At 73.3% G+C, this 54768-nt stretch carries 57 protein-coding genes, 3 tRNA genes and 1 pseudogene (1 of these 61 cut by a window edge); 32 read left to right on the top strand and 29 right to left on the bottom strand.

Annotation, left to right across the window (positions count from 1 at the left end):
• Both Q6350_RS11700 and Q6350_RS11705 read right to left on the bottom strand, forming a co-directional pair.
• Positions 1-641, bottom strand: the 5' portion of a protein-coding gene (locus tag Q6350_RS11700; RefSeq protein WP_305066240.1) for a D-alanine--D-alanine ligase family protein. It extends 496 nt beyond the left edge of the window; 641 of the gene's 1137 nt are visible here — the first part of the coding sequence; the start codon lies at positions 639-641; its stop codon lies off the left edge, out of view.
• 48 nt (positions 642-689) lie between these two features.
• A complete protein-coding gene (locus Q6350_RS11705; RefSeq protein ID WP_304606925.1) occupies positions 690-2270 on the bottom strand; it encodes an AMP-binding protein in 1581 nt (526 codons plus the stop codon).
• 98 nt (positions 2271-2368) lie between these two features.
• On the opposite strand from Q6350_RS11705, the gene Q6350_RS11710 reads away from it, so the two are divergent.
• Positions 2369-3523 (top strand): acyl-CoA dehydrogenase family protein, encoded by a 1155-nt coding sequence (locus tag Q6350_RS11710; protein WP_304604386.1) that lies wholly within the window; start codon positions 2369-2371, stop codon positions 3521-3523.
• A gap of 27 nt (positions 3524-3550) precedes the next feature.
• On the opposite strand, the gene Q6350_RS11715 is transcribed toward Q6350_RS11710, so the two are convergent.
• Positions 3551-4225 (bottom strand): TetR/AcrR family transcriptional regulator, encoded by a 675-nt coding sequence (locus Q6350_RS11715; RefSeq protein ID WP_171247222.1) that lies wholly within the window; start codon positions 4223-4225, stop codon positions 3551-3553.
• Between the two features lie 92 nt (positions 4226-4317).
• Between Q6350_RS11715 and Q6350_RS11720 the strand changes: the two genes are divergently transcribed.
• The 3 genes from Q6350_RS11720 to Q6350_RS11730 all read left to right on the top strand — a co-directional run bounded on the left by Q6350_RS11720 (position 4318) and on the right by Q6350_RS11730 (position 6969).
• Positions 4318-5010, top strand: a complete 693-nt coding sequence (locus Q6350_RS11720) for a DUF4386 domain-containing protein (protein WP_304604387.1) — start codon at positions 4318-4320, stop codon at positions 5008-5010.
• 23 nt (positions 5011-5033) lie between these two features.
• Positions 5034-6188 (top strand): PLP-dependent aspartate aminotransferase family protein, encoded by a 1155-nt coding sequence (locus tag Q6350_RS11725; RefSeq protein ID WP_304604388.1) that lies wholly within the window; start codon positions 5034-5036, stop codon positions 6186-6188.
• A gap of 88 nt (positions 6189-6276) precedes the next feature.
• Positions 6277-6969 carry a hypothetical protein gene (locus tag Q6350_RS11730; protein WP_304604389.1) on the top strand — a complete coding sequence of 231 codons (693 nt, stop codon included), beginning with the start codon at positions 6277-6279 and terminating at the stop codon, positions 6967-6969.
• Positions 6970-6989: 20 nt separating this feature from the next.
• Here Q6350_RS11730 and Q6350_RS11735 read toward each other — a convergent pair whose 3' ends face one another.
• From Q6350_RS11735 to murA, 3 genes are read right to left on the bottom strand one after another with little or no spacing between them, the layout of a single operon-like run.
• Positions 6990-8000, bottom strand: a complete 1011-nt coding sequence (locus tag Q6350_RS11735; protein WP_304604390.1) for an NAD(P)H-dependent glycerol-3-phosphate dehydrogenase — start codon at positions 7998-8000, stop codon at positions 6990-6992.
• Positions 7997-8752, bottom strand: coding sequence for a 1-acyl-sn-glycerol-3-phosphate acyltransferase (locus Q6350_RS11740; RefSeq protein WP_305066241.1), 756 nt, complete (start codon positions 8750-8752; stop codon positions 7997-7999). Before Q6350_RS11740 ends, Q6350_RS11735 begins: the two co-directional genes overlap by 4 nt.
• Before the next feature lie 30 nt (positions 8753-8782).
• The gene (murA, locus tag Q6350_RS11745) at positions 8783-10099 is read right to left on the bottom strand and encodes a UDP-N-acetylglucosamine 1-carboxyvinyltransferase (protein WP_171247226.1); all 1317 of its coding nucleotides are present in this window, start codon (positions 10097-10099) and stop codon (positions 8783-8785) included.
• A gap of 358 nt (positions 10100-10457) precedes the next feature.
• Here murA and Q6350_RS11750 point away from each other — a divergent pair, with 358 nt between their 5' ends.
• The 5 genes from Q6350_RS11750 (at position 10458) to Q6350_RS11770 (ending at position 15161) form a co-directional block, all read left to right on the top strand.
• The gene (locus Q6350_RS11750) at positions 10458-11654 is read left to right on the top strand and encodes an NAD(P)/FAD-dependent oxidoreductase (protein WP_304604392.1); all 1197 of its coding nucleotides are present in this window, start codon (positions 10458-10460) and stop codon (positions 11652-11654) included.
• 130 nt (positions 11655-11784) lie between these two features.
• The gene (locus Q6350_RS11755) at positions 11785-12237 is read left to right on the top strand and encodes a hypothetical protein (RefSeq protein ID WP_305066243.1); all 453 of its coding nucleotides are present in this window, start codon (positions 11785-11787) and stop codon (positions 12235-12237) included.
• Positions 12234-12977 carry a DUF4389 domain-containing protein gene (locus Q6350_RS11760; RefSeq protein WP_304604394.1) on the top strand — a complete coding sequence of 248 codons (744 nt, stop codon included), beginning with the start codon at positions 12234-12236 and terminating at the stop codon, positions 12975-12977. The genes Q6350_RS11755 and Q6350_RS11760 overlap by 4 nt, the downstream gene beginning before the upstream one ends.
• 43 nt (positions 12978-13020) lie before the next feature.
• Entirely contained in the window at positions 13021-13575 is a 555-nt protein-coding gene (locus Q6350_RS11765; RefSeq protein WP_304606915.1) for a hypothetical protein, read from the top strand.
• A complete protein-coding gene (locus Q6350_RS11770) occupies positions 13572-15161 on the top strand; it encodes an FAD-dependent monooxygenase (RefSeq protein ID WP_305066244.1) in 1590 nt (529 codons plus the stop codon). The genes Q6350_RS11765 and Q6350_RS11770 overlap by 4 nt, the downstream gene beginning before the upstream one ends.
• Here the strand turns inward: Q6350_RS11770 and Q6350_RS11775 are convergent.
• From Q6350_RS11775 to rnhA, 6 genes are all read right to left on the bottom strand, one after another.
• Positions 15136-16308 carry a MarP family serine protease gene (locus tag Q6350_RS11775; protein ID WP_305066245.1) on the bottom strand — a complete coding sequence of 391 codons (1173 nt, stop codon included), beginning with the start codon at positions 16306-16308 and terminating at the stop codon, positions 15136-15138. The two genes, Q6350_RS11770 and Q6350_RS11775, sit on opposite strands and share 26 nt — an antisense overlap.
• A gap of 160 nt (positions 16309-16468) precedes the next feature.
• Positions 16469-16723, bottom strand: a complete 255-nt coding sequence (locus Q6350_RS11780; protein ID WP_305066246.1) for a hypothetical protein — start codon at positions 16721-16723, stop codon at positions 16469-16471.
• Positions 16647-17417, bottom strand: coding sequence for a nucleotidyl transferase AbiEii/AbiGii toxin family protein (locus Q6350_RS11785; protein WP_304604399.1), 771 nt, complete (start codon positions 17415-17417; stop codon positions 16647-16649). Before Q6350_RS11785 ends, Q6350_RS11780 begins: the two co-directional genes overlap by 77 nt.
• Entirely contained in the window at positions 17414-17986 is a 573-nt protein-coding gene (locus Q6350_RS11790) for a type IV toxin-antitoxin system AbiEi family antitoxin domain-containing protein (protein WP_304604400.1), read from the bottom strand. The genes Q6350_RS11785 and Q6350_RS11790 overlap by 4 nt, the downstream gene beginning before the upstream one ends.
• A 242-nt stretch (positions 17987-18228) precedes the next feature.
• The gene (lpdA, locus tag Q6350_RS11795) at positions 18229-19632 is read right to left on the bottom strand and encodes a dihydrolipoyl dehydrogenase (RefSeq protein WP_171247241.1); all 1404 of its coding nucleotides are present in this window, start codon (positions 19630-19632) and stop codon (positions 18229-18231) included.
• 57 nt (positions 19633-19689) lie between these two features.
• The gene (gene rnhA, locus Q6350_RS11800; protein ID WP_304606911.1) at positions 19690-20133 is read right to left on the bottom strand and encodes a ribonuclease HI; all 444 of its coding nucleotides are present in this window, start codon (positions 20131-20133) and stop codon (positions 19690-19692) included.
• A 142-nt stretch (positions 20134-20275) separates the two neighbouring features.
• Between rnhA and Q6350_RS11805 the strand changes: the two genes are divergently transcribed.
• The 3 genes from Q6350_RS11805 to Q6350_RS11815 are packed head-to-tail and all read left to right on the top strand — an operon-like array spanning position 20276 to position 22550.
• Positions 20276-21139, top strand: coding sequence for an LLM class flavin-dependent oxidoreductase (locus Q6350_RS11805; protein ID WP_305066248.1), 864 nt, complete (start codon positions 20276-20278; stop codon positions 21137-21139).
• 56 nt (positions 21140-21195) lie between these two features.
• Positions 21196-22146 (top strand): hypothetical protein, encoded by a 951-nt coding sequence (locus Q6350_RS11810; RefSeq protein WP_305066249.1) that lies wholly within the window; start codon positions 21196-21198, stop codon positions 22144-22146.
• Complete coding sequence (locus Q6350_RS11815) at positions 22143-22550, top strand: GntR family transcriptional regulator (RefSeq protein WP_304604404.1); 408 nt, start codon at positions 22143-22145, stop codon at positions 22548-22550. The genes Q6350_RS11810 and Q6350_RS11815 overlap by 4 nt, the downstream gene beginning before the upstream one ends.
• Here Q6350_RS11815 and leuD read toward each other — a convergent pair.
• Together leuD and leuC are read right to left on the bottom strand one after the other, a co-directional pair.
• The gene (leuD, locus tag Q6350_RS11820) at positions 22543-23181 is read right to left on the bottom strand and encodes a 3-isopropylmalate dehydratase small subunit (protein WP_171247246.1); all 639 of its coding nucleotides are present in this window, start codon (positions 23179-23181) and stop codon (positions 22543-22545) included. The two genes, Q6350_RS11815 and leuD, sit on opposite strands and share 8 nt — an antisense overlap.
• 35 nt (positions 23182-23216) lie before the next feature.
• Positions 23217-24692 carry a 3-isopropylmalate dehydratase large subunit gene (gene leuC / locus Q6350_RS11825; RefSeq protein WP_171247247.1) on the bottom strand — a complete coding sequence of 492 codons (1476 nt, stop codon included), beginning with the start codon at positions 24690-24692 and terminating at the stop codon, positions 23217-23219.
• Positions 24693-24822: 130 nt separating this feature from the next.
• Here leuC and Q6350_RS11830 point away from each other — a divergent pair, with 130 nt between their 5' ends.
• The 3 genes from Q6350_RS11830 (at position 24823) to Q6350_RS11840 (ending at position 26601) form a co-directional block, all read left to right on the top strand.
• Positions 24823-25542: an IclR family transcriptional regulator gene (locus Q6350_RS11830; RefSeq protein WP_171247248.1), complete on the top strand. Its 720-nt coding sequence runs from the start codon at positions 24823-24825 to the stop codon at positions 25540-25542.
• A 100-nt stretch (positions 25543-25642) separates the two neighbouring features.
• The gene (locus Q6350_RS11835; protein ID WP_171247249.1) at positions 25643-25810 is read left to right on the top strand and encodes a hypothetical protein; all 168 of its coding nucleotides are present in this window, start codon (positions 25643-25645) and stop codon (positions 25808-25810) included.
• Entirely contained in the window at positions 25807-26601 is a 795-nt protein-coding gene (locus Q6350_RS11840; RefSeq protein ID WP_304604405.1) for a PH domain-containing protein, read from the top strand. Before Q6350_RS11835 ends, Q6350_RS11840 begins: the two co-directional genes overlap by 4 nt.
• Positions 26602-26681: 80 nt before the next feature.
• On the opposite strand, the gene Q6350_RS11845 is transcribed toward Q6350_RS11840, so the two are convergent.
• The 7 genes from Q6350_RS11845 to Q6350_RS11875 form a co-directional block, all read right to left on the bottom strand.
• Positions 26682-26754, bottom strand: a tRNA-Glu gene (locus tag Q6350_RS11845).
• 55 nt (positions 26755-26809) lie between these two features.
• Positions 26810-26882, bottom strand: a tRNA-Glu gene (locus Q6350_RS11850).
• Between the two features lie 98 nt (positions 26883-26980).
• Positions 26981-27052, bottom strand: a tRNA-Gln gene (locus Q6350_RS11855).
• A gap of 184 nt (positions 27053-27236) precedes the next feature.
• Entirely contained in the window at positions 27237-27992 is a 756-nt protein-coding gene (locus Q6350_RS11860; protein WP_305066251.1) for an HAD family hydrolase, read from the bottom strand.
• Positions 27989-29440 carry a glutamate--tRNA ligase gene (gltX, locus tag Q6350_RS11865; protein WP_304604407.1) on the bottom strand — a complete coding sequence of 484 codons (1452 nt, stop codon included), beginning with the start codon at positions 29438-29440 and terminating at the stop codon, positions 27989-27991. Before gltX ends, Q6350_RS11860 begins: the two co-directional genes overlap by 4 nt.
• A 46-nt stretch (positions 29441-29486) precedes the next feature.
• Positions 29487-30128, bottom strand: a complete 642-nt coding sequence (locus Q6350_RS11870) for a bifunctional 2-polyprenyl-6-hydroxyphenol methylase/3-demethylubiquinol 3-O-methyltransferase UbiG (protein ID WP_304604408.1) — start codon at positions 30126-30128, stop codon at positions 29487-29489.
• A gap of 18 nt (positions 30129-30146) precedes the next feature.
• Entirely contained in the window at positions 30147-30932 is a 786-nt protein-coding gene (locus Q6350_RS11875; protein ID WP_304604409.1) for a fumarylacetoacetate hydrolase family protein, read from the bottom strand.
• A 98-nt stretch (positions 30933-31030) separates the two neighbouring features.
• On the opposite strand from Q6350_RS11875, the gene Q6350_RS11880 reads away from it, so the two are divergent.
• Positions 31031-31573: a DUF4190 domain-containing protein gene (locus tag Q6350_RS11880; RefSeq protein WP_304606906.1), complete on the top strand. Its 543-nt coding sequence runs from the start codon at positions 31031-31033 to the stop codon at positions 31571-31573.
• Positions 31574-31665: 92 nt separating this feature from the next.
• Here the strand turns inward: Q6350_RS11880 and Q6350_RS11885 are convergent, their stop codons facing one another.
• Positions 31666-32484: a class I SAM-dependent methyltransferase gene (locus Q6350_RS11885; protein WP_304604475.1), complete on the bottom strand. Its 819-nt coding sequence runs from the start codon at positions 32482-32484 to the stop codon at positions 31666-31668.
• Between the two features lie 226 nt (positions 32485-32710).
• On the opposite strand from Q6350_RS11885, the gene Q6350_RS11890 reads away from it, so the two are divergent.
• Both Q6350_RS11890 and Q6350_RS11895 read left to right on the top strand, forming a co-directional pair.
• The gene (locus Q6350_RS11890) at positions 32711-33853 is read left to right on the top strand and encodes a heparan-alpha-glucosaminide N-acetyltransferase domain-containing protein (RefSeq protein WP_304604411.1); all 1143 of its coding nucleotides are present in this window, start codon (positions 32711-32713) and stop codon (positions 33851-33853) included.
• Positions 33854-33942: 89 nt separating this feature from the next.
• Entirely contained in the window at positions 33943-34206 is a 264-nt protein-coding gene (locus tag Q6350_RS11895; protein WP_305066274.1) for a 2TM domain-containing protein, read from the top strand.
• A 6-nt stretch (positions 34207-34212) separates the two neighbouring features.
• Here Q6350_RS11895 and Q6350_RS11900 read toward each other — a convergent pair whose 3' ends face one another.
• Positions 34213-35049, bottom strand: a complete 837-nt coding sequence (locus tag Q6350_RS11900) for a PhzF family phenazine biosynthesis protein (protein ID WP_304604412.1) — start codon at positions 35047-35049, stop codon at positions 34213-34215.
• 41 nt (positions 35050-35090) lie between these two features.
• Positions 35091-35255 carry a hypothetical protein gene (locus Q6350_RS11905; RefSeq protein ID WP_171247259.1) on the bottom strand — a complete coding sequence of 55 codons (165 nt, stop codon included), beginning with the start codon at positions 35253-35255 and terminating at the stop codon, positions 35091-35093.
• A 117-nt stretch (positions 35256-35372) separates the two neighbouring features.
• Here Q6350_RS11905 and Q6350_RS11910 point away from each other — a divergent pair, with 117 nt between their 5' ends.
• From Q6350_RS11910 to Q6350_RS11925, 4 genes are all read left to right on the top strand, one after another.
• On the top strand, positions 35373-36242 hold the full coding sequence (locus Q6350_RS11910; RefSeq protein ID WP_305066276.1) for a 3-methyladenine DNA glycosylase: 870 nt from the start codon (positions 35373-35375) through the stop codon (positions 36240-36242).
• Between the two features lie 116 nt (positions 36243-36358).
• Entirely contained in the window at positions 36359-37234 is an 876-nt protein-coding gene (locus Q6350_RS11915) for a M12 family metallo-peptidase (RefSeq protein WP_305066254.1), read from the top strand.
• 89 nt (positions 37235-37323) lie between these two features.
• Complete coding sequence (locus Q6350_RS11920; protein ID WP_305066256.1) at positions 37324-38067, top strand: aminoglycoside 3'-phosphotransferase; 744 nt, start codon at positions 37324-37326, stop codon at positions 38065-38067.
• A 159-nt stretch (positions 38068-38226) separates the two neighbouring features.
• Positions 38227-40947 (top strand): RNA helicase, encoded by a 2721-nt coding sequence (locus tag Q6350_RS11925; RefSeq protein WP_304604415.1) that lies wholly within the window; start codon positions 38227-38229, stop codon positions 40945-40947.
• Position 40948: 1 nt separating this feature from the next.
• On the opposite strand, the gene Q6350_RS11930 is transcribed toward Q6350_RS11925, so the two are convergent.
• Positions 40949-41704: a sulfite exporter TauE/SafE family protein gene (locus Q6350_RS11930; RefSeq protein WP_304606905.1), complete on the bottom strand. Its 756-nt coding sequence runs from the start codon at positions 41702-41704 to the stop codon at positions 40949-40951.
• A gap of 90 nt (positions 41705-41794) precedes the next feature.
• Between Q6350_RS11930 and ybaK the strand changes: the two genes are divergently transcribed.
• Positions 41795-42286 carry a Cys-tRNA(Pro) deacylase gene (gene ybaK, locus Q6350_RS11935; RefSeq protein ID WP_171247264.1) on the top strand — a complete coding sequence of 164 codons (492 nt, stop codon included), beginning with the start codon at positions 41795-41797 and terminating at the stop codon, positions 42284-42286.
• A gap of 34 nt (positions 42287-42320) precedes the next feature.
• Here the strand turns inward: ybaK and Q6350_RS11940 are convergent, their stop codons facing one another.
• Entirely contained in the window at positions 42321-42722 is a 402-nt protein-coding gene (locus Q6350_RS11940) for a YccF domain-containing protein (protein WP_171247265.1), read from the bottom strand.
• A gap of 82 nt (positions 42723-42804) precedes the next feature.
• Here Q6350_RS11940 and Q6350_RS11945 point away from each other — a divergent pair, with 82 nt between their 5' ends.
• Positions 42805-43554 carry a YggS family pyridoxal phosphate-dependent enzyme gene (locus Q6350_RS11945; RefSeq protein ID WP_305066257.1) on the top strand — a complete coding sequence of 250 codons (750 nt, stop codon included), beginning with the start codon at positions 42805-42807 and terminating at the stop codon, positions 43552-43554.
• A 5-nt stretch (positions 43555-43559) separates the two neighbouring features.
• Here Q6350_RS11945 and Q6350_RS11950 read toward each other — a convergent pair whose 3' ends face one another.
• Positions 43560-44648 carry a biotin/lipoate A/B protein ligase family protein gene (locus tag Q6350_RS11950; protein ID WP_305066258.1) on the bottom strand — a complete coding sequence of 363 codons (1089 nt, stop codon included), beginning with the start codon at positions 44646-44648 and terminating at the stop codon, positions 43560-43562.
• 101 nt (positions 44649-44749) lie between these two features.
• Positions 44750-46402: a citramalate synthase gene (cimA, locus tag Q6350_RS11955; protein WP_304604419.1), complete on the bottom strand. Its 1653-nt coding sequence runs from the start codon at positions 46400-46402 to the stop codon at positions 44750-44752.
• Between the two features lie 334 nt (positions 46403-46736).
• On the opposite strand from cimA, the gene Q6350_RS11960 reads away from it, so the two are divergent.
• The 8 genes from Q6350_RS11960 to Q6350_RS11995 all read left to right on the top strand — a co-directional run bounded on the left by Q6350_RS11960 (position 46737) and on the right by Q6350_RS11995 (position 54537).
• A complete protein-coding gene (locus Q6350_RS11960; RefSeq protein ID WP_304604420.1) occupies positions 46737-47948 on the top strand; it encodes an inositol-3-phosphate synthase in 1212 nt (403 codons plus the stop codon).
• On the top strand, positions 47945-48844 hold the full coding sequence (locus tag Q6350_RS11965; RefSeq protein WP_305066259.1) for an SCO3242 family prenyltransferase: 900 nt from the start codon (positions 47945-47947) through the stop codon (positions 48842-48844). Before Q6350_RS11960 ends, Q6350_RS11965 begins: the two co-directional genes overlap by 4 nt.
• The gene (locus Q6350_RS11970; RefSeq protein WP_305066261.1) at positions 48841-49743 is read left to right on the top strand and encodes a sugar phosphate isomerase/epimerase; all 903 of its coding nucleotides are present in this window, start codon (positions 48841-48843) and stop codon (positions 49741-49743) included. Before Q6350_RS11965 ends, Q6350_RS11970 begins: the two co-directional genes overlap by 4 nt.
• Positions 49743-50393: an EboA domain-containing protein gene (locus Q6350_RS11975; protein WP_305066262.1), complete on the top strand. Its 651-nt coding sequence runs from the start codon at positions 49743-49745 to the stop codon at positions 50391-50393. Before Q6350_RS11970 ends, Q6350_RS11975 begins: the two co-directional genes overlap by 1 nt.
• Before the next feature lie 2 nt (positions 50394-50395).
• Complete coding sequence (locus Q6350_RS11980) at positions 50396-51271, top strand: TatD family hydrolase (protein WP_304604478.1); 876 nt, start codon at positions 50396-50398, stop codon at positions 51269-51271.
• 8 nt (positions 51272-51279) lie between these two features.
• Positions 51280-52467, top strand: coding sequence for a metabolite traffic protein EboE (gene eboE, locus Q6350_RS11985; protein WP_304604424.1), 1188 nt, complete (start codon positions 51280-51282; stop codon positions 52465-52467).
• A complete protein-coding gene (locus Q6350_RS11990) occupies positions 52464-53885 on the top strand; it encodes an alkaline phosphatase family protein (protein WP_305066263.1) in 1422 nt (473 codons plus the stop codon). Before eboE ends, Q6350_RS11990 begins: the two co-directional genes overlap by 4 nt.
• Before the next feature lie 82 nt (positions 53886-53967).
• A complete protein-coding gene (locus tag Q6350_RS11995) occupies positions 53968-54537 on the top strand; it encodes a hypothetical protein (RefSeq protein WP_171247274.1) in 570 nt (189 codons plus the stop codon).
• A gap of 93 nt (positions 54538-54630) precedes the next feature.
• On the opposite strand, the pseudogene Q6350_RS12000 reads toward Q6350_RS11995, so the two are convergent.
• Positions 54631-54768: pseudogene (locus tag Q6350_RS12000) on the bottom strand (histidine phosphatase family protein); the annotation flags it as partial.

Here is a 54768-nt window from a genome sequence, read left to right on the forward strand (position 1 = left end):
TCCACCCGGGTGATGCCGAGCGACGACCCCGCCCGGGCGGGCTTGACGAAGACGGGCAGCCCGAGCCGCTCGACGCGGGCGACGCAGGCCTCGGGGTCGGCGTCCCAGTCGTGGGGCTTGATGACCTCGTAGGGCCCGACGGGGATGCCGTGCCCGGCCAGGACGAGCTTCATGAAGTGCTTGTCCATCCCGACCGCGGACGCCAGCACCCCGGCGCCGACGTACCGCACGTCGGCCAGCTCCAGCAGCCCCTGGACCGTGCCGTCCTCGCCGAACGGCCCGTGCAGCAGCGGGAAGACGACGTCGACCTGACCGAGCACGTCGGGGACCTGCCCGGGCTCCAGCGTGCGCAGGGTGCGCTCGCCCGCCGTCAGGGACAGGACCACCTCGGCACCCTCGTCGGAGGTCACCTCGGGCAGCCGGCCCGCCGTGATCCTCCAGCGCTCGGCGTCGTCCTCGGCGACCACCCAGCGCCCGGCGCGGGTGATCCCGATCGGGACGACGTCGTAGGCGTCACGGTCGATCGCGCCGAGCACGCCGGCGGCGGTGGCGGCGGAGATCGCGTGCTCGCCGGAACGGCCTCCGAACAGGAGGGCGACGCGCGGCTTGCGCGGGGGCGCGGAGGGCTGGGTCTCGGGCATCGGCCCGACCCTACCGGACCGCTCACCCGCTCCGGCACGCGGTCGCCGTCACGCCGCGCGCAGCTCCTTGCGCAGGATCTTGCCCGACGCCGACTTGGGGACGGCGTGGGTGAACTGCACGGCACGGACCTTCTTGTAGGGCGCGACCCGGGCGGCCACGTACTCCATCACGTCCTCCGCGCTGAGCTCCGCGCCCTCGGCCCGCACGACGAACGCCTTGGGGATCTCCTCGCCGTCGTCGTCGACCACCCCGATGACGGCGGCGTCGGCGATCTGCGGGTGGGACAGCAGCAACGCCTCGAGCTCGGCGGGCGGCACCTGGTATCCCTTGTACTTGATCAGCTCCTTGAGCCGGTCGACGACGTGGAACACGCCCTCGGCGTCGACGGTGACCACGTCCCCGGTGTGCAGGAACCCGTCGGCGTCGATGGTGTCGCGCGTCTCGGCCTCGTTGCCCAGGTAGCCGACCATGACGTTCGGGCCGGCGCAGAGCAGCTCGCCGGGAGCGCTCGTGCCCTCGGCCGGCTGCTCGATCTCCTCACCGGTGGCGGGGTCCACGACCTTGGCCAGCATGTTGGGCACCAGCAGCCCGATCGAGCCGGGATCGATGTCGTCCCGGTCGAACGGCACGACGTGGGAGACGGGTGACATCTCGCTCATGCCGTAGCCCTGCATGACACGGGCCCGGGGCAGCCGTTCGCCGACGGCGGCCGCGAGCTGGGCGTCGAACGGTGCGGCGCCGGACATCATGATCCGCACGCTGGACAGGTCGGCCTCGAGCGCGAGCGGGTGCTTGGCGAGCGCCAGCGCGATGGGCGGGGCGACGAACAGCACGGTCGCCCGGTGCTCGGTGATGACGCGCAGGTACTCCGGCAGGTCGAACCGGGGCATCGTCACCACGGTGGACCGCTGGTGCAGGGCGCAGTTCATGAGCACGGTCATGCCGTAGATGTGGAAGAACGGCAGGACCGCCGGGACCACGTCGTCGCGCACCAGCGGGATGTAGGGCTCGGACTGCAGGACGTTGGCCACGAGGTTGCGGTGCGTCAGCATCACACCCTTGGGCAGGCCGGTCGTGCCCGAGGAGTACGGCAGCACCGCCAGGTGGGTGGCGGGGTCGAAGGACACCTCCGGGGCGGGGGCGCCGGCCGCGAGGAGGTCGCGCAGGTTCGAGTACCCCTCGGCGCCGTCCATGACGACGACGTCGTCGCGCGAGAGCCCGGCGGCCTCGGCGCCCTCCGTGGCCTGCGCCAGCAGGGGCGACACGGTGATCAGCGCCTTCGACCCGGAGGCGGTGAGCTGCTTGCCCACCTCGGGCCCGGAGGCGAGCGCGTTGAGCGTGGTGACGGTGACACCGGCCCGCAGCAGTCCGTGGAAGACGCTGATGAAGGCCGGGACGTTCGGGCTGTGCAGGGCGACCACGTCACCGACGCCGAGGCCGCGGGCCGCGACGGCACCGGCGACGGCGTCCACCTGGGCGCGCAGGGCACCGAAGGTCGTGGCCTCGCCGGTCGGGCCGTCGACGACGGCGGTCCTGCCGAGGTCCTCCTCGGTCAGGGAACCGAACAGGAAGTCGTACAGGCTGAGGTCGGGGATCTCGACATCCGGGTGCGGGCTTCGGACGACCAACGGTGGCTCCTCTCTCCGACGCGGTCCTCGGCGACCGCTGCTGGCGCCACCCTAGCCCGGCGTCGGTCGGCAGCCCGCACCGATGTTTGAATCGGGGCATGACGACGCTGCTCTCCGACGACCTGCTGGCCACCATCCGTGGCCGGGCCGCGATCCACGACCGGGAGAACTCGTTCTTCGCCGACGACCTGGACGACCTGCGGACCGCCGGCTATCTCGGGGCGCTCGTGCCGACCTCGACGGGCGGGCGGGGACTCTCCCTGCGCGAGCTGTGCCACGAGCAGTCCCGGCTGGCCGGGGCGGCACCGGCCACCGCGCTGGCCGTCAACATGCACCACGTGTGGACGGGCGTCGCCCGCTACCTGCACGAGCGGGGCGACGACACGCTCGACTGGCTCCTCGCCGAGGCGGCGGCCGGGGAGGTCTTCGGGTTCGGGTACTCCGAGGCCGGCAACGACCTCGTGCTGCTGGGGTCGCGCACCGAGGCCCGGCCCGACGGCGAGGGTGGCTACACCTTCCACGGCCGCAAGATCTTCACGTCGAACTCCCCGGGGTGGACCCGGCTGGGCGTCATGGGGCTGGACAGCACGACCGACCCGGACGACCCGCGCATCGTGCACGCCTTCATCACGCGCGACGGCGGCGGGTTCGAGATCCTCGACGACTGGGACACGATCGGCATGCGGGCGTCGCAGTCGTGCACCACGGTGCTCGACGGTGCGCACGCCCCCGCCGAACGGGTGATGCGTCGGATCGCGCCGGGTCCGAGCCTGGACCCCTACGTGCTGGGGATCTTCACCAGCTTCGAGATCCTGCTCGCCGCCGTGTACGCGGGCATCGCCGACCGCGCGCTCGAGCTGGCGGTGTCCACGGTGGAGCGGCGCACCTCGATGAAGACCGGCAAGGCGTACTCCCAGGACCCGGACATCCGCCGGCGCATCGCCGCCGCGGCGCTGGCCCAGGACGGGATCTGGCCCCAGATCGACCAGATCGCCGGCGGGATCGACGCCCTCGAGGACCGGGGCGCCGGGTGGTTCCGCGCGACGTCGGGCCTGAAGATCCGCGCGACCGAGACCGCCCGCGACGTGGTCGACGAGGCGATCCGCTGCTCGGGCGGCTCGACGTACTTCCACCGCTCGGAGCTGGGGCGCCTCTACCGGGACGTGCTGGCCGGCATCTTCCAGCCCAGCGACGACGAGTCGGCGCACGCCCAGGTGGCCCAGTCCCTGCTCGGTCCGCTCCGGCAGGACTGAGTCCGGGCCGGCGGCCCGCCGCGACGGTCAGACGCCGTCGCGGCGGGCCCGCTCGATCCCGTCGAGGAGCAGGCCGAGCGTGAACTCGAACTCGGTCTGGCTGTCGCACCAGCCGAGGGTCGGGTCGGCCGGGTCGTGCAGCTCGGCGGCGACCATCGCGGTGAGATGGGGCAGGGACTCGGCCATGGCCGCCAGCTCCTCCTCGGCGACGTCGTCGTCGCCGGCCTGGGGGTCGAACACCTCGGGGGTGAACCCGAGCACCATGCCGCCCAGGGCGTGCATCGCGCGGTGCGCCAGCCGGTAGGAGCACCCGCCGCGCACCATCGCGCCGAGCGCCTCGTCGTAGAGCTGGTAGACCCCTGGCCGGAGGTTCGGTCGTGACCCGAGCAGCCGGGGCAGCCACGGGTGGCGCACCACGACGTCGCGCGCGACGAGGCAGCGCGACCTCACGTCCGCCACCCAGTCGTCCCCGGGATCCTCCCGCTCGGCCAGCCCGGCATGGATCTGGGCGGCCACGACGTCGACGAGGCCGTCGAGCAGCTCGTCCTTCTTGCCGGGCAGGTAGTGGTACAGGGACATCGCCTCGACGCCGAGCCGCGTCGCCACGCCCCGCATGGTCACCGCGGCGAGACCGTCCGCGTCCGCGAGCGCGACCCCGGCACCGAGCACGCGGTCGCGGCTCAACGGTCCGTCGGAACCCATCTGCGTCCCCCTCTTCCCTCACTCGACCTTACGCCGTATGGTTGCCTTACGCCGTAAGGACGCGGCCCTCCGCCTCTCGGAAGGAACCCATCATGGACCAGCGCATCTCCCGGCCGGTCGCCCGCACCACCGGACTGCTCTACCTCGCCCTCGGGATCACCGGCATGGCGGGCTTCCTGCTCGTGCGCCCGCTGGTCTTCGACCCGACCGACGCCGCGACCACCGCGACCCTGCTCGTCGAGCACGAGCTCCTGGCGCGCGTCGGGATCGCTCTCGAGCTCGCCCTGGTGGTCAGCCAGGCGCTCGCCGCCCTCTGGTTCGTCCGACTCTTCCGCCCGGTCGAACCCTTCGCCGCGGCCGCGGTCGGCGTGCTGGGCATGATGAACGCCGTCGCGATCCTCGGCAGCACGGCCGCTCTCGGCACGGCCCTGGGCACCGCGCTCGCCGGGGACCCCGCCGGACCGCAGCAGATGTTCCTGCTCTCGGAGAACCTGTGGCTCGCCGGTGCGGCGTTCTTCGGACTCTGGCTGATCCCGATGGGTCGTCTCGTGCTGCTGTCCGGCCTGCCCCGCGCGCTCGGCTGGTTCCTGCTCGTCGGGGGTGTCGGCTACCTGCTGCAGTCCTTCCTGCTCGTCCTCGCCCCCGACGCGGGTCCGGTCGCCGACGTCCTCGTGCTGCCCGCCACCGTCGGCGAGCTGTGGATGATCGGCCTGCTGCTCTGGATCGGGTTCCGACGCGACCGCTCGCGGACCGACGTCGCCGAGGAACCGGCCCTGCGTCCCTGACGAGGACCGTAGGCTGGGCTGCCATGACGCCCGACCCGCCCGCCCACGCCGTCCCGAGCCTCGCACCCGCCACCGTCGCCGTGACGGCCGGCCGCCCGTCCCGCGTGCAGGGCGGCCCGGTCAACCCACCGGTCGTGCTGTCCTCGACCTACGTCTCGCGCGGCATCCCGGGCGACGAACCGCTCTACGCCCGCGGTGGCACCGAGACCTGGGAGTCGTTCGAGCAGGCCCTCGCCGCCCTCGAGGGCGGCGAGCACGGCATCGTCCTGGGATCGGGCATGGCCGCCATCGCCGCCGCGATCGGGGACCTGCCCCCGGGCAGCACCGTCGTGGTGCCACGGCACGCCTACCAGGTCACGCTGGGCTACCTCGACGACCGTGCCGCCCGGTACGACGTCGAGGTCCGCCGCGTCGACGTCGCGGACACCGAGGCCGTGGTGGCGGCCCTCGACGGCGCGGACCTCCTCGTGGTCGAGTCGCCCACGAACCCGATGCTGGAGATCGCCGACCTGCCCGCCCTCCTGGCCGCCGCCCGCGACCGGGGCGTGCGGTCCGTGGTCGACAACACCTTCGCCACCCCGCTGGGACAGCAGCCGCTCGCCCTCGGGGCCGACGTCGTCGTGCACTCGGTGACGAAGTACCTGTCCGGGCACACCGACGTCGTCCTGGGCGCGGTGGTGACGAACGACGACCGGATCGCCGCCGACGTGCGCTCCTACCGGACCCTGCACGGGGCGATCGCCGGGCCGATGGAGGTCTTCCTGGCCCTGCGCGGGCTGCGCACCCTGCACCTGCGCGTCGAACGGGCCGCGGCCAACGCCGTCGAGCTCGCCCGCCGCCTGCACGACCACCCGGCCGTGGCCGAGGTGCGTCACCCCTCGCTGCCCGACGACCCGGGGCACGGACGGGCCGCGGCACAGATGGCGCACTTCGGCGCCGTGGTCGGGGTGCGCCCGGTCGGCGGCCGGAACGCCGCGGACGCGCTGGTCGACGCCGTGCGGCTGTGGGTTCCCGCCACCTCGCTGGGCGGCGTGGAGTCGCTGCTGGAACGGCGTCGGCGCCTGGCGACGGAGTCGCCCACGGTGCCGGAGGACCTCGTGCGGCTCTCCGTCGGCGTCGAGGACGTCGAAGACCTGTGGGCGGACCTCGCGCAGGCCCTGGAGCGGGCGACCGCCTGAGCTGCCGACGCGCCACGTCCCTGCGCGGTGCCGGGAACCGCCGGCGGGCCTAGGCTCGTCGGAGGGACCCGTCCACCAGGGAGGCACCGTGCACCCTTCATCGCACCGCCGCCGGGCTGCGGGGACCTGTGCCCTCCTGGCCCTCGGTGCCCTGCTGGCCGCCTGCGGCGACGGCGAGGGGACGTCGGGCTACGGCGGCGGCGTGTCGACGGCGGACGCCTCGCCGACGACCACCGCCGCGACGCCCACGGCGTCGGCCACCGACGACGCCGGCACCGCGGAGCCCACGGACACCCCCGACGAACCGTCACCCGACGCGGCGAGCGCGACGGAACCCGTCACGCCGTTCGCGGGCGGGACCGCCCTGGACGAGGGCGACCCGAGCGCCGACGCGATGCTGACCGTCACCGGCATCCGCGTCGGCGCGCACGAGGAGTACGACCGTGTCGTGTTCGACCTGGACGGCACCGGCACCCCCGGCTACCGCGTCCAGTACGTCGAGGAGGCCGTCGAGCCGGGCAGCGGCGAGACGGTCGACGTCGCCGGTGACGCCGTGCTGCAGGTGGAGATCACGGGGTCGGCGATGCCGACGGACTCGGGCGTGACCGAGTACGGCGGCGACCCGGTCGCCGGTCCGGGCGGGTCGATCGAGCAGGTCGTCTACCGCTTCGTGTTCGAGGGCACCACGACGGCGTTCGTCGGGGTCGACGGCGAACCGCGCCCGTTCCAGGCGTTCACCCTGGAGGACCCGGTGCGCCTGGTGGTGGACGTCGGGAACTGAGCGTCGGGCCGGCCGGCCGCTCAGTCGGCGAGGCTCTCGGACTTCTGCGGGCGAGACAGCAGCGCGCGCGCCATCTCGTCCACCGAGAGCCCCTCGTGCAGCACGGCCACGACACCGGCCGTGATGGGCATGTCGACACCGTGCTGCTGGGCCAGCTCGAGGACGGAGCGGGAGGACTTCACGCCCTCCGCCGTCGTGCCGGTGGCCTCCAGCGCCTCCTCCAGGCTCATGCCCTGGCCGACGTACTTGCCCAGCGAGTGGTTGCGCGACAGCGGCGAGGCGCAGGTGGCGACGAGGTCGCCCATGCCCGCCAGGCCGGCGAACGTCTCCTGCTCGGCGCCCAGCGCCCGCCCGAGGCGGGTGATCTCGACGAGCCCCCGGGTGATGACGGTCGCCGTCGTGTTCCAGCCGAACCCGCTGCCCTGCGCCATGCCGACGGCCAGCGCGATGATGTTCTTCACCGCGCCGCACAGCTCGACACCGACGACGTCGGAGTTGGTGTAGGGCCGGAAGTACGAGTTCGAGCAGGCCTCGGCAACGACCCGCGCGTTCTCGGCGTCGGAGCACGCCACCACCGTCGCCGTGGGCTGCCGGGCGGCGATCTCCTTGGCCAGGTTGGGCCCGGACACGACGGCCACGCGCTCGTCCGGGACGTCGAGGGCCTCGGCCACGACCTGGCTCATGCGCTTGTCGGTGCTGAGCTCGACGCCCTTCATCAGGGAGACGACGATCGCGTCGGGCTCGAGGTGCTCGCGCAGCGGCTCCAGGGTGCGCCGGGCCACCTGGGAGGGGATGGCGACGACGACGATCCTCGCCCCGGCGAGCGCGGCGGCGGCGTCGGTCGTGGCGGCCATCGCCGGGAGCTCGACGTCGGGCAGGTACTTGCTGTTGCGTCGCTCCTCGGCCACCTGGCGGACCAGGGCCTCGTCCCGGCCCCACAGGGTGACGTCGCAGCCGGCGTCGGCCATGACCATCGCGAACGTGGTGCCCCAGGAGCCGGAGCCCAGGACCGCTGTCGTCGGGCCCCTCACGGGCGCTCCACCGGCGGGTAGTGCATCTGTCTCACCTCGTAGTCAGGGTGCTTGCGCAGGTCGAACCGTCGCGCCGGCGGCTCCTCGCCCCGGAGCGTGGCGAGCTGGGCGGTGATGGCGTCCATCACGCGGTCCATCGCCTCGCGCAGGGTGGCGGAGTCGAGCGGTCGGTCGTACAGGTCGCTCAGGTCGACCGGCGGGCCGGCCGTGACCTGGACCCGCTTGCGCGGGAAGAACCGCGGCAGCTTGCCGTAGCGGGGCAGGATGTCCGTCGCGCCCCACTGCGCCACGGGGACGACCGGCAGCTTCGACGCCAGGGCGATCCGGGCCAGACCCGTCTTCGGCTCCATCGGCCACAGGTCGGGGTCGCGCGTCAGCGTCCCCTCCGGGAACACCGCCACGCAGGCGCCCTCCCCGAGCTCGCGACCCGCGCGCTCCAGCGAGGCGGCGGCCGCCTGGCTGCCCCGGTCGACGGGGATCATGTTCGTCGCACGCAGCGCACCCCCGACGACCGGCACGTCGAACAGCCCGCGCTTGGCCAGCACGCGCGGCTCGACACCCTGGTCGAACAGGTAGTGCACGAACGTCAGGGCGTCGAGCTCGGTCGCATGGTTGGCGGCCGCGATGAATCCGCCGTCCGTGGGGAGGTTCTCGCTGCCGCTCCACTCGTAGCGGCACATCGAGAACAGCACGGGCCGGACGATCTTCGCGATGACGCGGTAGAGCCGCGACTCAGGTCTGGCGATGGGCACGGCCGGAAGCCTACCTGCCGACCGCAGGCGTCAGCCCCGGGCGACGTCGGCGCCCAGCGCCGCCAGCTTGTCCTGGAAGGACTCGTACCCGCGGTCGATGAGGCTGATGCCGCGCACCGTCGAGGTGCCCTTGGCCGCCAGCGCCGCGATGAGGTGGGAGAACCCGCCGCGCAGGTCCGGCACCTCGATGTCGGCCGCCTCGAGGGGGGTCGGCCCGGACACCACGGCGGAGTGCTGGAAGTTGCGGCGGCCGAAACGGCAGGCCGCGCCGCCGAGGCACTCCTTGTAGACCTGGATCGTGGCGCCCATCTGGCGCAGCGCCTCGGTGAACCCGAACCGGTTCTCGTACACGGTCTCGTGCACGATCGACAGACCCGTGGCCTGCGTGAGCGCGACGACCAGCGGCTGCTGCCAGTCGGTCATGAAACCGGGGTGGACGTCCGTCTCGAGCACGATGGAGCGCAGCTCCCCGCCCGGGTGCCAGAACCGGATGCCGTCGTCCTGGACGTCGAACTGGCCGCCGACCTTGCGGTAGGTGTTGAGGAACGTCATCATCTCGGGCTGGGTGGCGCCCTTGATGGTCACGTCACCGCCGGTCGCCAGCGCGGCCGAGGCCCAGGACGCGGCCTCGATACGGTCGCCGAGGGCGTTGTGGACGTAGCCGTCGAGACGGTCGACGCCCTCGATGCGGATCACCCGGTCGGTGTCGACCGAGATGATCGCGCCCATCTTCTGCAGCACCGCGATGAGGTCCATGATCTCGGGCTCGATCGCCGCACCGGTCAGCTCGGTGATGCCCTCGGCCCGCACGGCCGTCAGCAGCAGCTGCTCGGTGGCCCCGACGGACGGGTAGGGCAGCTCGATCCGGGTGCCCTGCAGGCGCCGCGGCGCACGCAGGTGGATGCCGTTGGGCCGCTTGTCGACGACGGCACCGAACTGGCGCAGGATGTCGAGGTGGTAGTTGATCGGCCGGTCGCCGATCCGGCAGCCGCCCAGGTCCGGGATGAAGGCCTCACCGAGACGGTGCAGCAGGGGGCCGCAGAACAGGATCGGGATGCGGCTGGACCCGGCGTGCGCGTCGATGTCCGCGACGTGCGCCGACTCGACGTTCGACGGGTCGAGGTCGAGGATGCCGGCCTCCGGGTCGTACTTGACGTTGACCCCGTGCAGCTCGAGGAGGCCGGAGACGACCGCGACGTCACGGATCTGCGGGACGTTGCGCAGCACGCTCGCCGACTCTCCCAGCAGGGAGGCCACCATCGCCTTGGACACGAAGTTCTTCGCTCCACGCACCTCGATGGTGCCCTGCAGCGGCGTGCCGCCGTTGACGTACAGCAGATCAGTCATAGGTCGTCGTTCGTCCTGTCGTCGCGGAATCCGCAGCACGGTGGTGCTGCTCGTCGGTGCGGGCCCCCGGCTCGCAGTGGCGCGGTCGTGCGCAGCGCGCACGATCCTCCCCCCGGAGGCCCTCGGGTGCCAACACCCGGCACCGCCACAGTATTCACGTTCACCACACCTTCACTCCGCGGGCGCGGACTCGCGCGGGGGCACGCCACGGTTGGCCGGATCGTGATGCGGTGCAGGCCGGATCGTGACCCGGACGCACCCTTCTGACACGCGGGTGAAGTCCGTCACAAACACATACCCCCCAGGGTGTGAGGAGTAGCCTGGAAACAACGGTAGGTCCGCGATGAAGGAGTCGATCATGACCGCTCGTGTCCTGGTTCTCGGCGGCAGCTTCGCAGGGATGACGGCCGCCCTGTCCATCAAGTCCGACCTGGGCGACGAGGTCGACGTCACCGTCGTCTCGGCCTCGGACCGGTTCGTGTTCAACCCCTCCCTGATCTGGCTGCCGTTCGGCCGTCGCGGCCGCACCGACATCACGTTCCCCCTGGAGCCGACGTTCACCAAGAAGGGTGTGCGGTTCGTCCACGGCGAGGCGAGCTACGTCGACCCCGACCACCACCGGGTCGAGACCACCGAGGGCACGTTCGACTACGACTACCTGGTGATCGCCACGGGGTACCGCAACGACCTCGACGTCGTCCCCGGGATGCGCGACACGCCCACCATCACCACGCTCCACGACGCCGAGCGCACCTACGACGCCTGGCGCCGGTTCCTCGACGACCCCGGTGACGTGGTCATCGGCGCCACGCAGCGCGCGAGCTGCTTCGGGGCGGCGTACGAGTTCCTCTTCAACACCTCCTACCAGCTGCGCCGCGCCGGCCTGCACGGCAAGGTCAAGTTGACCTACGTCACCTCCGAGCCCTTCGCGGGACACTTCGGCATCGACGGCATGCCGGGCGCCAAGCCGCTGATGCGGATGTTCGCCAAGAAGGAGGGCATCACCGTCGAGCCGAACCAGTCGATCCAGGAGATCAAGCCCGACACGGTCGTGCTGTCCGACGGGCGCGAGCTGCCGTACAAGTTCGCCATGATCGTCCCCCCGTTCCGCGGGCAGGACTTCCTCGCCAAGACCCCGGACCTGGTCGACGCCGGCAACTACGTCAAGGTCCGCCCGACCTACCAGTCCGAGAAGTGGGACGACGTCTACGCCGTCGGCATCGCCGCCGCCGTGCCCGTGCCCTGGACGACCCAGGTCGCGACCGGCATCCCCAAGACCGGGTTCCCGAGCGAGCAGCAGGCCCACATCGCCGCCGAGAACATCGTCGCCCAGGTCCGCGGCGAGGAGCCGACGGCCGCCAAGGAGTTCGGCAAGATCCCGGCCCTGTGCGTGATGGACGCCGGGAACAACGGCGTGGCGATGGTCGCCGACCACATGCTGCCGCCGCGCAAGGCCGCCGTCATGGTGCCCGGACCGCAGAACCACGCGTTCAAGATCGGCTTCGAGAAGTACTCCCTGGCCAAGATGAAGGCCGGCAAGGTCAAGCTGCCCTGACCTCGAGGACCCGGGCCGAAGGTCCCGCCACCGCGGGACCGACGGCCCGGGCGAGCGCCGCGCACGGGGAGCATGATCGAACCAGGACGGGCGCCGACCCGGGGCCCGCACGGACGGGGGTCGGCCTGTGATGAACGCTCCACGGACCACGGACACCACCCGTCGTCGGCCCACCGGCGCCGCGCGACGGGTCGGCTACTCCTTCGCGGTGCTCGCCAACGGCCTGCTGCTCGTGCTCATCCACGGCTGGCCCGGCTGGGAGGCGGTGCCGTTCCTGACCCCGGCGACCCTCGAGGTCCTCCCCCTGGTCGACGCCTCGATCGTCGTCGGCATCGCCGCCAACGTCGTCTACCTCGTGGTGGACCCGCTCTGGCTGCGAGCGCTCGGCGACCTCGTCGTCACGGCGGTCGGGCTCGTCGCCACCGTGGCCGTGTGGCGGGTCTTCCCGTTCGACTTCGCGGGCTGGTCGTTCGACTGGACGATCGTCGTCCGGATCCTGCTGGTCGTGGCCATGGTGGGCAGCGTCATCGGGATCGTCACCGGGATCGCTCGCCTCGTGGCCGTGCCAGGGAGACACCGATGACCGACACGAATCCGCCCCGACCCACCGGGCCGGCCCCGTACCCGTTGCGGATGGACGCCGAGCCGCCCGCCCAGCTCTCCCGCGGACTGTGGCTGGTCAAGTGGTTGCTGATCTTCCCCCACGTCGTGATCCTCATCGGGCTCTGGATCGCCTTCGCGGTGCTGACCGTCATCGCGTTCTTCGCGATCCTGTTCACGGGGCGCTACCCGCAGGGGATCTTCACCTTCAACGTCGGCGTCCTGCGCTGGTCCTGGCGGGTGTCGTACTACTCCTACGGTGCCCTCGGTACGGACCGGTACCCGCCGTTCACCCTCGCCGACGTGCCCGACTACCCCACCCACCTCGACGTCACGCCCCCGCAGCATCTCTCCCGCGGTCTCGTGCTGGTGAAGTGGTGGCTGCTCGCCATCCCCCACTACATCGTCGTCGGCATCCTGCTGGGCACCAGCTCGCGCACGACGGAGATCGCCTCCGACGGGACCGTCGTGGTCACCGACTGGCCGCCCGGCGTCGGGCTCGTCGGCGTGCTCGTGTTCTTCGCCGCGGTCGTGCTGCTGTTCCGGGGCGACTACCCGCGCGGGATCTACGAGCTCGTGCTGGGCCTGCAGCGCTGGGCGTTGCGGGTCGCCGCGTACGCGGCACTCATGACGGACGAGTACCCGCCGTTCCGGCTCGACATGGGCGCGCGGGAGACCGTTCGCGGACCGGCCGACCCGGGACCGCCACCACCGTCCGTCTGACACGGGCCGGCTCCTCGCCGACGCGCGAGGCAGGGAGGCAGACATGGCGAGCCCGCGCCCCGCACCCCAGCGGGTCGCCTGGCCGGCGGTCGCACGGTGCGTCGCCGTCAGCGTCCCGCTGCTGGTTCGCGGACAGGTGCGACTCCCCCGCCACAACCTCGGCAGGACGTTCCGCTTCGCCGACGGGACGACGGCGACGACCTACCGCGAGACGGTCGTTGCCCGGGGACCTCGCGACCCCTGCTTCCTGGCGGTCTCGTTCCGGCTGCGCGGTGTCCGTGGGCCACGTGGGCACGCCGCGTTCCGCGCCGAGAGCCTGCTGAACACCCCGCTGTTCGTCGGGTTCCCGGGTTTCGTGTCCAAGCTGTGGCTCGCGGCCGACGAACGGCACGTCTACCGCGGCCTGTACGAGTGGGACGGCAGCGAACGTGCCGAGCACTACGCCCGGTCGCTGTGGCGCGTGCTCGCGCTCGTGAGCGAGCCGACCTCCATCGACTACCGGATCGAGTCCGGTCTGGGACGTGACGAGGCGATCCGGCGGTCCGCCGAGACGGCACTGCCGGGGAGCGGCGGCTGGTGGCAGGTGGTCGAGGGATGAGCACCGACGTCGACGTCCTGGTGGTGGGCGCCGGTCCCACCGGGCTCACGACGGCTCTGCAGGCGCACGACCACGGGGCGTCGGTCCGTGTCGTGGAGCGCCGCCCGGAGGCGTTCCGCCCGTCACGGGCGATGATCCTGCACCCGCGCACGCTCGAGTCCCTGCGTCCGCTCGGAGTGGTGGACGAGCTGCTGGACCGCGCCGACCGTGCTCCGCGGGCCTCGGTCCACCTCGGGAGGCGCGTGGTCGACGTCCGGCTGACCGACGTCACCTGGCCGGGCACGCCCTACCCGCACCTGACGCTGGCGCGGCAGGCGGACGTCGAGGCCGTGCTCGGGGCCGCGCTCCAGGAGCGCGGCGTCACGGTCGAGCGGGACGCCGAGCTCGTGACGGCGTCCACCACGGACGACGCCGCCCGCGCCGAGGTGCGCGTCGGGGGGTCCGTGCAGCAGGTGACCAGCCGGTTCGTCGCGGGGTGCGACGGGCCGGCGAGCACCGTCCGTCGGATCGCGGGGGTCGGCTGGCGTGGCGGCCCGTACCGCGAGGAGGTCGTCCTGGCCGACGTCGAGCTCGACGCCGCCCTGGCACCGGGTCTGCTGCACGTCGTGGTCGGCCGTCCCGGCCTGGTCTTCCTCTTCGCCCTGGGCGAGGGGGCCACCTGGCGTGTCCTCGCCACCCGAGCGACGACCGGGCACGGAGCCCCCTTCGGGCAGCCCGGGGAGCCGGTCCCCGCGTCCGAGGTGCACCGGCTGCTGGAGGCCGCCGGTCTGCCCGCCGCGGTGACCGACCTGCGGTGGTCGGCGCGCGTCCGGCTCCAGCACCGGATGGCCGGCGCCTTCCGTCGCGGTCGGCTCTTCCTCGCCGGCGACGCGGCGCACGCGCACTCACCGGCTGCGGCGCAGGGGATGAACACGGGGATCCTCGACGGCGTGAACCTGGGGTGGAAGCTCGCTTTCGCGGCGTCCGGGTGCGGGGACCCCGAGGCACTGCTGGACTCCTACGGGCTCGAGCGACGTCCGGTCGACCGTCGGGTGCTGGCCCTGACCCACCTGGTCTTCTACGGGGAGGCCTCGACGACACCGCTACCGACGCTGCTGCGGGGCACCCTGCTGCCGTGGGCCGCACCGTTGGTCCCGACCGTCGCCGCACAGCCGCGGGTCATGGCGTTGCTCGTCCGGCTGCTGTCCCAGGACTGGACGAGCTACCGCAGCAGCCCCGTGTCCGCCGACGGGAGGTCCGCCCGACGGAGCCCTCGCCCGGGACGGCACCTCCCCGACCGCGCCGTCGTCCACGAGGGACGGCGCCGACGGCTGCACGAGCTGACCGCGAACCCCGGGATCCACCTGCTCCTCGACCGGGACGCCCCGGCGCCCGACGCGCGCGGCCTCGGCCCGTGGGTCAGCACGCACCGCCTCCAGAGCAGTCCCGGGCACGGCCTGGTGGCCGTTCGTCCGGACGGTTTCGTGGGGTTCGGCACCGCGGAGCGCGACCCGGAGGGCCTGGCCCGATGGTTGGAGCGGGTCTGCACCCCGGAACGCGTGGTGCGCGCGGAGGGCCCGCTCAGCCGGAGCAGCTCCCCGGTGTGACGGCGTCCTGCAGGTCGGGGGCCTGCGCGACCACCGGCATCAGCTCGTTCGTCGTCACGCCGTAGCCGAGCCCGTCGTCGGACTGCGACCTGCCGAAGATCACGCCGACGACCTCCCCGCCCGGGGACAGCACCGGGCCGCCGGAGTTGCCGGCGCGGATCTCGGCGGCGAGCGCGTAGACGTCGCGCTCGACCCGGCCGCTGCCGTCGCTCGCGGGGACACGCACGCCCCCGGCGTCGAGCACCTCCGCACCGACCGAGGTGAACGGGCCGCCGTAGGGGTACCCCTGCACGACGGCCGCGTCGCCGACCTCGAGCGTCGGGGCGACGGCGAGCGGCGCGGCGTCCAGGCCGTCGACGGCGACGACGGCGAGGTCGGCGTCGGGGTCGTAGTAGACGACGCGCCCCTCCTCGGCCGGCCGGCCCGGCAGCTCGACGAGCGGCTGCTCGACGCCCGCCACGACGTGCGCGTTGGTCACGATGCGGTCGGACGCGACGACGAACCCCGAGCCGGTCACCCCCGTCCCGCAGGCGTAGGCCGTGCCCCAGACCCGCGCCACCGACTGGGCGGAGGTGTCCAGGGCCGGGTCCGCGAGGTCGACGTCGGGCGCGACGCGCGTCCGACGCGGATCGAGCAGCCCGTCCAGGGTCGGCAGCCCGTCGTCGACCACCGCGGCACGCGCCTGGGCCAGCGAACGGGTCACGGGGGCCGGCGTGTAGTCCTCGATGGTGCGCAGGACCGACGACGACGAGACGGCCGGCGCGAGCACGGGCGACCCGGTCGCTTTGACCGTCGTGCCGAGGAAGGACAGCGCCACGGCGGCCACCAGCAGGCTCGCCACGCCACCGAGCAGACGCTCGAGCGGACCGAGCGGGGTGCGGTCGACCTGCCGCCGCAGTCCGTGCCCGATCCCGGAACCGACCGAGGCACCGATCAGCGGGATCACGACGGCGAGGAAGAGCGTCGCCGGGCCGCGCCACTGAGCGGTGGGCAACGCGTCGACCACGAGGGGCACGGCCAGGAAGGTGACGACTCCGCCGACGACGAGACCCACCAGACCGCCGAGCGTGGCCAGCAGCCCCCGGGACAGCCCGGCGACGACGGCCACCACGAGGAGCACGACGAGCACGACGTCGAGGGGTGTCACCGGGATCCTCCGGGGTGCTGGGCGACGAGGAACGCCGAGGATACGTGGTCGGGCTGTGTTCTTCCTGAGAACGGGGCCGCCCTCCGGTGATCGCTGGCCACCAGGCATATCGCCGCAGAGGCACCTAGGCCCACGTCGATTTCGGCATGGACGCACTCACCTACTGCGCGCTGTCGATCTGGACGATCCACTCGTTGACCGCCGCGACCGCACCGTCGAGCGGCATCGACAGGCCGGCGTCTCGGGCTGCCGTCGCGTAGTCGCGCGCCGCCCAGTGTTCATGAGCAGTGACGTTCGGCGGCCATGAGCGCTCGGGGCGACCCAGTGCACGCGCATCCTCAGCGCGCGCGTCGAACACCGCTATGGCGGCCGGACGAATGTCGCTCAGGCTCGGCTCGCCGTCCTCGTCGATCATGGACCGCAGGAGGACGAGGTCGACGACGTCGCGGGGCCGGTCGTTGACCCACATCGGGGGCTCGTGCGGATCCGAGGCCGCGTGGAGCTTCTGCGCGATCTGGTAGCGCATCGCGCATCGTGACGAGTGCGTCCGGCGTCGGCAGCCCGAACGGCTCGAGGCGCGGAGCCGGGATCGTCTCAGGCATCGCGCCCGCGCCACCCTCGTCTGGCGCGAGCTCGACCTGGACCTTGCGCCACACCTGTCCCTTCAGACTCACGAACACCTGGAAGCGGCGGGGCTGGACGACACGGGTCGGGGTCTGGATCGTCTCGACCTCGGACCGGGTGAGCGTGAGCGGTCCCCACTGCTCTTCGAACGCGGCATCGAGCGCGACGATGAAGTCGTCGATGTCCCCACGGACGAGGCCGTCGAGGTCGCTCGTGGCACGCGCGGTCTTGCCCAGTCGATGCTGGAGGTAGGTACCGCCCTTGAGCAGGAAGCGGGGTGCGCCTTCGGAGTCGACCGCGCGTTGGAGCGCGGCGATCACGACCGTGGACGCGACGAGCCAGCCCATCCGCCCACCAGCGGCGGGCACGTCGAGCGCCTTCTCGGCATGGGTGACCCACTGTGCGAGGATCGACGCGCTGGCCGGCGGCTTGGCCTTGGGCTTGAGGTCGGCGAGCGTCTTGGCGGGCGGCTCGGCCTCGGTCATGCGCGATCCTCCAGGAGCTGGGTCAGACGGGCCACGTCGGCGCGCCGGACTGCGCCGGTCCGCTCCCCGCGCTCGATCGCCTGACGCAGGAGATACGTGGGCGTGCCGTAGGCGATGCACTGCTCGATCGCGGTCGTCGCCGTGACGACGCGCATGAGGTTCCACCAGCCGAGCTGGTCCGGCATCAACCTTTCGACGTGGACCACGAAGGCGTCGTTGTCGGACCGTCGAATCCGACGAGCCGTAGGGATGGTGACGTGGTAGCGGGCGGGGTTCACGTCGCTGATCTCGTGCAGCGCGAGGGCCGTCTCATGGCTCAGTGCCGCCTCCGGGTCACCCGTGCGCAGGAGCGCGACCTGGTACCGCTCGTTCTCGACGCCTGGCAGGTAGGGCACGCGGTAGATGCCGCGAGCCACGGGGAGCAGCCCTCCACGAGCGACGAGATGGTCGAGGGCACCCGGGGTCACGCCCAGGTCGTCGACAGCCTGCCTGCGGGACACCAGGCCGTTCTGCCCCTCCGCAAGATCACGCAGGGCATCGCGAGCGAGAACCTCACCAGGACCAGGCATGTCAAAAAACTACCACTAGTGGGGGTGTTTTGACATGTCTTGCTTGCCAGAGCTCCTACCCACGCGTCGCCCGACCTCTTGCCCAACCGGCTCCTGACCTCGGCGCAGGGAAGCACCCCTGCCCTCGGCCGACCCTGGTCGCCCACCACGGTCGAGGCGCAGAAGAGGCCCTGAACTGCGGCGATACCGCAGTTCAGGGCCTCCGAGCAGGACGGTCGAACCTGTCCGTGCTGTCGCAGGGATCAGAGGTTGAGCATGTGCCCCGCGAGACCGTGCACGGCCTCCTGGACGGACTCCGACAGCGTCGGGTGGGTGTGCACGTTGCGCGCCACCTCGTCGGCCGTGAGGTCCCACTTCTGGGCCAGGGTGAGCTCGGGCAGCAGCTCCGAGACGTCCGGGCCGATCAGGTGGGCGCCGAGCAGCTCGTTGTACTTCGAGTCGGCGACGAGCTTGACGAAGCCGGCGGTCTCGCCCAGGCCGTGTGCCTTGCCGTTGGCCATGGTCGGGAACTTGGCGACCTTGACGTCGTAGCCCTCGTCCTTGGCCTGCGCCTCGGTGAGGCCGAAGGAGGCGACCTGCGGCGAGCAGAACGTCGCACGCGGCATCATCCGGTAGTCGCCGAGCGTCATGGTCTCGGCACCGGCGATGGTCTCGGAGGCGACGACACCCATGGCCTCGGCCACGTGGGCGAGCATGAGCTTCGCGGTGACGTCACCGATGGCGAAGATGTGCGGCACGTTCGTGCGCATGTGCTCGTCGATCTCGATGGCGCCCTGCTTGGTGAGCTGCACACCGGTGTTCTCCAGACCGAAGCCCTCGACGGCCGGGGCGAACCCGACGGCCATGAGCACCTTGTCGACCTCGAGCGAGCCGGGCTTGTCGTCCTTGACGCCCTTGTACTCGACCTTGACCGAGGAGCCGTTGTCCTCGACGGACTGCACGGCGGTGGAGGTGAGGATCTTGATGCCGAGCTTCTTGTACTGCTTCGCGATCTCCTTGGAGACCTCGGCGTCCTCGTTGGGCAGCGCCCGGTCGAGGAACTCGACGATGGTGACGTCCACGCCGTAGTTCTTCATGACGTAGGCGAACTCCATGCCGATGGCGCCGGCGCCGACGATGGCGACCGACTTCGGCAGCTCGCGCGTCATGATCTGCTTCTCGTAGGTGACGACGTTCTCGGAGAGCTCGACGCCGGGAAGCAGCTTGACCTGGGAACCGGTCGCGATGATCACGTTGTCGCCGGTCACGGTCTCGGTGCCGCCGTCGTTGAGCGCCACCTCGATCGTGTTCGCGTCACGGAAGGTGCCGCGGCCGTCGTACTCGGTGATCTTGTTCTTCTTCATGAGGAAGTGGACGCCCTTGACCCGGCCGTCCGCCACCTCGCGGGACCGGTCGTAGGCCTTGCCGAAGTCGAAGCTCACGTCCCCCGACATGCCGAAGTAGTCGGCCTGCTCGTGGAAGATGTGCGACAGCTCGGCGTTGCGCAGGAGAGCCTTGGAGGGGATGCAGCCCACGTTGAGGCAGACACCACCCCAGTACTTCTCCTCGATGATCGCAACGGACTTGCCGAGCTGGGCCGCACGGATCGCGGCGACGTAGCCGCCGGGGCCAGCTCCGAGGAGAACGACGTCGTAGTGAGAAGCCATGGGCCACAGCCTATGGGGTGCGCGCCGGTGCGTGCGTCGTGAGGTCCGTCGCAGGTTTCAGCGCACCGAGTCGACCCCGTCGTTGGCGAGCTGGTCGGCCCGCTCGTTGCCCGGGTCGCCCGCATGGCCCCTGACCCAGACCCAGTGCACGTCGTGCTCGGCGACCTCGGCGTCGAGGGCCTTCCAGAGGTCGGCGTTCTTCACCGGCTTCTTCGCCGCGGTCTGCCACCCGTTGCGCTTCCAGCCGGCGATCCAGGACTTCATGCCGTTCATCACGTACTGGGAGTCGACGTGCAGGGTGACGTCGCTCGGGCCCTTCAGCGCGCGCAGCGCCTCGACGACGGCCGTGAGCTCCATGCGGTTGTTCGTCGTGGCCTTCTCGCCGCCGAAGAGCTCCTTGCGGTGCTCGCCGGAGCGCAGCAGGGCGCCCCATCCCCCGATGCCGGGGTTGCCCTTGCAGGCACCGTCGGTCCAGATCTCCACGGTCGGCTTGTCGCTCACGGGGGTCACCCTACGTCCCGGCACCCCTGCCCCCGCCGCCGACGCCGACGCCGACGAGCGTGCGCACTCGCTCCCTCATCGGGCAGGACGAGGGAGCGAGTGAGCACGCTCGTTGTCGGAGGGGGTGTCTAGCGTCACGGAGATGAGGTTCGGGTTCATCAGCAGCTTCGGCACACCCGCCCAGCACGTGGAGATCGCCCGCGCGTGCGAGGAGCACGGCTGGGACGGCTTCTTCACCTGGGACGGCGTCAGCCTGGGCGAGTTCGGCGAGGGCGCGGTGGCGACGTGGGACCCCTTCGGGATCCTCGCGGCCGCGGCGACGGTCACCGAACGCGTCACGCTGGGGGCGATGGTCTTCGCGCTACCCCGGCACCGGCCGTGGGAGCTGGCGCAGCGGGCGCTCACCGTCGATCACCTCTCGGGCGGCCGCCTCGTGCTGCCGGTGGGCGTCGGCGTCACCGACGACCGCGCCTTCAGCTCCGTGCCGGGGCAGCCGCTCACGCTGAAGGACCGCGCGGCGGCCCTGGACGAGACCCTGGCCTGGCTCGAGCGGTCGTGGTCGGGCGAGCCCTTCACCGCCGACGGCGAGCACGTGCGCACCGGTGTGTTCCAGTTCCCGCAGCGGCCCGTCGCGGGCCGCGTCCCCGTGTGGCCGGTGGGGGTCTGGGACGCCACCCGGCCGCCGACCCGGAACCTGCGCCGCGCGCTGCGCTGGGACGGCGTCGTCCCCCAGCTGCGCGGCACGGCCGAGGTTCCGGGACCCGACGACGTCGCGGGTCTCGTCGCCTGGGTCGAGGCGGAGCGGTCCCGGCAGAACGACGCCGGGCGCCCGTTCGACGTCGTCGTGCAGGGTCGCCTGCCTGACGACGACACCGCGGCCGCCGAGCTCGTCGCGGCGATGCGCGAGGTCGGCGCGACGTGGTGGGTCGAGTCGCGCTGGGACCCGGCCCAGGACACCCCCGAGGCGCTCCTGGCCCGCGTCCGCCAGGGACCACCGGCCACCTGACGGCACCGGTGGACGACGCGCCGCCGATTCAATGGTTCAATGTGTTGACTCATTGGATGAACAGGGAGGTTCCCGTGGCGATCGTCGTCCTGGCGCTGGGGGTGGCCGCGGCCGCCGTGCCCGCGCTGCTCGTGAGCGCCGTGCTGTGGTTCCGGCGCCGGCCCACCGACGTCGGCGAGCCCACCCTCGCGGCCCGGCGCCACGAGGTGCTGGTGTCCACCGCGGCGCTGCTCGCCGCCGCGGTGTGCGCGGGCGTGCTCCTCGCACAGCCGGTGACCTGGCAGCCGGGCACGCCGGCCCCGGGGCTGCTGCAGGCGCTCACCCCCTGTGCCGTCGCGGCCACGTTCGCCGCCGTGCGCGGCGTCGGTGAGCTGACCTGGCCCCGGCCGCGCGGCGAGGTCCGCAGCGCCCCGCTGCGACGCCGCACCGCACGCACGCTCGGCGGAGCACGCCTGCGCCTGATGGTCATGACCGCGGGATGCCTCGCCGCGACGCTGGTCGGGTTCGGCCTCACGGCCGACCCGACGGGCCGCGCGTTCCCGACCGGACCGGTCGCCCTCGCCGACGGCGGGACCCTGAGCGGCGCCACCGGCCCCTACCCCGGATGGCCCTACGGCGGTCCCCTGCTCGTCGCCGTCCTGATCACCCTCGGGGTGACCGGCCTCGCACTCGCCACGATCGTCCGACGGCCGCCGCTGCACGGGGTCCCGGGGCACCACGACGACGCCGTGCGTGCCACGAGCACCGCGCGCCTGCTGGGTGCGGTCCAGCTCTGCCTCGGCGTCACGCTCGGGGGCGTGCTCGCCGTCGGCGGCATGGCACTGCGGAACGCGGGAAGCTCCCTGCTGCTGAACGGGGCGTCGCCGCACGGACTGGTCGCCGTCGGCACCGCCCTGGCCCTGGCCGGTGGCGCGATCCTGCTCGCCTCGGTCGTCGCGGGTCTCGTGACCGTGGCCCCGCGGCAGGCGCCCGACCCCGCGACCCCGGCGGACGCGGCCGTCGCATGAGCGACGTCGTCGTCGACCTCGGCTCTCCCGTCCCGGCCTACGAGCAGATCCGGGCCCAGGTCGCCGCTGCCGTCGCGGTGGGCACGCTCCGGCCCGGGGACCGGCTGCCGGCATCCCGCGCCCTGGCCCACGACCTCGGTATCGCGGTGGGCACCGTGCAGCGGGCCTACCGCGAGCTGGAGGGCGACGGCGTGGTGGTCTCGCGACGGCGCACCGGCACCGTCGTCACGCCGGGGAGGACGACGACGGGCGGCGGGACCGTGGTCCCGCCGCCCGTGATCGTCGAGCGGACCCGCGCGCTCGTCGTCGAGGCGCGGGCCGCCGGCCTCACCGACGAGGCCGTGCTCGACGTGGTCCGGGGCGTCCTGGCCGCACCGCGCGGCCAGGACTCCGACGTCAGCTGACCGGACGCGCCGGCTCGATCTCCACCTTCGGCAGGTGCTTGGCCGGCAGGGTCGTGGGGCGCCAGGACGACCGTGACTGCTCGTACGCGGAGATGTCGTCCTCGTGCTGGAGGGTGAGACCGATGTCGTCCAGACCCTCCATGAGCCGCCAGCGGGTGTAGTCGTCGATCTGGAACGGCACGGTGACGTCGTCGGCGTGCACGGTCCGCTGCTCGAGGTCGACGGTGACCTCGGTACCGGGCTTCGTCTCGAGGATCTTCCAGAGCAGCTCGATGTCGTCCGGGGCCACGACGCCGGCCACGAGGCCCTGCTTGCCCGAGTTGCCGCGGAAGATGTCCGCGAACCGGGAGGCCAGCACGACGCGGAAGCCGTAGTCCTTCAGCGCCCAGACGGCGTGCTCGCGCGAGGAGCCGGTGCCGAAGTCCGGGCCGGCGACCAGCACCGAACCGTTGCGGTAGGCGTCCTGGTTGAGCACGAACGACTCGTCGCCGCGCCAGGCGGCGAACAGGGCGTCCTCGAAGCCGGTGCGCGTGACCCGCTTGAGGTAGACGGCGGGGATGATCTGGTCGGTGTCGACGTTGCTGCGGCGCAGCGGCACCCCGACGCCGGTGTGGGTGAGGATCTTCTCCATGAGGGGTTCTCCTGTCGGAAGGACGCGGGGCGGGCTCAGACGAAGGACGGCGCGGTCAGCGGCGCCAGCGGGGACCCGTCGAACGTGGTCAGGTCGATGTCCTCGCCCAGGTCGAGGTCGGCCACGGAGGACAGCGTGCCGCGCACGGCCGTGGCGGCCGCGACGAGCGGCGAGACCAGGTGCGTGCGGCCGCCCTTGCCCTGGCGGCCCTCGAAGTTCCGGTTCGACGTCGACGCCGCCCGCTCCCCCGGCTGCAGCTGGTCGGGGTTCATACCGAGGCACATCGAGCACCCGGCGTTGCGCCACTCGGCCCCGAAGTCCTTGAAGACGACGTCCAGACCCTCGGCCTCGGCCTGCAGCCGGACGCGGGCGGACGCGGGCACGACGAGCACCCGCACGCCGTCGGCCTTGGTGCGGCCCTGCAGGACCTTCGCCACGGACCGCAGGTCCTCGATGCGGCCGTTGGTGCACGAGCCGATGAACACGGTGTCCACGGCGATGTCGCGCAGCGGCGTGCCGGCCTCGAGCCCCATGTACTCCAGGGAGCGCTCGGCGGCCACGCGCTCGCCCTCGTCGGCGATCTCGGCGGGCACGGGCACGGAGGCGGATAGCGGCAGCCCCTGGCCGGGGTTCGTCCCCCAGGTGACGAACGGCTCGAGGTCGGCGGCCTCGAGCACCACCTCGGTGTCGAACTCGGCGTCGTCGTCGCTGCGCAGCGTCCGCCAGTACTCGACGGCGGCGTCCCAGTCCTCGCCCTCGGGGGCGTGGGGGCGGCCCTTCAGGTACTCGAACGTGGTCTCGTCGGGGGCGATCATGCCCGCCCGGGCGCCGGCCTCGATGGACATGTTGCAGATGGTCATCCGCGCCTCCATCGACAGCCGGCGGATCGCCTCGCCGCGGTACTCGAGCACGTAGCCCTGGCCGCCGCCGGTGCCGATCTTGGCGATGATCGCCAGGATGATGTCCTTCGACGTCGTGCCGGGGGGCAGGTCGCCGTTGACGGTGATCGCCATCGTCTTGAACGGGGCCAGCGGCAGCGTCTGGGTGGCCAGCACGTGCTCGACCTCGGAGGTGCCGATGCCGAAGGCGAGCGCCCCGAAAGCGCCGTGCGTCGACGTGTGTGAGTCGCCGCACACCACGGTCAGCCCCGGCATGGTGAGACCGAGCTGCGGGCCGACCTGGTGGACGATGCCTTGGTCGGCGTCGCCGAGCGAGTGCAGGCGCACGCCGAACTCCGCGGCGTTGTTCCGCAGGGTGTCGATCTGGGTCCGGCTCGTGGGGTCGGCGATCGGCAGGTCGATGTCGAGCGTGGGGGTGTTGTGGTCCTCGGTGGCGATGGTCAGGTCGGGGCGGCGGACGGGCCGTCCCGCGAGACGCAGCCCCTCGAAGGCCTGGGGGCTCGTGACCTCGTGCACCAGGTGCAGGTCGATGTAGAGCAGGTCCGGTGCTCCGTCCGTGCCCTGGCGCACGAGGTGCGCCTCCCAGACCTTCTCTGCCAACGTGCCGGCCATCGCGACCTCCTCGTCCGCCGCCTCGTGAGCGGCTGTCGTCCATTCCATCGTGCGGGCTCTGACGTGACGGCGGGAGCCCTCACCCGCTGAGAACTTGCAATCTCAGTACGCGAGACGTCAGTATCGACCTATGGACGATACTAGCGGAGTCGGCGTACTGGACAAGGCCGCGTCCGTACTCGGAGCACTGGAGGCCGGTCCGGCCACCCTCGCGCAGCTGGTCGCCTCGACCGGACTGGCGCGACCTACCGCGCACCGCCTGGCGGTCGCGCTCGAGCACCATCGGTTCGTCGCACGGGACATGCAGGGACGGTTCGTGCTCGGGCCCCGGCTCAACGAGCTCGCCACCGCGGCGGGCGAGGACCGGCTGCTCGCCGCGGCGAACCCGGTGCTGACCGCGCTGCGCGACCACACCGGCGAGAGCGCGCAGCTCTACCGCCGCCAGGGCGACCACCGCGTGTGCGTCGCGGCCGCCGAACGGCCCGTCGGCCTGCGCGACTCCATCCCGGTCGGCGCCACGCTGACCATGCAGGCCGGCTCGGCCGCCCAGGTCCTGCTGGCCTGGGAGGAGCCGGACCGCCTGCACCGCGGGCTGCGCGAGGCGGTGTTCACCGCGACGATCCTGTCCGGCGTGCGCCGGCGCGGCTGGGCGCAGTCCGTGTCCGAGCGGGAGCTCGGCGTCGCGTCGGTCTCGGCCCCGGTCCGCGGACCGTCGGGGCGGATCGTCGCCGCGGTCTCGGTCTCCGGACCGGTGGAACGCCTCACGCGCCAGCCCGGCCGGCTGCACTCGGCCTCGGTGATGGCCGCGGCGAACCGCCTGACCGAGGTGCTGCAGCGCGCCGGGGACTGACGGCGCGCCGACCCGATTGTCACGAACATCACGTCCCGGTCAGTAGGCTCACCAGCAGCGGGACAACACAGTCTCGTGACCCGAGAGGCGTGAGGACCGGATGTCGGGAAAGGCCAAGACCGTGCTGATGTGGATCGTCGTGATCTTCCTGATCTACGCGATCGTGACGAGCCCTGAGCGCTCCGCCGACATCGTCCAGGCCCTGTGGGACGTCATCGTGGGGGCGTTCGCCAGCTTCGGGGAGTTCGTCTCGAACCTGATGTCATGAGCAGCTTCGCCGACCCCGAGCTCGCGGTCCGGCGCCACCGGCACCTGCGGCGCTACGTGCTGGCCGGCGAGAAGGTCACGGTGGCCACCCGCCTGCACTGGTCCAAGCTCGTCGAGCCGGTCGTGACGACGATCGCCGTGACGATGCTCGTGGCGTGGCTGCACTCCGCGACCGAGGTGGGCTGGGTCTGGATCCTCTGGGCCCCGGTCGTGGCGCGCCTGGTGCTGCGGTGGGCCGAATGGCACTACGAGTGGTTCGTCGCCACCGACAAGCGGCTGCTCCTCAGCTACGGCTTCATCATCCACAAGGTGGCGATGATGCCCATGACCAAGGTCACGGACATGGGGTACACACGGACGCTGATGGGTCAGCTGCTGGGTTACGGCCGCTTCGTCATGGAGTCGGCCGGCCAGGACCAGGTGCTGCGGCAGATCGACCGCGTCCCCGACGCGGACCAGACCTACCGCACCCTCTGCGACACGATCTTCTCGCCGAGACCACCGTCCGCGCAGGGCGACCCGGCACCCCGACCGCCCGCGATCGTCCCGTCCGAGCGGGCCGCCCGGCGGCCGGGCACGGCGGAGATCCCGGTGGTCGCCGCCGGAGAGCCCGCACCGGCGACGGGGTCCCCCACCACGCTCGAGGACCACCCGACGTCGACGGAGGAGCCGGCCACGGTGGGCCCGTCGGACGTGCTGCGTTCGTGGCGACGCGCCCGGCGGCGGCGCTCCGGCCGCGACGACGCGGAGGACTCCACCGGCGGCACCACCGTCCCCGACCCGTTCCTGTGACGCGCCGGGGTCGGCCCCGGCGGTGAGCACCCCACGCACGACGAAGGCCCGGTCCTGTCGGACCGGGCCTTCGCGATGTGTACCCCCAGCGGGATTTGAACCCGCGTTACCGCCGTGAGAGGGCGGCGTCCTAGGCCGCTAGACGATGGGGGCCGGACGTGACCCCGCGAACGGAGTCTGCGCACCGTCCGTGACGGACGATGATGCGTACCCCCAGCGGGATTTGAACCCGCGTTACCGCCGTGAGAGGGCGGCGTCCTAGGCCGCTAGACGATGGGGGCCTATGGTTGGTCGATCCGAGGAGCGACTCGCCGGTGAGAACTCTAGCGCACCGTGAGACCGGATCAGGGCCTCGTGAGGTGTGACGTAGAGCGCTGCGCTGGGGTACCAGGACTCGAACCTAGACTAAGTGGACCAGAACCACTCGTGCTGCCAATTACACCATACCCCATGGTGTCCGGACCAAGCGGGACATATCCGATCTTTGTCGGCGTTCCCTGCGTGGCCCAACGACCGGAAACATTACCGGACGAGAGCCCCGGATCCAAACCGGCCGACGGGTGCCCTTCGTCACGCCCGCCGCGCCCGCTCGACGCCGCCGGACCGACCGGCCCGCGGTCGGCGCGGCGCGCCCGTCAGGCGTCGCCGACGAGGTCCGGGAGCGCCGCCGCCAGCCCCGGCACGACGACGATGCCCCGTGCCCGCATGGCCGCGACGTCGGCGTCGTGCTCGTCCGCGCGCCGGGCGCCCGGCCGGTCCAGCCAGACGCCCAGCAGGCCCGCCTCGTGCGCGGCGGTCGCGTCGACACGCGGCTCGTCCCCCACGTAGGCGGTGCGACCCGGCAGGGTCCCCAGGCGCCGCGCCCCCTCGACGAAGACGTCCGGGTGCGGCTTGCCGTAGCCGAGGGTGTCGACGCCGACGAGGATCGGCAGGTCGAGGCCGACGGCGGCGAGCTTCTGCTCCTGCAGCGCCACGCCGGCGTTGGTGACGACCCCCAGGTCGACGCCCGCCGCCCGGAGCCGGTCGAGGAACCCGGCGGCGTCGTCGAAGGCCCGCCACGACCGTTCGAACGTCCCCCAGAACAGCTCGTCCCAGGCGTCGAACGCCTCCTCGCCCACCGGGGCCCCGCCGAACGTCCGGTGCAGCAGGTCGGCACGCAGGCGGCGCTGCGTGCGGTGGTCGGTCTCGCCCCGCGTGTAGCGGCGGTAGTGGCCGGCCGGGTCGGAGCGCCAGTGGTCCAGCACCGCGCCGTGGTCGACGTCCTCGGGCAGGTGCGCCTCCGCCACGGCCCGCAGCGCCGCGGCGAACGCTCCCCGCGTGTCCACCAGGGTGTCGTCGATGTCGAGCAGGACACCGTCGACGCGGCGTGGCGGGACGCCGAACGTCGTCATCGCACCGGGTCCTGCGGGGCGTTCTCGGCGAGCGCGGCCAGGGCGGCGTCGATCCGGCCGAGGGTCCGCTCGCGACCGAGCACCTCCAGGGACTCGAAGAGCGGCAGACCGATCGTGCGGCCGGTGACGGCCACACGGACCGGCGCCTGCGCCTTGCCGAGCTTCATCCCGTGCCACTCCCCCGCCGTGGCGACGGTGTTCTTCAGCGGCTCGGCCTCCCACGGGTCGAGCGTCGCCAGCGCGGCCCGCACGTCCGTGAGCAGCTCGACGGCGCCGGGCTTCATGGCCTTGTTCCAGGACTTCTCGTCGAACACGGGCTCGTCGAGGAACAGGAAGTCGACGTTGTCGGTGATGTCGCCGAGCAGCGCGACCCGCGACTGGGCCAGCGGCGCGACGGCGGCGAAGGCGGCAGGGTCGAACTGCTCCTCGGCCCACGGGGCGTGCGGGGCCCGCAGCCACGGTCCGACGGCGGCGATGAACTCGTCGACGCTCAGCGCGCGGATGTACTCACCGTTGAACGCGGCGAGCTTCTTGAGGTCGAAGAACGCCGCGGCGCTGTTGACGTCCTCGATGCGGAACCGCTCGATCATCTCCTCGAACGGCAGGATCTCCTCGTCGTTGCCCGGCGCCCAGCCCAGCAGCATGAGGTAGTTCACCATCGCGGCGGGCAGGTAGCCCTCGGCGAGGTAGTCCTCGAGCGCGACCTTGTCGCGGCGCTTGGAGAGCTTCTGGCGCTTCTCGTTGACGATGACCGGCAGGTGCGCCCACACGGGCGGCTCCGCGCCCAGCGCGATCCACAGCAGCTGCTGCTTGGGCGTGTTCGACAGGTGCTCCTCGCCCCGGATGACGTGCGTGATGCCCTCGTCGAGGTCGTCGACCACGTTGGCCAGCAGGAAGACCGGCGACCCGTCGCCGCGCGCGACGACGAAGTCCTCCATCGCGCCGTTCGGGAAGACGGGGTTGCCACGGATGAGGTCCACGACGCGCGTCTCGCCCTCGTCCGGGGTGCGGAAGCGCAGCGCCCGGCCCGGGGCCTCGGTCAGCCCGCGGTCGCGGCAGTGCCCGTCGTAGCCCGACTGCTGGCTGCCGGTCCGCGCGGTGACGTCGTCGCGGGTGCAGTCGCAGTAGTAGGCGCTGCCGGCCGCGAGCAGGGTCTGGAGCGCTTCGCGGTGCTTGTCGAGGTTCGCCGACTGGAAGTACGGCCCCTCGAACGTCGGGTCGTCGGCGTGCATGCCGAGGGCCGCGTGCGCCGCGAGGATGCCGTCGACCCACTCGGGCTTGTTGCGCGAGGTGTCGGTGTCCTCGATCCGCAGCACGAACCGGCCGCCGGTCTGCTTGGCGACGGCCCAGTTGAAGAGCGCGGAGCGCGCACCGCCGACGTGGAACATGCCGGTCGGGGAGGGTGCGAAGCGGACACGGACGGAGGAGGTACCAGCTGCGGGGATCACGGGCACAGCCTAGTTGTCCGACGCCGACGGGTCGCCCGGGGTCCGCTCAGCGCGCGAAGACCAGGTGGTGGTCGAAGGCGAAGCGCTCGTCGCGCACCAGGCGCAGCCCGGCGTCGGTGGCCGCACGCGCCACGTCGTCCGGCCGGTGGACCCGGAAGCGCCAGTCGCTGCCCCGCAGGCGCGGGTAGACGTTGAGCACGCCACCCGCCGCGCGCATCCACCAGGTGTCCCGCGGGAACGCCAGCACGAGGTAGCGCCGTGTCCGGTCCGCGGCCGCGGTGACGAGCGCTCGGGCGTCGGGGTAGCAGCACACCACGCTGTGCAGGGCGACGACGTCGGCCGGGCCGGCCAGGTCCGGGTGCGTCACCAGGTCGCCCGTGCGGCGGCTCGCCCGGCCCGTCAGGCCCGCGTCGGCCAGCAGGCGGGCGGCCACGGCGTCGTAGCCGGTGGAGATGTCCACGCAGACGGCCCGGTCCACGCCGGCTCCGAGCATCTCGGCGGAGAAGTCACCGATGCCGCCGCCCACCTCGAGCAGCGTCGAGCCGCCGATCACGCCGTCGCGGTAGAGCTCCAGCGTGCGCCGCGGCAGCGTGGTCAGCCCGGACCGGGCGTACCGCGCGGCGGCGCGACGTGCCTCGCGGTCGTCGAAGACCTTCTCGTAGCCCTGCGGCTCGCAGCACGCCGCCATCGCACGCCCTCTTTCCGCTCAGTCCTCGCGACGCACCACGGGGTTGGCCAGCACGCCGATCTCGTCGACCTCGCACTCGACGCGGTCACCGGCCTCGATCCGCCCCACCCCGGCCGGGGTCCCGGTGAGCAGCACGTCACCGGGCAGCAGGGTCATGGCCTTGGAGGCGTAGGAGATGAGGTAGTCGACGTCGAAGATCATCTCCGCGGTGCGACCGTCCTGCTTGGTCTCGCCGTTGACGCGCGAGACCACGCCGACGTCCTCGGGGTCGAGGTCGGTCTCGATCCACGGCCCGAGGGGGCAGGCCGTGTCGAAACCCTTGGCCCGCGCCCACTGGTCGTCGGTGCGCTGGGCGTCCCGGGCGGTGACGTCGTTGGCGACGGTGTAGCCGAGCACGTAGGCGCGCGCGTTCTCCGGCTCGACGTCCTTGCACGGCTTGGCGATGACGACGGCGAGCTCGGCCTCGTAGGAGACCTCCGTCGTCCACTCCGGCAGCACGACGGGGTCGTCCGGGCCCACGACGGACGTGTTGGGCTTGAGGAAGAGCAGCGGCGCCGTCGGCGGCTCCCCGCCCATCTCCCGGACGTGGTCCATGTAGTTGCGGCCGACGCCCACGATCTTCGAGCGCGGGATCACGGGCGAGAGCAGCCGCACCCCGTCGCCGAGCTCGATCCGCTCGCCCGTCGGCATCGCCGGCATGGACAGCGGGTCGCCGCTGAGGACGGCGAGGTAGGTCCTGTCGCCCTCGGTCTGGACGAAGCCGAAGCGGGGGTCGTCACCGGTGGTGAATCTCGCGATACGCACGGGTCCAGGCTAACCGGCCGTACGCCCCCGTGGGCGGAGGCGCAGGCGCCCCGAAGCCGATAACCTGCATCGACACACTCAGCGACCGAAGGGGCATCATGAGCACGCCGCACGACGACTCGAACGCACCGCACCGCGACGAACCGCCCCGCCCCGACCGCCACGACACCGAGCACCACGACGCCGACCGCCGCGACGCCGGGCGCTACGACGCCGGGCACCAGCAGCCGTACGCGGCCCAGGGCGCACCGGCCGCCCCCTACGCCGGCGGCACGCCCACGCAGGGGCCGGCCCCGAGCCGTGGGCTGGCGATCGCCGCGCTGGTCCTCGGCATCCTCGCGGTGCTCGGCTCGTGGATCCCGGTGCTCAACATCGGTGCCATCGTCCTCGCCATCATCGGCATCGTCCTGGGCATCATGGCGCTCGTGCAGGCGAAGCGGGGGACGGCGGCCGGCCGAGGCATGGCGCTGTTCGGCACGGTGCTGTCGGTCGTCGCGATCATCCTGGCGATCGTCGTCAACGTGTTCCTCGTGTCGACCCTCGAGGAGCAGGCCCCGGCGATCCAGCAGGAGCTGGAGCGCCAGCTCGAGGAGCAGGGCTACTCCGACGAGGAGATCGAGGAGCTGCTGGGCAACGGCTGACGCCGGTCCGCACGCCCGCACGGCAACGCCCGGTCCGCCTCCTGGCGGACCGGGCGTTCCCGCGTCCGACGGCGTGGCCGGGCCACGGCTGGTCAGGCCCGGGCGAGCACCTCGCCGTGCAGGACGGCGAACCAGCCGTCCGGCGCCTGGGCCCAGGCCCGCCAGTCGTGGGCGAGCTGCTCGAGGGCGACGTCGTCGGCAAGGTGGGACTCCTGGGCCTGCCGCGCGAAGTTCGACTCCACGCACCGCTCGGCCCAGACCTGGCCCCACCACTCCCGGTCCGTCGGGGTGGCGTAGCACCACGAGGACGCGCTGGGCACGGTGCCCGCGACGTCGAACCCTGCCTGCAGCACCCAGGAGAACAGCCGACGCCCGGCGTCGGGCTCGAACCCGTAGGCGCGCGTGACCTCGTGGTACAGCGTGTTCCACTCGGTGAGCCCGGCCGACTCCGGGTACCAGGCCATGGCGAGGTAGTCGGCGTCACGGGCGGCGACGAGACCGCCGGGCTTGGTGACCCGCTTCATCTCGCGCAGCGCGGCGACGGGGTCGGACAGGTGCTGCAGGAGCTGGTGGGCGTAGACGACGTCGAAGGTGTCGTCGTCGAAGGGGAGCTCGTAGGCGTTGGCCTGCTCGAACCGGACGTTCTGCGCCCCGAGGGCGTCGGCGTGCGCCTGGGCCGCCTCGAGCACCGTCGCCGAGGCGTCGACGCCGACGACGCGCCCGCCGGCGAGGACCCTCCCGAGATCGGTCGTCACCGTGCCCGGACCGCACCCGACGTCGAGCAGGTGCATGTCGTCCTTGAGGTGCGGCAGCAGGAACCCGGCGGAGTTCTGCGCCGTCCGGGCGCGGTGAGCGCGCAGCACCGACTCGTGGTGCCCGTGCGTGTAGGACTCCGACTCCTGGCTCGGCACCGTCTGGTGGGTGCTCGGGGCCTCGATCGCGTCGGAGAGGGCCGCGCCCGACGGCTCGTCGGAGGCGTTCCCGTTCGGGCCGTCGGCCGGGCTGCCCAGGCTCGGGGGCTCCGGGAAGTCGGGCTCGGAACCCGTCGGCAGATCACTCATGGCGCCAACCTAGTGAAGACGTCCTGTCAGCACATCCCGTTTCTCACGAGACGGGACGGCTGGCAAGATCGCTGCCATGCCCACGGTCCGCGAGCGCCTCCTCGGCGGTCCCGCACGCGTCGTGGGGCTCGACGTCGCCCGCGGACTGGCCGTGCTGGGCATGTTCACCGCCCACGTCGGCGTGGCCGAGGACTCGACGGCCTGGCTCACCATCGCCGACGGCCGGTCCTCGGTGCTGTTCGCCCTGGTCGCCGGCGTCTCGCTCGCCCTGGTCACGGGTGGCCCGCGGGTCCTGGCCGGTGACGTGCTGGTCCACGCGCGGGCCCGGCTGCTCGTCCGGGCCGTCCTCCTGCTCGCCCTCGTGGCGCTCCTCGACCTGCTCGGCACGCGCGTGCTGCTCATCCTGGGCTTCTACGCGGCGTACTTCGTGCTGGCGCTGCCGTTCCTCACGTGGGGGCCGCGGCGGCTGGCCGTGGCGGCGGTCGTGGTGGCCGTGGCCGGGCCGCCGGTGGCGTACTGGGGCCCGGTCGCCCTGAGCCGCGCAGGCCTGCACCTGCCGGACGACGGGTCCGGGGCCGTCACGGACTTCCTGCTGACCGGCCACTACCCGGCGGTGGTCTGGATGGCCTACGTCTTCGCCGGCATGGCGATCGGGCGGTGCGACCTCTCCTCGACCGCGCTGCGCCGCGGGCTCGTGATCGGCGGCCTGAGCGCCATGGTGGTGGGCACGCTGGCGTCCTCGGCGGTCGTGGACCGGTTCGGGGGCCAGTTCGTGGTGCGCGACCAGGTGGAGGCCGCCTCCACGCCGGGCTGGTCCTGGACCGACCCGTGGCCGACGCCGGTGTACCTGGCGCTGGCCGGCCCGCACGACGACAGCTGGCTGGAGGTGGTGGCCACCGGTGGGTTCGCGGTGGCCGTGGTGGGGCTGTGCCTGTCCGTGGGGCGGATCAGCGGCTGGGTGCTGTCCCCGCTGGCCGCGGTGGGCTCGATGGCGCTGACCGTGTACTCGCTGCAGATCGTGGCGATCTGGCGGTGGGACCTCATCGGGTCCGCGACGAACGGGCCGCTGCTGGTGATGATCCTGGCCTCGCTGGTGACGGCCACGCTGTGGCGGCTGTGGCTGGGCCGCGGCCCGCTGGAGCGGCTGTTCACCGCGGTGGCACGACGCACCGCTCCCCCGCCACCCACGACGCGGGTCAGCACCACCGACCCGCGGTGACCGTTCGGCCCGCGCCCGGGGGCCGAAAGCCTCTACGCGGCGGGTGGCCACCGGCATAGCCTCGGGGCAGGACGGAGGGGGTGAGCGTCATGGCGGACCGTGAGACCACGGACCCGGCACGGCGCCGGGCGAAGGCGGCGACGGGTCTGATGTGGCACGTCGGGGTCTTCGTGATCGTCAACGGCTTCCTGTGGGCCATCGACCTGGCCACGGACCCGGGGGTGGACTGGGCCTTCTGGACCACGCTGCCCTGGGCGGTCGGTCTGGCCTTCCACGCGCTCGCGTACCTCATCGACGGCCGGCAGGTCGAGGACCGCCTGACCCGGAAGTACGAGGAGCGTCGGGGCGACTGACCCTCGTCAGACGGTGACCTCGCCGCGCACGGTGGTGACCGTGGAGCCACCGACCCGGACGACGTCGCCGTCGCGGCGCACGTGCACGCGCCCCCGCCGACCGAGCACCGTTCCCTGGGAGGCGACGTAGGCCGTCGGCAGGACGGTGCCCGCGAGCCACTCCCCCAGCCCGGCGTTGAGCGAGCCGGTCACGGGGTCCTCGGCCGCACCGATCTCCGCGATGAACGCGCGCACCTCGACGTCCGCGTCGGGCTCCCCCGGACCGTACGGCCCGACGACGCCGACGGCGAGTCCGCCGAGCGCGGCGGGATCGGGGTCGACGGCGAGCACCGCGGCGGCGTCGGCGAGCCGGACGCCCACCCAGCCCGGTCCGTTGTCGACCCACGCGGCGTCGACGACGTCGGTGTCCCGGATGCGCAGCGCCCGGACGATCCGCTCGCGGTCGGCCGGCGAGACCGGTCCCGACCGGCGCAGCGGCGGCCCCACGAACGCCAACCCGTCCGCGGTCCGCGAGACCTCGACCAGCCCGACGCCGCACTCCTGGACGACGACGTCCTCGCGACCCGGCGTCCCGCCCGCCTCGAGCCATGCGTGGGCGGTCCCGAGCGTGGGGTGCCCGGCGAAGGGGAGCTCGCCGCCCGGGGTCCAGATACGCACCCGGTAGTCGGCATCGGGGTGCGTGGCGGGCAGCAGGAAGGTGGTCTCGGACAGGTTGGTCCAGCGCGCGAAGGCGGCCATGCGCTGCTCGTCCCAGGTCCCGGCGTCGTGCACCACGGCCACGGGGTTGCCGGCCAGGGGTCCGTCGCCGAAGACGTCGACCTGACGGAACGGGAAGCTCGTCATGGCCGCAAGGTACCGCCGGACGACCCCCGGCGCCGCGCGGATCAGTCCACGTAGCGCAGCAGGGTCGCGATCACGGCCGCGATCCCGACCAGCAGACCGACCGTTGTGCCGTGACGTTCCACCCACGTGTCCAGCGGGACGTGCGGCGTGGGTTCGACCTCGTCCTGGTGCGGGTCGAAGTCCGACTGCGTGCCGACGGTGGCCATCGTCACCACCTCCCGTCTGCTTCCACGATACGACGGCCGCCGTACCCTGGCCGGGTGACACCGCCCTCTCTCCTCGCCGGTCCCGAGGCTCTCCGCGAGCCCGTCGGGGACGTCGTCGTGGACGGCTGGCGCGAGCCCGCGGCGGCGCACGCGCGGCGTGCGGACGCGCTCACCGCCGTCTGGCGCGCCGCCCGCGACCGGGGCGAGAAGCACGCCGTCGAGGACTTCCTGTTCACCTACTACCCCACCCGGGTGAGCCACCTGCGGCGCTGGCACCCGGGTGCCGGCAGGGTGCTGCCCGGGGCCGACGACCACGCCTCCTGGCGCTGGTACCGCACGGTGGACCTGCCCGACGGCGGCACGGGCGCCACGCTGGACACGGCGGCGTTCCTCGCCGGGCGCGGCGACACCGTGCGCTACGTGCGGTCGCTGGTGGGTGCCACGGCCGGTCGGACCGGGACCTTCGGCTGCTTCGGGCTGCACGAGTGGGCGATGGTCTACCGCGACGCCGCGGCCGGACGCGACCATCGCCACCCGCTGCCGCTGCGGCTGGGGGCGTCCGGCACGGACGAGGTGGTGGAGTCCCACCGCGTCGGGTGCTCGCACTACGACGCCTTCCGGTTCTTCACCCCGGAGGCCCGGGACGCCAACGAGCTCCGCCCGACCCGCGAGCGCCAGGTCGCGATGGAGCAGCCGGGCTGCCTGCACGCGAACATGGATCTGTACAAGTGGTGCCAGAAGCTCGGCCCCGCGGTCCCGGGCGAGCTGCTGCTGGACTCCTTCGAGCTGGCCCGCGACATCCGGTACACCGACATGGCGGCCTCCCCCTACGACGTCTCGTCCTACGGCGTCGAACCGGTCGCGATCGAGACGGCGGCCGGCAAGGCCGAGTACGTGCGGCGCCAGCGGGCCTTCGCCGAACGGGCGCAGGCGCTGCGGGCACGGCTGCTGGACGTCTGCGACGCGCTGCTCGCCGCCGAGGGCTGAACCGCCCCGCGACGGCGTCGCACCGGCGCTCTCGTATCACCCGAGCCCCGCGACGCCTCCTTCCAGGAGAGGGCCCGTGGCGCGGACCCCGGTCGAGCTCGAGGAGATGACCCGCCGTGGGACTCGGCAGCACGTTCGGGAAGATCGCCACGAAGGCGAAGAGCGCAGCGAAGAAGGTCGGGCGCAGCGCCCAGGGTGCGGCCACCACGCTCGGACGCAGCGCCCGGCGCGCGGGGAAGAAGACCGCGCGCGTCGCGCGACGTGCCGGTCGGAGCGTCCGCAAGGGCGCCGGCTCGGTCGGCTCAAGCGGTCTCCACGTCGTCCAGGAGACGGTGAACCGCGCCGTCGGTCTGCCGGGAGCAGCGCTCGGTGCCTTTGGCGTCCGGCCGATGAAAAAGCTGCGGCTCCAGGTGATCGTCCTCGCGGGCGCTGACGGCGCCCCGGTGACGGGGACGTCGGCCGCGCGCGCCCGCGCACGGGTCCGTGAGGCGGTCGAGGTCGCCGACGAGCTCTTCCGCCGCGAGGCGCGGTTCCGCCTGGTCCCTGCCGGTCGGCGGTTCGTCACCGTCGACGCCGAGTCGGCGCCCGCGCCGGCCCGGCGGGTGCGCTGCAACGGCGGCGCGCTGCAGGACGACCTCACGGACGCGGGCGGGTACTTCCGGGCTCGGGCCGCGAGCAACCTCGTCGGCACGCTCACAGGCGCCGGCTCCCCGCTGACGGCGTTCGTCGTCGAGGACGTCGAGGGCAAGGCCGGGTGCTCCCTCGGCCCGCTGACGGACTACGTCACCGTGGACGACGGCGGGCTGGGCGCGCGGCGCACGCTCGCGCACGAGATCGGCCACGCCCTGGGACTCCCGCACACCGGCGGGGCGGGCAGCGCTCTCTCGGGCAGCAGCACGTCGAACCTCATGACGCCGTCCGGCCACGGGGCGACCCTCAACGACCGTCAGGTGCTGACGTTGCGCAGCTCGCGCCACGTCACCCTGCTGTGAGCGCGCCCCGAGGATCACCAGCTCGGCGTGCACGGTGCGCGACCGCGGCGGTCCCGGCCGCCGGGTCGACGACCTGTCAGGATCACGCCATGTCTCGCGACCTCGCCGCCCCGCCGCGCGGACCCGTCGTCGTCCCGGACGCCGTGGCCGCGCTGGCCGGTGCCGACGACGTCGCCCCGGTGTGGCGCAACACCCTCGGTGGCCTGACCTTCCGGCTCTTCGGCGGCCAGGGCGAGCGGTACGTCAAGTGGGTGCCCACGGGGACGCCGGAGATCGACCTGGACGCCGAGGCGGAACGCCTCGTCTGGGCCGGCCGGCACACCCGGGTGCCGCGTGTGCTGGGCCGCGGCCAGGACGCCACCGGGAGCTGGCTGGCGACGGCGGCGCTGCCGGGCCGGTCCGCCGTCGACCCGACCTGGCTGGCCCGTCCCGAGACCGCGGTCCGCGCGATCGGCACCGGGCTGCGGGCGCTGCACGACACTCTGCCCGTCGCGGACTGCCCGTTCTCGTCGAGCGCGACCGACCGGGTCGCGCGGCTCGAGCCCGCCGTCGGTGCCGACGTCGGACCCGTGCCGCCCGTCGACCGTCTCGTGGTCTGCCACGGCGACGCCTGCGCCCCCAACACCCTGGTGGCCGACGACGGCACCTGGGCCGGGCACGTCGACCTGGGCACCCTCGGGGTCGCCGACCGGTGGGCGGACCTCGCCACGGCAAGCCTGAGCCTGGGCTGGAACTACGGCGACGGGTACGAGCCGCTCTTCTTCGCGGCCTACGACATCGAGCCCGACGCGGAGCGGATCGCCTTCTACCGCCGCCTGTGGGACCTGGGCTGAGCGGGCTTGCGGAGAACCGGCACCCTGGAGTGCTCCCCGCCGCCCGCACGCCCCGGCGCCAACGAGCGTGCTCGTTCGGTACCCCAACCAAGCACTTGACGTACCGAACGAGCACGCTCGTCGGGGGTCATGCGGGGCTGCTGACAGAATGACCGCACGATGACTGCCACCGACACCGCCTCCTCGTCCGTCACGCCCGCACCGCGCCCCGCCGGCACCCTGCTGCCGCACCTGCCCGCCCCGACGGGCCAGGCCCCGGACCCGGACGCGCTGTTCGAGGGCTTCGGCGAGTGGGCGGCCGCGTCCGGACGGCCGCTGTACGCGCACCAGGAGGAGGCGCTGCTGGAGCTCATGACGGGCTCGCACGTCGTCCTGGCGACGCCGACCGGGTCGGGCAAGTCGATGGTGGCGATGGGAGCGCAGTTCGCGGCGCTGGCGGCGCGGCGGTCCGGCCTGGGCGGGCGCACCTACTACACGGCACCGCTCAAGGCGTTGGTCAGCGAGAAGTTCTTCGACCTCGTGGCCGCGTTCGGGTCGCGCAACGTCGGCATGATGACCGGCGACAGCGCGGTCAACGCCGACGCCCCCATCATCTGCTGCACGGCCGAGATCCTGGCGAACCTCGCGCTGCGCAACGGGGCCGGGAGCCCGGGCGACGACGACTTCATCGGCCAGGTCGTCATGGACGAGTTCCACTTCTACGGCGACCCGCAGCGTGGCTGGGCCTGGCAGGTGCCGCTGCTCGAGCTGCCGCACACCCAGTTCCTGCTGATGTCCGGCACGCTCGGCGACACCACACGGCTGCGGGAGGACCTCACCGAGCGCACCGGCCGTGACGTCGCCGAGGTCACCGGCGCCGAGCGGCCGGTCCCGCTGGAGTTCTCCTACGTCCAGGAGCCGCTGCCCGAGGTCATCGAGGAGCTCGTGCACACCCACCGTGCCCCGGTGTACGTCGTGCACTTCACCCAGAAGGACGCCGTCGACCGGGCCCAGGCCCTGCTGAGCACCAAGCTCGCCTCCAAGGAGGAGAAGCAGGCGATCGTCGACGAGATCGGCGCGTTCCGGTTCGGCACCGGGTTCGGCAAGATCCTGTCCAAGTACCTGCGCGCCGGCGTCGGGGTGCACCACGCCGGGATGCTGCCCAAGTACCGCCGGCTCGTGGAGCGCCTCACCCAGAAGGGGCTGCTCAAGGTCGTCTGCGGCACCGACACCCTGGGCGTGGGCATCAACGTGCCGATCCGCACCGTGCTCATGACGTCGCTGGTGAAGTTCGACGGCGAGCGCATGCGCCATCTGACGGCTCGGGAGTTCCACCAGATCGCCGGCCGAGCCGGTCGCGCGGGCTACGACACCCTCGGCGAGGTGCTGGTCATGGCGCCCGAGCACGTCATCGAGAACCGCAAGGCCCTCGCCAAGGCCGGGGACGACCCGAAGAAGAAGAAAAAGATCGTGCGCAAGAAGGCCCCGTCCGGCGCGGTCAACTGGACCGAGTCGACCTTCGACCGCCTGCGCGACGCCCCGCCGGAGCCGCTGGCCAGCCAGTTCCACGTCAACCACGCGATGGTGCTCAACGTGCTGGCCCGCACCCGGGGGACGGGCGACGGCGCCGCCGCCGACCCGGTCGAGGCGATGCGCCACCTGCTGACCGCCAACCACGACACCGCCGCCCAGCAGGCCGGCCACGTGCGCCAGGCGCTGCGCATCTACCGCTCGCTGCGGGTGGCCGGCGTCGTGGAGAGGGTCCGCGTCCCCGACGACACCCGCCCCGCGGGCTACCGCCCGAGCGTGCGGCTGGTCGTGGACCTGCCGCGGGACTTCGCGCTCAACGCCCCGCTGTCGCCGTTCGCGCTGGCGGCCATGGACCTGCTCGACGTCGACTCCCCCACGCACGCCCTCGACGTCGTCTCGGTCATCGAGGCCACGCTCGACGACCCGCGCCAGATCCTGTTCGGCCAGCAGAAGAAGGCGCGCGGCGAGGCCGTCGCCGAGATGAAGGCCGAGGGCATCGAGTACGACGAGCGCATGGAGCTGCTCGAGGAGGTGTCCTGGCCGAAGCCGCTCGCGGACCTGCTCGAACCCGCGTTCGCGCAGTACAAGCAGTCCAACCCGTGGGTCGCCGGGGCCGAGCTGGCCCCGAAGGCCGTGGTGCGCGACATGCTCGAGCAGGCGATGACCTTCGCCGAGATGGTCAGCACCTACGGCCTGGAGCGCACCGAGGGCGTGGTGCTGCGCTACCTCGCCGACGCCTACCGCGCGGTGCGTCAGGTCGTGCCCGAGGAGCACCGCACCGAGGAGGTCGCCGAGGTCGTCGAGTGGCTCGGCGAGCTGGTGCGCGGCGTCGACTCCTCGCTGCTGGACGAGTGGGAGCGGCTGCAGAACCCCGTCGACGACGACGCCGACACCGTGGTGGAGGGCGAGCTCGCCGAGGCGGGCGCCGAGGCGCCCGCCCGCCCGGTCACCGGCAACCCCCGCTCGTTCCGCCGGCTCGTGCGCAACGCCATGTTCCGCCGGGTCGAGCTCGCCGCCCGGGAGGACTACGACGCCCTGGAGACCCTCGACAAGGCCTCCGGCTGGGACGGGGACGCCTGGGCCGACGCGCTGGAGGACCTCTTCGAGACCCAGGGCGACGACGCGATCGGCTTCGGGGCGGACGCCCGCTCGGCCGCGCTGCTGACCATGCTGGAGCCCGGGGCCGCCCTGCCCGCCGGCGCCCCGCCGTCGGACGCCTCGACCGTGCCGGCCGACACCTGGTGGGTCCGTCAGATCCTGGACGACGCGAACGGCGACCGCGACTGGGCGATCACCGCGCTGGTGGACCTGCCGGCCTCCGACGAGGCGGGCCGTCCGGTCCTCGAGGTCCTCGCGGTCGGGCGGCTGTAGCTCACAGCAGTCCGGTCAGGCCGCGCACCAGCGTCGCGACACCGCCGACGTAGGCGAGCACGATGAGCACCCGGCGGGTCGCGGTCGCCGAGACCCGCGGGGCGAGCCGGTCGCCGACCACGAGACCCGCGAGGATCGAGACCATGAGCACCACCCACTCCCAGGGCGCCATGGACGGGAACGAGGCGTCGGAGAGCACCAGCTTGGCCACCATGGCCGCCAGCGCGTTCGCCGCGAAGAACGGCTGGGCCGTGGCCGCGAACCGCTTCGGGTCCCAGCCGCTGAGCACCGCGTAGACCGCGACCGGCGGCCCGCCGATCCCGGCCGCGACCGACCCGATCCCGCTGGCCGTCCCCGTCACCGCGAGCGGCCAGCCCGCGGCGGCGTCCACCGGGTGCCGGCCCTCGCGGCGCAGCCGGGTCGTCACCACCGCGAGGGTCATCGCGGCTATGACGAACGCCCCGATCGTCACCTCGAGGGCGGGGGCGCTCACCTCGCGCAGGGCGAGGGCGGCGGGGACGGTGACGACCAGCGACGACAGGGTCAGCCACGCGAACTTGCGCCACTCCACGTCCCGGACCACGCGGCCGAGGATGAGGGTCGACGCGGTCGCACCGGCCAGGTTGACGAACAGCACGCCCTCGAGCGGCCCGACGATCAGCACGATGAACGGTCCGGCCACCAGGCCGAACCCCATCCCCGAGACCCGCTGCAGGACGCCACCGACGAGGATGGCCAGGACGAGGAGGGCGAGCACGGCCCCACCGTACGCCGAGCGGGGCGGGCGGGCCGGACCGTGCCGTGGGGCGGACCTGCCCGCCGGCGAGTCGTCGGGCACACTGGCCGCGTGACACGCCGGAGGAACAGCGCACCGACCCTCGCCGTGCTCGCCCTGGAGAGGGCCGGGATCCCGCACGGGCTGCACCCGTACGACCACGACCCCCGCAGCACCCTGGGCTACGGGCTCGAGGCGGCCCGGGCGATCGGCGTCCCGCCCGAGCAGGTGTTCAAGTCGCTCGTCGCCGACGTCGACGGCGAGCTGGTGGTCGCCGTGGTCCCCGTGACGGGCGAGCTCGACCTCAAGGCGCTCGCCCGCGCCGTCGGCGGCAAGAAGGCGGTGATGGCGCCGGTCGCCCGGGCCGAGCGCGCCACCGGCTACGTCGCCGGCGGCATCTCGCCGCTGGGGCAGCGCACCCGCCTGGTCACGGTCCTGGACGCCTCCGCGACGTCGCTGGCGGTCGTCTACGTCTCGGGCGGTCGGCGCGGCCTGGACCTCTCCCTCGCCCCCGCGGACCTGGTGCGGCTCACCGGCGCCACCACCGCTCCCCTGGCCCGGTGAGGCCGGCCCGGTGCCGGGGCGGGGACGGACGGCGTCAGGAGGGCTGGTAGGTCGGGTACCGGGTGTCGGTGGAGACGATGTCCTTGCCGAGCGGCAGCAGGGAGATCGGGATCATCTTGAGGTTGGCGATGCCGAGCGGGATCCCGATGATCGACACGAACAGCGGGATCGCGGTGACGACGTGCCCGAGGGCCAGCCACCAGCCCGCGACGACGATCCAGATGATGTTGCCCAGCACGGACCAGCCGCCGGCGCCGGGGCGGTCCACGACGGTGCGGCCGAACGGCCACAGGGCGTAGCCGGCGATGCGGAACGAGGCGATCCCCCAGGGGATCGTCACGATGAGCAGGCAGCAGATGATGCCCGCGGCGGCGTACCCGATCGCGAGCCAGAAGCCCGACAGGACGAGCCAGATGACGTTGAGGATCGCTTTCACGCCGTCGATTGTGCCCCGTGGGACCGGGCAGGGCATCCGGGAGGTCCCTGATCCTGCCCCGGAGGTTCCTACACTGGGCGCCATGCCGTCCGACCTCCCCGACCGGATCGCCCGGGTACGCGCACGGATCGACGACGCCGCCACCGCGGCGGGCCGGCGCCCCGACGACGTCCGGCTGATGCTGGCCACCAAGACCCAGGACGCCGGGACCGTCCTCGCGGCCGTCCACGCCGCCGCCGACCTGGCGGCCGCGCGGGGGGACGACCGGCCGGTGCTCGTCGGGGAGAACCGGGTCCAGGAGCTGGTCGCCAAGGCGCCGGCGCTGGCCGACCTGGTCGCGGCCGGCCGGCTCGAGGTGCACATGATCGGGACGCTGCAGCGCAACAAGATCAACCAGATGCTGCCGACCGTCACGGGGCTGGCCGCCGTGGACCGGCTCTCCCTCGCGGAGGCGGTGGCGCGGCGCTGCGTGCGCGACGGCCGGACGCTGGACGTCATGGTGCAGGTCAACGTCTCCGGCGAGCAGTCCAAGTCCGGGGCGGCGCCGACGGAGGCCGTCGAGCTCGCGACCGCCGTCGCGGCGCTGGAGGGGCTGCACCTGACCGGGTTCCTGACCATCGGGGCGAACACCCCCGACGAGGACGAGGTCCGTGCCGGGTTCGCCCGGCTGCGCGCGGTCCGCGACGAGGTCGTGGCCGGTGGCACGCCCGGCACCGAGGACGCCCGGGAGCTGTCGATGGGGATGTCGACCGACCTCGAGCTCGCCGTCGCCGAGGGGGCCACGATCGTGCGCGTCGGCACCGCCGTCTTCGGCGCGCGCCCGCCCGCCTGACCGGCTCAGGGCACCCGGTGGATCCACTCGGCGGTGTCGAACTTGGTGCGCACCAGGTCCTGGGCCCGCTCGAGCTCCTCGGGGCGCAGGTCGGAGGCCTCGGTCCGGTGCCGCTCGGCGAAGTACACCGCGAACGCCTCGACGACGTCGTCGCGCGTCATGCCGGTCTGCGAGCGCAGCGGGTCGACGCGCTTGTTCGCGCTGCGGGTGCCCTTGTCGGACATCTTCTCCCGGCCGATGCGCAGCACCTGCATCATCTTGTCGGCGTCGATGTCGTAGGCCATCGTCATGTGGTGCAGCACCGCTCCCCCCGCCAGCCGCTTCTGCGCGGACCCGGCGAGCTTGCCGCCGGGTGAGGCGACGTCGTTCATGCCGCTGAAGTACGCCTCCACACCCAGCTCGCCCAGGGCGCCGAGCACCCAGGTGTCCAGGAACGCGTAGGACTGCTCGAAGCTCATCCCGTCGACGAGTGAGCCGGGCACGACCAGGGAGAACGTGACGCAGTTGCCCGCTTCCATGAACATCGCGCCGCCGCCGGAGATGCGTCGCACGACGGTCACGTCGTGCTCGGCGACGCCGTCCTCGTCGATCTCGTTGCGGTAGGACTGGAAGGAACCGATGAACACGGCCCGCTCGTCCCAGTCCCAGAACCGCAGGGTCGGGCCGCGGCGGCCGGCCGCGAGCTCCTCGGTGAGCACCTGGTCGAGCGCGGCGAGCGTGCGCGGGGGCAGGGGTCCGGGGCGCAGCACCTCGAAGGTGTGGTCCTCCCACGTCGTGGCCAGGCCCAGCGCGCGCCGCACGGCGACGGCCACGGCCCGGGCGTCGAAGCCGACCATCGCCACGGGTCCGGCGATCTCCCCGCCCTGCTCGGCCTTCTCCAGCGCCTCGGTGACGGTGCGCGCGAGCTCGCCGGTGCCGGTCGTGGCCGGCAGCCCGGTCAGGGCGGTGTCGATGACGCCCAGCGCCTCGTCGGGTTCGAGGAAGAAGTCGCCCGACACGCGCACGTCCGTCAGGACGCCGTGTCCGGTGGACTCGTCGACCGCGAGGTCGACCGCGACGAGCTTGCCGCCGGGGACCTTGTACTCACCATGCACCCCGCCAGCCTAACCGCCCCGCGCGGACCGTTGTGGGCATGAGATCTGCAGCTCCGGGTGCGCCCGGAGCCGCAGATCTCATGCCCACAACGGGAGAGGAGTCAGCGCGGCTCGACGTCGGCGTGCAGCAGCCCGTAGACGTGGGCGTCGATGAGCGCCTCCCAGGCGGCCTCGATGATGTTGGGCCCGACCCCCACGGTCGACCACGTGTGGTGGCCGTCGGTGGTCTCGACCAGCACCCGGGTGGTGGCGTCCGTGCCGTGCTCGGCGTCCATGATCCGCACCTTGAAGTCCACCAGCTCGAAGGTCTCGATGGTCGGGTAGACCTTCCGCAGGGCATGCCGCAGGGCCTGGTCCAGGGCGTTGACCGGACCGTTGCCCTCCCCGGTGACCACGATGCGCTCGCCACCGGCGTGCAGCTTGACCGTCGCCTCGGCCAGCGCCTCGGCGTCCCGCTGGTCGGCGTCCGGCACGCCGCCGCGCCCGCCCGTGGTCTCGACGATCGCGCGCCACGACTCGACCCGGAAGTAGGCGGGCCGCTGCCCGGTGAGCTCCTCGCGCAGGATGAGCTCGAACGACGCGTCGGCGGCGTCGAACGTGTAGCCCTGCGCCTCGGCGTCCTTGACGCGGTTGGTCACGCGGGTCAGCAGCTCTCCCTGGCCGGCCAGGTCGAACCCCAGCTCGCGGCCCTTGAGCTCGACCGACGCCCGCCCGGCCATGTCGGAGACCAGCATCCGCATGTCGTTGCCCACGGCCGTGGGGTCGATGTGCTGGTACAGGTCCGGGTCGATCTTGATGGCGCTGGCGTGCAGGCCGGCCTTGTGCGCGAACGCGCTGGCCCCGACGTACGGCTGGCGGGTGTAGGGCGCGATGTTGGTGATCTCGGCGACGGCGTGCGCGATGCGGGTCGAGTCGGCCAGCCCGTCGCCGGCGAGGGTCGGCAGGCCGCGCTTGAGCGCGAGGTTCGCGACGACGGACACCAGGTCCACGTTCCCGGTGCGCTCGCCGTAGCCGTTGACGGTGCCCTGCACGTGCGCGCACCCGGCGGCGACGGCGGCCAGCGTGTTGGCCACGGCGCAGCCGGAGTCGTTGTGCGCGTGCATGCCGAGCAGCGGGTCCCCCGGCAGGGCGTCGCGGCCGTGCGGCAGGTCGAGCCCGGTCCGCAGCTCCTCGACGACGTCGGTGACCCAGTCCGGCAGCATGCCGCCGTTGGTGTCGCACAGCGCGACCACCTCGGCACCGGCCTCGAACGCCGCCGCGACCGCGGACCGCGTGTAGGCCGGGTCGTACCGGTAGCCGTCGAAGAAGTGCTCGGCGTCCACCACGACGCGGCGCCCCTCCCCCACGAGGAACTGCACGGTGTCGGTGATCATCGCCAGCCCCTCGTCCGGCGTCGTGCGCAGCGCCCGCTCGACGTGCCGGACGTCGGACTTGGCCACGAGCGTCACCACGGGAGCCTCGGAGTCGAGCAGGGCGCGCACCTGCGGGTCGTCCCACGCCCGGGAACCCGCGCGCCGGGTGGCTCCGAAGGCCGCCAGCACGGCGTTCTTCAGCTCGAGCTCCTTGGCCGCACGCCGGAAGAACTCGGTGTCCTTGGGGATCGCGCCGGGCCAGCCGCCCTCGATGAAGCCGACGCCGAGCTCGTCCAGCAGCGGCGCGATCGCGAGCTTGTCCGCGACGGACAGGTTCATGCCCTCCTGCTGGGCGCCGTCGCGCAGGGTGGTGTCGTACACGTGGAACGGTGCGGTGGCCATCGGTGGCTCCGTAGGTGCGGTGGCGGCAACAAAAAAGACCCTCCGGGTACGGAAGGTCTGCGCGTCCGGCGGGGGTGCACCGGACGCGCTAGCTAATGAGGCAGTGACGGCGCTGGTCGCACCGCCGTGCGTGAGTCATACGTCACATGGTGCCACAGGTGGCCACCCATCGGTCAGCCCCGTCCGAGCCGCGGACACCCCTCGCCAGTTCTAACCAAAGTTGGTCACCTTTTGATTGCATGTCGCCGTAAGTCCCGCTAGCGTGACGGCCGGAGGCAGGGACGCCTCCGACGCCACGACCGGTCCGCGCGACCGGCTTCTGGGGGGAGCGACGATGCACCACGGGACCACGACCGCCACGCAGCCGCCCGCGACGACGGGCCGCACCGGCCTCTGGTTGGTCGGCGCCCGCGGCTCGGTGGCCACCACGGCCACGCTCGGGCTCGCCGCGCTCGCCGCCGGCCACGCCCCGCCGACCGGCTGCGTCACGGCGGCCGGACCGTTCGACCGGCTCGCCCTGCCCGCGTTCGACGACCTGGTCGTCGGCGGGCACGACGTCGCCCCGACGACGGTGGTCAAGCAGGCCGAGGCGCTCGCCGACGCCGGCATGATCCCCGGCCACCTGCTGGCCGGCACGCGCGACGCCCTGGCCGCCGCCGACGCCGAGATCCGGCCCGGCCACGACCCCCGCCGGCACCTGGGCTCCCAGCAGGAGGCCGCCGAGACGCTCGCCGCCGACCTCGTCGCCTTCCGCGAGCGCCACCGCCTCGCCCGGGTCGTCGTGATCGACGTCGCCTCGACCGAACCGCCGCTGGACCCGGTCCCCGAGCACGACGACCCCGAGCTGCTGCGTGCCGCGCTGCTCGACCCGGACCGCGCCGTGCTCCCGGCCTCCTCGGTGACCGCGTACGCCGCCGTGCTCGCCGGCTGCGCCTACGCCTCGTTCACCCCGTCGGCCGGCATGACCGTGCCGGTCCTCACCCGCTGGGCCACCGAGGCCGGGCTCCCCGTGGCCGGCCGCGACGGCAAGACGGGACAGACCTGGCTGCGCACCGTCCTGGCACCCGCGCTCACCACCCGCGGCCTGCGGGTGCTGTCCTGGGCCGGGACGAACCTCCTCGGCGGCGGCGACGGCGCCACCCTGGCCGACCCCGTCGCGGCCCGCAGCAAGCTCACCTCCAAGAACCGCGGCCTGCGCGACCTGACCGGCACCGACGTCACCCCGCTGCACATCGACAACGTCCCCGACCTCGGCGACGTCAAGGTCGCGTGGGACCACGTGCACGTCGAGGGGTTCCTCGGCTCGCGCCTCACCCTGCAGACCACGTGGAGCGCGCACGACTCCATGCTCGCCGCGCCGATGGTCCTCGACCTCGCCCGCCTGCTGGCCCTCGCGCACGCGGCCGGGCTGACCGGCCCCGTCCCGGAGCTGGGGTACTTCTTCAAGGACCCCTGGGGGTCCGACGTGCACGGGGCCGCCGCCCAGGCGGTCGAGCTCGCGGACTGGGCCGGCCGCACCGCCGACGCCGTGGCACGGCGGCCATGAGGGCGGGCGACCTGGTCGAGCTCGTCCGCGCCCCGGCGGCGCTGACCGTCCTCGGCGACACCCTCGCCGGGATGGCCACCGCACCGCCGCCGGACCTCCGCCCGCCGCGGCACGCCCTGCTGCCCGTCGCCTCGACCTGCCTCTACCTCGGTGGCATGGCGCTCAACGACTACGGCGACCGCGACCTCGACGCCGTCGAACGTCCCGAACGCCCCATCCCCTCCGGACGCGTGACGCCCCGGCAGGCGCTCGCCGTCGGCACGGGGCTCGTCGCGACCGGCGTCGTGGCCGCGGGTGCGGCGAGCGGACGGCGGGGGCTCGCCGTCGCGGTGCCGCTCGCCGCGTGCGTCCTCACCTACGACCTCGCGGCGAAGGACCGGCCCGCCGGTGCCGTCGTGATGGCCGCCTGCCGCGGGCTCGACGTGCTGCTGGGCGCCGCCCCGGGCTCCCTGCGCACGGCGCTGCCCACCGCCGCCGTGCTGACGACGCACACGCTCGCCGTGACGGCGCTGTCGCGCGGCGAGGTCCACGGCACCACCCGCGGCGTGGCAGGGTCCGCCGTGGCCGGCACCGTGGCCGTCGCCGCCACCACGGCCGTCGCGGCGTGGCGGGCACCGGCCGGTTCGCCGGGCGGTCCCACGGTCCGGCGCGTCGCGGCGCTGGCCGCCACCGCCGGGTACGTCGCCACGTGCCTGCCGGCGCAGCGCACCGCGGCCGCGGACCGCACGGCCCCCGCGGCACGCACCGCGACCCGGGCGGGGCTGCAGGCCATGATCCCGTTGCAGGCCGCCTGGACGGCGCGCGGCGGGCGGTGGGCGAGCACCGCCGTGCTGGCCGGCGCCGTCGCCGCCGGACGGCTGCTGCGCCGGGGCCGCCGGCAGGTGAGCATCACGTGACCACCCACCCCGCCCCCGACCGGCCCCCGTTCGCGCTCGGGTACGGCACCAACGGGTTCGGCGACCACCCGCTGCCCGCCGCGCTCGACGTCCTCGACACGCTCGGCTACGAGGCCGTCGCCCTCACGCTCGGCCACCCGCACCTCGACCCGTTCGCACCCGGTGCCGCGTCCGTGACGGCCCGGCTGGCCGACCGTCTGGGCCGGATGCGCGACGGCGCGGGGGCGGACGTCGTCGTCGAGACGGGGACGCGCTACACCCTCGACGCGTGGACGAAGCACCGGCCCACCCTCGTCGACCGCGAGGCCGACCTGCGGATGCGCTACCTGACGCGGGCGATCGACGTCGCCGCCACCCTCGACGCGACGTGCGTGTCCTTCTTCTCCGGCGTGCTCCCGGACGGCGACCGCCCTGCCGAGGGGTGGGCCCGGCTGCTCGACCGTCTGCCGGTCCTCCTGGAGGAGGCCGGCGAGCACGGCGTGCAGCTCGCGATCGAACCCGAGCCGGGCATGCTCGTCGAGACCGTCGAGGACGCCCTGCGGCTGCGCTCGGACCTCGGCGACCCCGCCGGTCTCGGTCTGACCGTCGACGTCGGGCACTGCCTCGTCGTCGAACCCGACGGCGTGGTCGGCGCGCTGCGCGCCGCCGCCCCGGTGCTGACGAACGTCCAGCTCGACGACATGCCCCGCACCCACCACGAGCACCGGCCCTTCGGCGAGGGCGACCTCGACCTGCCGCTCGTGCTCGCCACCCTGGCCGACATCGACTACCGCGGCGTCGCCGCGGTCGAGCTGCCCCGCCACTCCCACGACGCCCCGGCGCTCGCCCGCCGCAGCCTCGCCGCGGTGCGGCGCGCCTGGGCGGACGTCGTCGGGCACCCCCACCCGGAGGCCCCCTGATGAGCGACACCTGGATCGACCGGACCCGGGCCGAGGTCGCCCGTGACCCGCGCACGCTGCCCCGCGCCTTCGCCCTGGCGCCTCGGCGGGCCGGCCGCGGACCCCGGCGGCCCGGGGCCGACCCGCACGGCCTCGTGCACGGCACGTTCGAGGACGAGGCCCGCGCCGCCCTGGTCGTGGCGCTGGCCCACGCCGCCGGCGACGGCGAGGACGTCGCCGGACGGCTGCGCGACCTGTTCACGCAGGGGGACACCGGCGAGCGCCGCGGGGTGCTGCGCGGCCTCGACGCCCTGCAGTCCGACGGCGTGGTCGCGGCCGGCTCCCCCCTGGCGCGGACCGGCGTCGAGCTCGCCCACGACGCGCACCGCGCCAACGACCCCTCCCTCGTGGCCGCCGCCGTCGGACCGTTCGGCGCGGCGCACCTGGACCAGCACACGTGGCGGCACACGGTCCTCAAGCTCGTCTTCCTCGGGGTGCCGCTCGACGCCGTCGCCAGGCTGGCCGACCGCGTCGACGCCGAGACCGCGCGGATGGCGTCCGACTTCGCCGCCGAACGATGCGCCGCCGGGCGCCCCGTCCCCGCCGACGTCGACCGGCTGCTGCAGCACCGACCCGACCCGGCCGTCCCGGCCCCGACCACCGCGGAGTGACCATGCGCATCTTCGACCCGCACGTCCACATGACCAGCCGGACCACCGACGACTACGAGCGGATGTACGCCGCCGGGGTGCGCGCCGTCGTCGAACCCGCGTTCTGGCTCGGCCAGCCGCGCACCGGGGTGTCCTCGTTCACCGACTACTTCGACTCGCTGCTCGGCTGGGAACGGTTCCGGGCCGAGCAGTTCGGCATCCGGCACCACGCCACCATCGCCCTCAACCCCAAGGAGGCCAACGACCCGCGCTGCCGCGAGGTGCTCGCCGAGGTGCCGCGCTACCTGCTCAAGGACGGTGTCGTCGCGGTCGGCGAGATCGGCTACGACTCGATGACACCCACCGAGGACGAGGTGTTCGCCGCCCAGCTCCAGATGGCGCGCGAGGCCGGGCTGCCCGTCCTGGTGCACACGCCGCACCGGGACAAGCTGAACGGCACCCGCCGCACCCTCGACGTCGTGCGCGAGTCCGGGATCGACCCCGCCCGGGTGCTCGTGGACCACCTCAACGAGACCACCGTGGCGATGGTGCGCGACGCCGGCGCCTGGGCGGGCTTCTCCATCTACCCGGACACGAAGATGGACCCGCACCGCATGGTGGCGCTGCTGGACGAGTACGGCACCGAGCGGATGATCGTGAACTCGGCCGCCGACTGGGGCCGCAGCGACCCGCTGCTGACGGCGCGTACCGGCGCCGAGATGCTCGCCGCCGGGTTCACCGAGCACGACGTCGACCGCGTCCTGTGGCGCAACCCGGTGACCTTCTACGGGGCCTCCGGCCACCTTGTGCTGGAGCCGGTCCCCGGCGTCGTCGCCGGCGAGGTCCCGGCCCCGGCTGAGTTCGAGGGCTCCTCCGTGCTGCGCGGCGCGCGCGTCTGAGGACCCCGATGCACCTGTCGTACTGCACCAACGTCCACCCCGCCGAGGACCTGGACGGCGTGCTGGACCAGCTCGCCCGCAGCGCCGGCCCGGTCCGCCGCGCCGCCGGGCTGAACCGGCTCGGGATCGGGCTGTGGCTGCCCTCCCGTCTCGCCCACCGCCTCGACGCCTCCGCGGCCGACCGCGACCGCCTGCGTGTCGCCCTGCACGAGCACGGCCTCGAGGTCCGCACGCTGAACGCCTTCCCCGCCGGCGGGTTCCACGCCGACGTCGTGGGCCGCGCCGTCTACCGCCCCGACTGGACCCGGCCCGAGCGCCTGGCCTACACGCTCGCCTGCGCCCGGGTGCTCGCCGACCTGCTGCCGACGGGCGCCGACGGGTCGGTCTCGACGCTCCCGCTGGGGTGGCGCACCGGCTGGACGGCGTCGGACGACGAGGCCGCCACCCGGGCGCTGGCCACGCTGTCCGCCGAGCTGCGCGCCCTCGCCGAGCGCAGCGGGGTCGTCGTCCGGCTCGCCGTCGAGCCCGAACCCGGCTGCGTGCTGGACACCGTCGACGACGTCGTGGGGTGGCTGGGCGCCCGGACCGGCGCCGACCGGCCCGCGACCGCGCGGATCGACCCCGCACTCGTCGGCGTCTGCCTCGACACCTGCCACCTGGCGGTGTCGTTCGCCGACCCGGCCGCCGCGGTGCGGCGCATCACCGGGGCCGGGCTCCGGGTCGTCAAGGTGCAGGCCTCCGCCGCCCTGCACGTCGCCGACCCGGCGGCGCCCGCCGCCCGTGATGCCGTGCGTCGGTTCGCCGAACCGCGCTACCTCCACCAGACCCGCGAGCTCGGTGCCGACGGGCGGGTGCACGGCGTCGACGACCTGACCGATGCGCTGGCGGGCGGTCTGCCGGGCCGCGGGCCGTGGCGCGTGCACTTCCACGTCCCGCTGCACCACGACCCGGCGCCGCCCCTGGCGGCCACCACCGACGTGCTGCGCGAGTCCGTCGCCGCGGTGGCCGCGGCGCCGCACGGCGAGGAGGCGCATCTGGACGTGGAGACCTACACCTGGTCGGTCCTGCCCCCCGACGTGCTGCCGTCCGGCACCGACGAGCTGGTGGCGGGCATCGCCGCCGAGCTGCGCTGGGCCGCCGACCACCTGACCGCCCGTGACACCGTCCTGACCCCCGCCGGGAGGAGCACCCCGTGAGACCCGTCCTGCTGCTCGACGTCGTGGGGCTCACGCCCCGCGCCCTGGCCCACATGCCCCGGCTCCGCCGTCTCGCCGACGGCGGATGGTCCTCGTCGCTGGCGACCGTGCTGCCGGCGGTGACCTGCACGGTCCAGTCGACGATGCTCACGGGCCTGTCCCCCGCCCAGCACGGCGCCGTCGCCAACGGCTGGTACTTCCGCGACCTGGGCGAGGTCCACCTGTGGCGCCAGCACCACCGCCTGGTCGCCGGCGAGAGGGTCTGGGAGACCGCCCGGCGGCGCCGTCCGGGGTACTCCGCGGTGAACGTGTGCTGGTGGTACGCGATGGGGATGACCACGGAGGTCACGGTGACGCCCCGGCCGATCTACCACGCCGACGGCCGCAAGTCCCCCGACGCCTACGTGCGACCGCCCGGCCTGCACCACGAGCTGGTCGAGCGGTTCGGCGACTTCCCGCTGTTCACCTACTGGGGCCCGACGGCGTCGCTCACGTCCAGCCGCTGGGTCGTGGACGCCACCCGGCACCTGCTGCGCACCCGGGCCGCCGACCTCACCACCGCCTACGTCCCGCACCTCGACTACGACCTGCAGCGGTTCGGCCCGGAGTCTCCCCAGGCCGACGCCGCCGCGGCCGACCTGGACGGCGTGCTGGCACCGCTGCTCGACCAGGCCGAGGCCGACGGCGTGACCGTCCTGGTCGTCTCCGAGTACGGCATCACCCGGGCCGAGCGCCCCGTGCACCTCAACCGGGTCCTGCGTCGCGAGGGCCTGCTGGAGGTGTACACCCAGGCGGGCCGCGAACAGCTCGACCCGTGGACCTCGCGGGCGTTCGCCGTCGCCGACCACCAGGTCGCGCACGTGTACGTCGACGACGCCTCCGACGTGGCGCGGGTCGCCGCCCTGCTGCGCGCCGTGCCCGGCGTCGACGAGGTGCTCGACCGCGAGGCCCAGGCCCGCCACGGGCTGGACCACGAACGCTCCGGCGAGCTCGTCGTCGTCGCCGAGCCGGGCGCCTGGTTCACCTACTACTTCTGGCTCGAGGACGACCGTGCCCCCGAGTACGCCCGCGCCGTGGACATCCACCGCAAGCCGGGGTTCGACCCGGCCGAGCTGTTCTTCGACCCCGCGGACCGGTTCGCGAAGGCCAGGGCCGGGCTGAACCTCGTGCGCAAGAGGCTCGGCCTGCGGTACGCGATGTCGACCGTGCCGCTCGACGCCTCCTGGGTCGGCGGCACGCACGGTCGGTTGCCGGACTCAGCCCTCGACGCCCCGATGGTGCTGTGCTCCGACCCGACCGTCCCCGACCCCGTCGCGTCGTGGGTGCACGACGACGACCGGGCCGTGCCGGCCGCGTCCGTCAAGGATCTCGTCCTGTCGCTGCAGGGCCTCACGCACCCGGTCGGCACGGCGCGGTGAGGTGCTCCCGGGCGGCGTCCGGGGGGCGCCGACGGCCCGGATGTGGTCCTCTAGGGGCACGACGACGGCGAGGAGAGGGACAGTGAGCGATCAACAGCGTCCGTACGGGTCCGAGGACCCGACGCAGCGCTACCGGCCGGTGAACCAGCCGGCGGAACAGCCTCCCGGGATGATGCCGGCGCAGAAGCCGACCTGGGAGGCCGCACCGAAGCCGCCTCCGCCCGAGCCGCGCCTCGACATCGGCCGGTACTGGGCCGGAGCCGCCGCCACCGTGCTCGTGTGCGCCCTGCTCGGTTTCACCGCCTCGGTGATCTTCGACGAGGTCTTCGGCATCGAGCTGATCCCGCCGCCCGACGTCGCCGGCGGCGGGGACGACGCCTCGTGGGCCGCCGCCGGGGCGCTCTTCGCGCTCGCCGCCGCCATCGTGCTCAACCTTCTCGTGGTCGTGGCCCCGCGGCCGCGGATGTTCTTCGGCTGGCTCGTCGGGCTGACGACGGTGATCCTCGCGGTGCTGCCGTTCACCGGCAACCCCGACCCGCTGTCCGGCGCGATGACCGCGCTGGTGTGGGCGGTCCTGGGGATCGCGGTCGCCTCGATGCTCGGCAGCGTCATCACCCGGACGCTCGTGGTGCCGACGGTCCCGCCGCGCTGAGGATCCGACGACGAGGGGGCCGGGGGGGGCCGCCCCACCCGCCCCCCCCCCCGGGGGCGGGGCCGCCCCCCCGCGCCCGCCCCCGCCGCGGCGCCACGTCGCGTACTCCTCGGGCCAGCGGTCGACGATCTCGTCCTGGGTCAGACCCTCCCACTGGCTGAAGGACCGTTCGCGCAGCCGCGGGTCGGTCTCGACCGGCAGGCCCATCAGCTCGGCGTAGGCGGCCGCGGT

Origin of the sequence: Isoptericola sp. b515, from assembly GCF_030588125.1 — a bacterium.
Taxonomy (GTDB): Bacteria; Actinomycetota; Actinomycetes; order Actinomycetales; family Cellulomonadaceae; genus Isoptericola; species Isoptericola sediminis.

Bases quoted from the DNA above. Each gene is read 5' to 3' on its own strand.
- Q6350_RS11860 (WP_305066251.1), bottom strand. From the start codon at position 27,992: ATGACGACGTTCGGCGTCCCGCCACGCCGCGTCGACGGTGTCCTGCTC.
- Q6350_RS11720 (WP_304604387.1), top strand. From the start codon at position 4,318: ATGGACCAGCGCATCTCCCGGCCGGTCGCCCGCACCACCGGACTGCTC.
- Q6350_RS11840 (WP_304604405.1), top strand. From the start codon at position 25,807: ATGAGCAGCTTCGCCGACCCCGAGCTCGCGGTCCGGCGCCACCGGCAC.
- Q6350_RS11805 (WP_305066248.1), top strand. From the start codon at position 20,276: ATGAGGTTCGGGTTCATCAGCAGCTTCGGCACACCCGCCCAGCACGTG.
- Q6350_RS11715 (WP_171247222.1), bottom strand. From the start codon at position 4,225: ATGGGTTCCGACGGACCGTTGAGCCGCGACCGCGTGCTCGGTGCCGGG.
- Q6350_RS11895 (WP_305066274.1), top strand. From the start codon at position 33,943: ATGGCGGACCGTGAGACCACGGACCCGGCACGGCGCCGGGCGAAGGCG.
- Q6350_RS11965 (WP_305066259.1), top strand. From the start codon at position 47,945: ATGAGGGCGGGCGACCTGGTCGAGCTCGTCCGCGCCCCGGCGGCGCTG.
- Q6350_RS11960 (WP_304604420.1), top strand. From the start codon at position 46,737: ATGCACCACGGGACCACGACCGCCACGCAGCCGCCCGCGACGACGGGC.
- Q6350_RS11835 (WP_171247249.1), top strand. From the start codon at position 25,643: ATGTCGGGAAAGGCCAAGACCGTGCTGATGTGGATCGTCGTGATCTTC.
- Q6350_RS11975 (WP_305066262.1), top strand. From the start codon at position 49,743: ATGAGCGACACCTGGATCGACCGGACCCGGGCCGAGGTCGCCCGTGAC.
- eboE (WP_304604424.1), top strand. From the start codon at position 51,280: ATGCACCTGTCGTACTGCACCAACGTCCACCCCGCCGAGGACCTGGAC.
- Q6350_RS11810 (WP_305066249.1), top strand. From the start codon at position 21,196: ATGAACAGGGAGGTTCCCGTGGCGATCGTCGTCCTGGCGCTGGGGGTG.
- Q6350_RS11790 (WP_304604400.1), bottom strand. From the start codon at position 17,986: ATGCCTGGTCCTGGTGAGGTTCTCGCTCGCGATGCCCTGCGTGATCTT.
- Q6350_RS11760 (WP_304604394.1), top strand. From the start codon at position 12,234: ATGACCGACACGAATCCGCCCCGACCCACCGGGCCGGCCCCGTACCCG.
- Q6350_RS11785 (WP_304604399.1), bottom strand. From the start codon at position 17,417: ATGACCGAGGCCGAGCCGCCCGCCAAGACGCTCGCCGACCTCAAGCCC.
- Q6350_RS11900 (WP_304604412.1), bottom strand. From the start codon at position 35,049: ATGACGAGCTTCCCGTTCCGTCAGGTCGACGTCTTCGGCGACGGACCC.
- Q6350_RS11725 (WP_304604388.1), top strand. From the start codon at position 5,034: ATGACGCCCGACCCGCCCGCCCACGCCGTCCCGAGCCTCGCACCCGCC.
- Q6350_RS11945 (WP_305066257.1), top strand. From the start codon at position 42,805: ATGCCGTCCGACCTCCCCGACCGGATCGCCCGGGTACGCGCACGGATC.
- Q6350_RS11750 (WP_304604392.1), top strand. From the start codon at position 10,458: ATGACCGCTCGTGTCCTGGTTCTCGGCGGCAGCTTCGCAGGGATGACG.
- lpdA (WP_171247241.1), bottom strand. From the start codon at position 19,632: ATGGCTTCTCACTACGACGTCGTTCTCCTCGGAGCTGGCCCCGGCGGC.
- cimA (WP_304604419.1), bottom strand. From the start codon at position 46,402: ATGGCCACCGCACCGTTCCACGTGTACGACACCACCCTGCGCGACGGC.
- Q6350_RS11870 (WP_304604408.1), bottom strand. From the start codon at position 30,128: ATGGCGGCGTGCTGCGAGCCGCAGGGCTACGAGAAGGTCTTCGACGAC.
- Q6350_RS11710 (WP_304604386.1), top strand. From the start codon at position 2,369: ATGACGACGCTGCTCTCCGACGACCTGCTGGCCACCATCCGTGGCCGG.
- Q6350_RS11925 (WP_304604415.1), top strand. From the start codon at position 38,227: ATGACTGCCACCGACACCGCCTCCTCGTCCGTCACGCCCGCACCGCGC.
- Q6350_RS11920 (WP_305066256.1), top strand. From the start codon at position 37,324: ATGTCTCGCGACCTCGCCGCCCCGCCGCGCGGACCCGTCGTCGTCCCG.
- Q6350_RS11780 (WP_305066246.1), bottom strand. From the start codon at position 16,723: ATGATCGACGAGGACGGCGAGCCGAGCCTGAGCGACATTCGTCCGGCC.
- murA (WP_171247226.1), bottom strand. From the start codon at position 10,099: ATGACTGATCTGCTGTACGTCAACGGCGGCACGCCGCTGCAGGGCACC.
- leuD (WP_171247246.1), bottom strand. From the start codon at position 23,181: ATGGAGAAGATCCTCACCCACACCGGCGTCGGGGTGCCGCTGCGCCGC.
- Q6350_RS11830 (WP_171247248.1), top strand. From the start codon at position 24,823: ATGGACGATACTAGCGGAGTCGGCGTACTGGACAAGGCCGCGTCCGTA.
- Q6350_RS11815 (WP_304604404.1), top strand. From the start codon at position 22,143: ATGAGCGACGTCGTCGTCGACCTCGGCTCTCCCGTCCCGGCCTACGAG.
- Q6350_RS11905 (WP_171247259.1), bottom strand. From the start codon at position 35,255: ATGGCCACCGTCGGCACGCAGTCGGACTTCGACCCGCACCAGGACGAG.
- Q6350_RS11770 (WP_305066244.1), top strand. From the start codon at position 13,572: ATGAGCACCGACGTCGACGTCCTGGTGGTGGGCGCCGGTCCCACCGGG.
- Q6350_RS11890 (WP_304604411.1), top strand. From the start codon at position 32,711: ATGCCCACGGTCCGCGAGCGCCTCCTCGGCGGTCCCGCACGCGTCGTG.
- Q6350_RS11765 (WP_304606915.1), top strand. From the start codon at position 13,021: ATGGCGAGCCCGCGCCCCGCACCCCAGCGGGTCGCCTGGCCGGCGGTC.
- Q6350_RS11980 (WP_304604478.1), top strand. From the start codon at position 50,396: ATGCGCATCTTCGACCCGCACGTCCACATGACCAGCCGGACCACCGAC.
- Q6350_RS11880 (WP_304606906.1), top strand. From the start codon at position 31,031: ATGAGCACGCCGCACGACGACTCGAACGCACCGCACCGCGACGAACCG.
- Q6350_RS11755 (WP_305066243.1), top strand. From the start codon at position 11,785: ATGAACGCTCCACGGACCACGGACACCACCCGTCGTCGGCCCACCGGC.
- leuC (WP_171247247.1), bottom strand. From the start codon at position 24,692: ATGGCCGGCACGTTGGCAGAGAAGGTCTGGGAGGCGCACCTCGTGCGC.